Raw genomic sequence first — 56,726 nt, forward strand, 5'->3', positions numbered from 1 at the left:
GAGACGGATGCTGTCGGTGACCGGCTTCCAGTCGCCGTCGGTGCGGGTGCGCAAAATGCCCTTGAGGTGGACCGTCTCGCCGGTCCGGTAGAGCCCCCGGTCCGAGAAGATGCTGCCGGCGTCGGTGCGTTCCTCGGGCCACCAGGCGTAGTCGACGTCGAAGCGGTAGGGCTCAAGGCCGTCGCCGGCGACGCTGGTCGTGAAGGCCACGTCGGAGCCGTGTTCGACGATCACGTACTGGACGGGGCTTTCATACGGGCTGGGTTTGCGCAGGCCGAGGCGGGCCCAGCCGGGGGTGATGACCTGCCCCTGGGCATCGGTGGTGCCTTCCCAGACGATCCGGTTCGCGGCATTGCGGATCGTGACGCGGGCCCCCGGCACCGGCCGGGCCGTGGCCAGTTCGGTGACGAAGATCAGGTTCTGGAACGGGCTGAACTTGGCCGTCACGCCAAGCCGGGTGACCTGGGCCAGGGCGCGGAACGAACGGGCCTCGCCCCGCGCGTGCCCGCCAGCCGACCGCGGCATCTGGAGGTGGACGGCCACGATCCCGGTGCTGTCCCCCCCCGCAGGGGCGGCGATGAGGTGGGGAGACAGCGGCAGCGGTACCACGGTGGGGCGGCTACGGGCGGCGGGAAAGGCGATCCGCTCGGTGGCCGGCACCGCCGGCGGCGCTTCCATGCCCGCGGGCAGGTCCCCGTAGTAGTGCAGCGGGTCGTAGACCCGGAGGTGTGGCACGATCTCGTCGGGCGCGAGCCGGCGCATCCCGACGCGGGCCTCGCCGATGCCCGTGACGCGGACGGGCAGGGCGGGCCGCTCGCTCGCCTCGATGAGGAGCAGGCCTTCCGGCATGCGAAGCGACGGTGCGTAGGCCCGGGTCCGGAAGGTCGCCTCGGCGTGCTCCAGCGTCTGGCCGAAAGTGTCGGTGAGCCCTTCGATGCGCAGCCGGTAGCGGGTCTCCGGCGCCCACATGGGCGGAAGCGGGTGGACCGTGCTGACCCGGTCGTCCTGGGCTTCGATGCCCGGCGGCCATTCGACGGCCGGGGTGATGGTGAGCGCCCGGCGCAGATCCCCGAACCGGACAGGGTTGGAGAACGTGAGGGTGAGGCCCCGGGCGGGGTCGAAAGCCTCGTCCCGCTCCTGCCCCGTCACGCTGACTTCGCGCAGTTCGAGCGGGCCATAGGTGGAGAAGCGCAGGCGCGTCGTCTCGGCCATCCCGAGCGGGCCGGCGGCCGAGGGGAGGCCGGCCGCCAGCACGACCTCGTAGGCCGTGGCGGGTTCGAGCGGGGCCTCCGGCACGAGCACGAGCGTCGTGCTGTCTTCGCCGGCGTGGAGCGTCACGGGCACCGGGCGCCGGGGAGATTGCCGTTCCAGCCGTACGAACTCCGCCGCGCGCGCCACATCGACGGGCTGGTTGAAGGTCAGTCGCAGGGGCCGGGCCGGGTCGACGTGCCGGGCCCCGTCGGCGGGCACGGACGCGTTCAGCCGGGGACGGGGCGTCTCGAAGGTCCAGGTGAAAGACGGGTCGAGTACCTCGCCGTCGAGGGCCTGCAGCCCGGCAGCCACGACGACCCGGAAGGCGGTGGCCGCCGGCAGCGGCACCGCCGGCTCGAAGACGAGCGTCTGCGTGCCGGACCACCGGAGCGTGCCGGGAACGGCGGGCTCCAGCACCAGCGCTTCCGGCGGCACCTCGGGAGCTGCCCCGAGCGGCACCATCGGACGGCTGAACGTCACGGCGACGACCGTCTCGTCGCTCAGCGCCGCCATCGTTCCGTAGGGCGTGGCACTCAGCGGGCGAAGCGGGCCGTCCAGCTCCGGAATGAAGGCCGCCTGGCCCGGGGCCGTCTCCAGCGGAATACTCTCGGCGGCAAACACGACCGGGTACGGCGGAGGCCGTTGCTCCGGACCACAGCCGGCCACCTGCAACACCATACCCAGAAGCAGGAGCACGAACGGCAGGCCGTGCAGGCCACGGGTGCGTGAGGCGATGTGAGGCTGAGGGGTCACGGCATTGGCCATGGATAACGAGAACGCAGGCCTCCGGGGCTGGCCGGCATCGTCCCGGATACAGGGGGCGCCTTCCGGTTCCGGAGACCGAAAAAACACCGGTTGCTCCGCCTGCACCGCGAAGACGTTCGTATGGAGACGCAGACCGTATCCGGGTGGACCGGTCAGGTCCGCGAAGGTTTCGTGACGTTTCCAGAACGAAAAATAAAAGAGTCCGGCACCCACTGCAGGCCGGACCCTCAAAATTAATGAGAACAAAGCTTATCGGTTGGCCACGGGCGCCTCGGTGCGGGGGGGTAGAACCTGAAGATAACGATAAATCGCTTCCACTTCCTCATCGTACAGATGCGAAAAGTGGGGCCAGGGCATCCAGTGGGGATCGAGGGTGCGCCCGTCCGGCGTGACGCCGCCACGCAGGGCCGTGGCGAACTGTACCAGGGTCCAGTCCCGGACTACGCCGAGGTCGGGGCCGTACGGCCCGGCGGGGTCCGGGTGGGGGGCGCCATGGAGGTCGGCCCCGTGGCAGGCGATGCACAGCGTTCGGGTGCGGTACTGCCCGTAGGCGGTGGTGGGGCCCATCGGCGGCGCCGTCGCCGGGCGCCCGGCGGGGGAGGTCATGAGCTCGGGCATCGTGAGCGGGTTGAAGGTGGCCACCATCCGGCCGACGAGGCCCAGTTCCGTCGCCGGCAGTTCGTTGTCGACGGGGGGGAGGGTTTTCAGATAGGCGATCATCGCGCCGAGTTCATCGTCGGCGAGGTGGGTGTACAGGTCGGCCGGCATGATCAGCAGGCCCCGGCCCTGCGGGTTCACCCCGTGGCGCAGGGCCCGCTCCCAGTCGGCATCGCGGTAGCCGGTGCCGATGCCGCCGCGCCCGGCGGTCAGGTTTGCAGCCACGATCCGGGCAAACGGCATCCCGTCGACCAGCACCTTGCCGCCCAGGTCGGGACCGTGGCATTCCGCGCAGGCGTGGGTTCGGACGAGATGGGCACCCCGGGCCCGTGTCGCCGAATCGGCGCGTACGGGAAGGGGGCTTTCGGCGAAGGTGTACGTTCGGTTGAATTTCATCCCACCCGCAACGTAGGCGAAAGCCCCGAAGAGCAGCAGCAGGCCTGCCAGGCCGCCGAGAACGATGCCGGTCCATTTCAAAACGCGCATGGGTGCCTCCCGGGGAAGGTTTCTGGAGGGTTGACGGGTCCGCTGGCCTACGGAGCACGTGCGGGGTGAAAGGATCGGCACAGCGGACGAACGGGACCGGCATGGAACAGACAGGATGCCGGATGAGGTGCCGGGTCCGGGAGGCAGGCCGTCGGACCCTCCGAAGGTAAGGCTACCTGCGAACGATGTCAACGCGGGGAACCGCGACGGGAATCAAACGGGAGATGCGCTTGAAAAGGTTCTGTTTTTTCTTATCATAACGTCACGATGTCGCATGGTGCAAAACATCGGGCAAGCCGGATGCCCCGGGGCACCCGGCCGTACAGCTTTCCACCCCGACCTGAGAGGCGTGATATGAACCGCATCCCCGCCCTGCCGATCTGCTGCCCGCTCCTGGTTCTGTTCGTCCTGGCCGCCTGCGGTGGCCGGCAGGAGCCTGCGGAGACCCCCGAGACCCCGGCAACCACCATGGAGACGGCCATGCCGGCGCCGCCGGACACCACGGGCGCCGCCGTGTGGGCCTACCTCCAGGAAGTCGGATACCGGGACAACTGGGCACGATGGCCCGGAAAGGGCGAACTCTATGCCGGGCAGGAACCGCACGGTATGCTGCTGACGACCTACCTGAACCCCGCCGCCCGGGAAGCCCTGACGGCCCGGGCCGGCACCATGCCGCCCGGCGCCATCATCGTGAAGGAGAACTACATGCCGGACAGCACGCTGGCCGCCGTCACGGTGATGTACAAGGTGGCGGGCTACAATCCCGCACACAACGACTGGTTCTTCTCGAAGCACCTGCCGGACGGGACGCTCGACCGCTCGCCGGAGGGCATGGCCCTGGAGGGCCGTGTGCCGGGTTGCCAGAACTGCCACGGAGGCCGTAAGGCCAACGACTACATCTTCACCGGGGCACTGCGTTGAGCCGCAGGGGCCGGCCGGGGCGGTCAGATCACCTTGCGCTTCCACCGGCCCTGCCGGAAGGCCAGCACGCCGAGGACGGCCAGGATCGCCTGGGCGATGGCAATGGCGGCGAAGACCCCGTTCGGCCCCATCTCCAGGGGACGTGCCAGGAGGTAAGCCAGCGGGATCTGGATCAGCCAGAAGCACACCAGGTTGATCCAGGTGGGGGTGTCGGTGTCCCCGGCCCCGTTGAAAGCCTGAACGACGACCATCCCGAACGCCCAGAACACGTAGCTGTAGCTCACGATCCGGAGGCAGGCCGTGCCGTACGGAATCACCGCCGGGTCCGTCGTGAACAGCATGACGAGGGGCGTGGCGACGAACTGGATCGCCAGGGCCACCAGCCCGAGGAACGCCGTGTTCACGAAGGCGGTGATCCAGACGGCCCGTGCGGCGCGCTCGGGTTTTTTCGCCCCCAGGTTCTGGCCCACCAGCGTGGCCGCCGCGTTGCCCAGGCCCCACGACGGCAACAGGGCGAAGATGATGACCCGCACGGCGATGGTATAGCCGGCCACAGCGGCACTTCCGAAGGTGGCGATGATGCGGATCACCCCGAGCCAGCTGGCCGTTCCGATCAGGTATTGCAGGATGCCGGTGCCCGAGACGCGCAGCAGCCGCCGGATCACCCCCGGATCCGGCCGCAGATGATGCCGCCGGATCCGGATCCGGCTTCGCCCGCGCAGCAGCGCATGGCACTGGTAGCCCACCCCGATGCCGCGCCCGACGGCCGTGGCCACCGCCGCCCCGGTGACGCCCAGCTCGGGGAACGGCCCCCAGCCGAAGATGAAGAGCGGGTCCAGTACGATGTTGAGCACGTTGGCGAGCCAGAGCGCCCGCATCGCCAGGGCGGCGTCGCCGGCGCCCCGGAAGATGGCGTTGATCAGGAAGAGAAACAGGATCGTCGTATTGGTGCCGAGCAGCACGGCAGTGTAGCCGGTCCCGGCCGCCACGACATGTTCCGTGGCGCCCATGAGCCGGAGCAACTCCGGGGCATAGCCGATGCCGAGGGCCGCTACCGGAAGCGAGAACACCAGGCTGACGGCCAGGGCCTGTACGGCGGCGGCCGCCGCCCCTTCCGGGTCCCTTTCCCCGATGCGGCGGGCCACCATCGCGGCCGCCGCCATGCTCAGCCCGATGCCGACGGCGAAGACGAGGATCACCAGCGAGGCCGCCAGGCCCACCGCGGCCACCGCGTCCGCCCCGAGGCGCCCCACGAAAAAGATGTCGGCCACCTCGAAGACGGCCTGCATGAACATTTCGAGAACCATCGGGACGGACAGGAGCAGGATGGCCCGCCCCAGGCTGCCCTCGGTGAAATCGTAGGGGACCCCGCGAATGGACGCCCGCAGGTCCGCCCACAGCGAGCGGTTCGACGAGACGGAGGAAGACATGGGAACACGATCTGGGTGATGAGGCCGGGCAAACTAAGCCCGACCCGGCGACAGGAGTGTGTCATCCGGACCGCGAACCGGAACCGGGCAGGGGAAGAAGCCCCGGGCCGGGAACGGTCGATCATGCCGGGGGATAGGCCGGAAACGAACGGCGGCACGGCGGAGCGCATGCGACCGCCGGTTCGGGAACGGAACCTGCCCGGGCGGCCGCGTAACACCAGCCGTTCAGCAGGCGATCTGCGGTGCTGCGGCGAGGGGCGTGACGAGGAGGTCGTGCGGGCGCATCGGTCGCTTCCTGGCGGTTGAAGGGAAACAGGGTTTGCCGGCGGACGACCGGCAGTTGAAAAGGTTGCAGAACCTCCGATTTTTTCAAACGGGCCGCCGGCGCACCGTGTGGCTGGCTGAAGCCCGGCGGGGCGATGAACGGCCGGTGTGGGCAAGCCGAAACATGAATCTTCCAATCCAGTCCGGCAGATGACGCAGCAGGAAACGGCGGGGCATGGTATCCGCAGGACGGCACAACCCTCGGATCCGGGCGAAGACGGAGGCCTGCACCCCGTTCGGGTGTGTGTCATCGACCTGGGAACGAACTCGTTCCACACAGTCATCGTCGACGCGTACCCGAACGGGGCCTTCAAGGTGATCGACCGGCTCAAGGACATGGTGCGCCTGGGCGAGGGAGGGCTGGTGGCGCATCGCCTCACCGGGGAAGCCATGGAACGGGGGGTGCAGGCGCTCCGGCGCATCCGCCTGCTGGCCGAAGGGTGGGGGGTGAGCGAGTATCTGGCCTACGCGACGAGCGCCATCCGGGAGGCCGAGAACGGCGGCGACTTCATCGCGCGTGTGCAGGCGGAGGTGGGCCTGCACATTCGCCCGATCAGCGGCAACCTGGAGGCCACGCTCATCTACAAAGGCGTCCGTCGCGCCGTCTCGATGCCGGAGCCGGCCCTGCTGGTCGACATCGGCGGGGGATCGACCGAGTTCATCGTGGGCACGAGCCGGAAGTTGCACTACGCCGCGAGCCTCAAGCTCGGAGCGGCCCGCATGACGGAACGGTTTCTTCACACCGACCCGGTCGAGAAGCAGGAGTTCAGGGCGTTGCGGGCCTATTACCGGGAGCAACTGGCGCCCGTCTACGCGGCGGTGCGGGCGCACGGTGCCCGCGAGATCGTCGGATCTTCGGGCACGATGGAAAACCTGGCGCAGGTCTACCTCCATCTCCAGGGCCTTTCCGGGGCGTCACCGTTTCACGAGGTCTTCGATCCGAAGGCGTTTCGCCAGGTCACGAAGAAGATCATGCGTTCGACGCGGGCGGAGCGGGCCGCGATGCCGGGCATCGACGAGAAGCGGATCGACCAGATCGTTGCCGGGGCGATGCTCGTCGATGTGTTGCTGAAGGACCTGGAGGTCGAGCGGCTACGCCTTTCTCCGAACGCCCTGCGGGAGGGGATGGTGGTCCATTTCATCGAGCAGAACAGCAAGCGCCTGCGCCGCCTGGCCCCGTTCACCGACGTGCGGCGGCGGAGCGTCTACGAGCTGGGTTTCCGGTTCCGGTGGGAGCAGGAGCATGCGCGCCACGTGGCGGCGCTGGCCCTCGAGCTGTTCGATGTCTGCCACCCGCTGCATGGGCTGGACGAAGACGCCCGCGAGCTGCTCGAATACGCTGCGCTGCTGCACGACGTCGGCTACCACATCAGCCACCGGCGTCATCACAAGCACACCTGTTATCTGATCCGGCATGCCGACCTGCGCGGTTTTCAGCCCGAGGAGGTGGCCGTCATCGCGTGTGTGGCCCGGTATCACCGGCGGGCGTTCCCGAAGAAGTCGCACCGGGTGTTCGGGAAGCTCTCGAAGGAGCACCGGCGGCTGGTGCGGCAGCTCGCGGCCCTGCTGCGCCTGGCCGAGGGGCTCGACCGCAGCCACTTCCAGAACGTGACGCGCCTCGACGCCCGGCTGTTGGACGAGGCGCTGCACCTGCGGCTCGAAACGAAGGCCGATCCGGAACTCGAGGTCTGGGGGGCCCGGCATGCCGCCGATCTGTTCGAGGCCACGTTCGGGCGGGGGATCGAGGTGACGGCCGCCCGCCTGCCGGAGACGGGGCCGTAGGGTGGGGGCGGGCGACGTTTCCGCGTCTTTACCGGATCTTTTCTTGCCGATGCGGTGCGGGTTGGCTAATTTGCGCGCCGTGCGCTTTCCGGCGACGTAAGCGGCTGGCCGGACGCGTAGGCGCCTGCAGCCGCCCCGGGTGTGCGCCGTGCCCCCGCCATCTGACCACCACCCCTTCCATGATCGCGCAATTTCTCTTTTTTCTGCTGGCGATCGTAGCCGTGACGGCGGCACTGGGTATGCTGCTGTCGCGCAACCCGGTCACGAGCGCGCTGTGGCTGATTCTGAACCTGTTCTGCATCGCCGGGCTGTACCTGACGCTGCACGCGCAGTTCATCGCCGTGATCCAGGTGCTGGTCTATGCCGGTGCGATCATGGTGCTGTTTCTGTTCGTGATCATGCTGCTCAACCTGGCGGCGCTGCCGGCCTTCCGCCAGGTGGACCTGCGGCGGGGGGTGGCCTTCGTGCTGGTGATGGGGGTGCTGGCCGAGCTGGCCTACATCACGGCGATGGCGGCCGGTGTCCTGCCCGAGCCGGTTCCGCCCGAGCAGGCGGCACAGACGGGCTACGCCGCGGAGATCGCCAAGGAGCTCTTTACGCGCTATGCCCTCCCGTTCGAGATGGTGGGGGTGCTGTTGCTGGCGGCCACCATCGGCGCGGTGATGTTCGCCAAGCGTCGTTTCGTCTGACGCCCGGCCGCCCGCGGGGCCGGTGTCGAACCCGAAACCGAAGTCCTTCTCCCAATGGATATTTCCTGGTATCTGGCGCTGAGTGCGGTGCTCTTTACCATCGGGGTGCTGGGGGTGCTGCTGCGCCGCAACGCCATCATCATCCTGATGTCGGTGGAGCTGATGCTCAACGCCGTCAACCTGACGCTGGTGGCCTTCAGCCAGGCGCTGGGGGACGTGGCCGGGCAGGTGCTCGTGTTCTTCGCCATCTCGGTGGCTGCGGCCGAGGCGGCCATCGGGCTGGCCATCGTGATTGCCATCTTCCGCGGCAAGCTGACCGTGGACGTGACCCAGATCAACCTGTTCAAGTATTAACGAACGGCTTCCGGTGGCCGGTTGTCCGCCGGTCGCCGGCCCGTCTCCCGCCTTTATGGAACCAGACCTGCTTGTACGGCTGATCCTGCTCCTGCCGCTGGCGGGCGCCGTCTTCAACGGGGTGCTGCCGCTTTTCATGCCCGGCCTGCGGCGACGGGAAACCCTCCTCGGGAGCGTCGGGACGGCCGTGGTGGCCCTCCCCTTCGTGCTGGCCGTCTATCTCTTCGTCACCTACGGCGGCGAGCCGGTCGTGACCACGTTCTTCACCTGGATGGCCGCCGGGGATCTGAGCGTCTCGTTCGCCTACCGTATCGACGAGCTCTCGCTCCTGATGACGCTCATCGTCACCGGCGTCGGGGGGCTCATCCATCTCTATTCCATCGGCTACATGCACGGTGACCCCGGGTTCTGGCGCTTCTTCGCGTACCTGAACCTGTTCATTTTCATGATGCTCAACCTGGTGCTGGGGGACAACCTGCCGGTGCTGTTCCTCGGCTGGGAGGGCGTCGGGCTGTGTTCCTACCTGCTGATCGGGTTCTGGTACACCGACCTGAAGAACAGTGCCGCCGCCAACAAGGCGTTCATCATGAACCGGGTGGGGGACTTCGCCTTCCTGCTGGCGATGTTCATCCTCTTTCGCGAGCTGGGCAGCCTGGACTTCGACGTGATCCTGTCGGAAGGGCCGGGCATGTCGCAGGCGGCGGTCAACTGGGTCGTCCTGTTGCTGTTCTTCGGGGCCACGGGCAAGAGCGCGCAGATCCCGCTCTACACGTGGTTGCCGGACGCCATGGCCGGTCCGACGCCCGTCTCGGCCCTCATCCATGCCGCCACGATGGTCACGAGCGGGCTCTACCTGCTGGCCCGCCTGTCGCCGCTGGTGCTCTCCGCGCCGGGGATCATGGCGCTCGTGGCCGTCATCGGGGCGACGACGGCGCTCGTGGCGGCGACGATCGCCATCACGCAGAACGACATCAAGAAGGTGCTGGCCTATTCGACGGTCTCGCAGCTCGGCTACATGTTTCTGGCCTCGGGCGTGGGGGCCTTCTTCGTGGCGATCTTTCACGTGATGACGCATGCGTTCTTCAAGGGCTGCCTGTTCCTGGGGTCCGGCAGCGTCATTCACGCGATGCACCATGTGGAGCATGAGGTGGCGCACCACGGCAAGGGGCACCTGGACCCGCAGGACATGCGCACGATGGGCGGGTTGAAGCGGTACATGCCGACGACGCGCCTGACGTTTCTGCTTTCGACGCTGGCCATCGCCGGGATTCCGCTCTTCTCGGGTTTCTTCTCGAAAGACGAGATCCTGTTCAAGGCGTTCGAATACGGCTACGACGGGCACGCCTATGCCTGGTTCGCCTGGGGCGTGGGCGTTTTGACGGCGTTCCTGACGGCCGTCTACATGACGCGCTGCTACGTGCTGACCTTCGAGGGCCGGCCGCGCTGGCCCCTGGCGGAGACGGTGCACCCGCACGAGTCGCCCTGGATGATGACGGTGCCCCTGTGGGTGCTGGGCTTCCTGTCCGTGGTGGGGGGCTTTCTGGGGTTGCCCGGTGTGATCGCACACGGCGAGTTGAACTGGATCCACCACTGGCTGGCGGGCGAGCACGGTCCGGTCGCCGAAGCCGCGGTGCACGGGCATGTCCCCCTGGCGCTCGAGTGGGGGCTCATCGGCCTCGGTGCGCTGATCGCCCTGGTCGGGGTGGGGCTGGCCTGGCAGTGGTACGCGCAGCACGGGCTGGCCTTCGACGCCCGCCTGAAAGAGCGTTTCGGCCGGCTCTACCGGTGGGCCGCGGAACTGTACCACGTGGACGACTTCTACCGGGCCACGTTCGTCCGCCTGGTCATCGGCGGGGCGGAGAAAGGGCTGGCGCCGTTCGACCAGCGGGTCGTCGACGGGCTCGTCAACGGCGTGGCCCGTATGACGCGCGGCCTCGGCCTGGCCCTGCGCTACCTCCAGACCGGCCTCGTGCAGGCCTATGCCGTGGCCGTCGTGCTCGGGGTGGTGCTCATCATCGCCCTGATGCTCTTTGGTTCCTAGCGAAGTGGAGCAAACCCTGATATGCCCTTAACCTCGATCGTCATCTTTCTGCCCCTGGTGGGGGCCCTGGTGATCCTGGCGCTGCGGCAGGCCGGCGCGATCCGGTGGGCGGCCCTTCTGACCACGGTGGTCACGTTTCTCGTGTCGCTGGGGCTGTGGGCGGGCTTCGACCCGTCGGTCACCACGGCGCAGCTCGTCGACCAGTCCGCCGCCTGGTTCCCCGAGCGCTTCGACGTGAAATACTTCGTCGGCGTCGACGGGCTGAGCCTGCTGCTGGTGCTGCTGACGACGCTGCTCGGTCCTATCGTGGTACTCTCGTCCTGGACCTACATCGAGAAGTACCAGAAGGGCTATTACATCCTCCTGCTCATCCTCCAGACGGGCATCACGGGTGTCTTCACCGCCTACGACGTCATCCTCTTCTACATCTTCTTCGAGCTGACGCTCATTCCGATGTATTTCATCATCGGCATCTGGGGCGGGGAGGACCGGATCTATGCGGCCGTCAAGTTTGTGCTCTACACGATGGTCGGCTCGCTGCTGATGCTCGTGGCGATCCTGTACCTGGGCTATCAGGCCGGGCAGGCCGTCAATGGCGGCGTCTTCACCACCGACTGGTACAAGCTGCTCGAATACAACGTGCCGCTGGCCGACCAGACCTGGCTCTTCTTCCTCTTTGCCTTCTCGTTTGCCATCAAGGTGCCGCTTTTCCCGCTGCACACGTGGTTGCCGGATGCGCACGTGCAGGCGCCCACGGGCGGCTCGGTGATCCTGGCCGGTGTGCTGCTGAAGATGGGGACCTACGGGCTGGTGCGCTTCTGCCTGCCCTTCTTTCCGAATGCGGCCCGGGAGTATGCGATGCTCTTTGCCGTGCTGGCCGTCATCGGGATCGTCTACGGCGCGATGGTCTCGCGGGCCCAGCCGGATGCCAAGAAGCTCGTCGCCTACTCGTCGGTGAGCCACCTGGGCTTTGTGGTGCTGGGCCTTTTCGCTTTCACCGTCGAGGCCATGCAGGGCGCCATGATCCAGATGATCAACCACGGCCTCTCCACGGGCGCGCTCTTCCTGATCGTCGGCATGCTCTACGAGCGCCGGCACACCCGGCTGATGGCCGACTTCGGCGGCATCGCCCGGACGGTGCCCGTGCTCTCGTTCTTCATGATCCTGACGGTGCTGGCCTCGGCCGGCCTGCCCGGCCTGAACGGCTTCGTGGGCGAGTTCATGATCCTGGCCGGGTCGTTCAAGAGCACCGTCGTTGGCCGCCCGCTGCTGATCGCGCTGGCGACGACCGGCGTCATCCTGGCGGCGGTCTACCTGCTGTGGATGGTCTACCGGACGTTCTGGGGGCCGATTACGCAGGAGGCCAACCGGACCATGAAGGACCTGAACGCCCGCGAGGTGGCCCTGCTCGTGCCGCTGGCGGTGCTCATGGTGGTGCTCGGCCTGGCGCCGACCCCCTTCCTGAAGACGAGCGAACCGGCCACGCGCTTCCTGCTGGAGACCATCGAACAGAAGCGCCTGGCCGCACAGCAGGCCGATCCCGGCGTGCCCGTGCTGGCGGACCGCCTCCGCGACGCGGACCGTCCCGCCGAAGTCGAAGCGCCCGGCCCCGGCCCGGTCCCCCCTCGAGACTGACCTTCCTGATCACCGGCTCTCTGACGATCGCATGAAGACATCGTTGTTGCTCGTCCGTCTGGCCCGGTCCCTGGGGCGGGCCGGGGTACTGCTTCTCCTGATGCTGGCCTGGTCGGGCCCGTACGATGCACGGGCACAGGAAGCCGTACCGGAGACGCCCGTCGTCGCGGACACGGTGCAGGATGGAGCCGTGGCGCGTCCGGAGGCGCCCGCGGCGGAGCCGGCCCAGGAGGCCGGGGCGGCGGTGCAGGAGGCGGAAGCACACGGCGAGCACGCCTCGCCGCCGGTGTGGCTGGTGCTGCCGTTCGTGGCCATCCTGCTCATGATCGCCACCGGGCCGCTCTTCTACCCGCATCACTGGCATCATCACTATCCGAAGTATGCCGTCGGGCTGGGGCTCGTCGTCGTCTTCTACTACATCTTCGGGATGGGCACCGTGGTGCCCGTGCAGCACGCGCTCGACGAATACCTTTCGTTCATCGCGCTGGTGGCCTCGCTCTTCATCGCGGCCAGCGGCATCTTCGTGAGCATCAACGCGAAGGGGACGCCGCGCAACAACATCATCCTGCTCTTCGGGGCCTCGGTCATCGCCAACCTGATCGCCACGACCGGCTCGGCGATGCTGTTCATCCGCTCCTACATGCGGCTGAACAAAGGGCGGCTGAAGGCCTACCACATCATCTTCTTCATCTTCCTCGTGGCCAACGTGGGGGGGGCGCTGACCCCCATCGGCGACCCGCCGCTGTTTCTCGGCTTCCTGCGCGGGGTGCCCTTCTTCTGGACGCTCACGCACGTCTGGTACATCTGGCTGCCGACGACCATCCTGATCCTGGCCGTCTTCTACGTCTTCGACAAACGGAACAAGCTGGAGAGCCCCGATCCGGAGCCGGGCAAGCCCATCCTCAGCCTGCAGGGGACGAAAAGCTTCTTCTGGGTGCTTTTGATCATCCTGCTCGTCTTCGTCGATCCCAACGTCTTCCCCTGGGTGCCGAGCCCGAAGAACCTGCACCTGCCCTTCGGCTTCCACCTGCCGCTGGGGATCCGGGAGATCGGGATGTTCCTGGTGGCGTTTCTGGCCTACAAGACGGCCGACCGGGAGGCGCTGGCAAAGAACGAGTTCAACTTTGAGCCCATCCGGGAGGTGGGCTGGCTGTTCCTGGGCATCTTCGCCACGATGCAGCCGGCCCTGGAGCTCATCAGCGAGTTTGCCCAACACCACGCCGAGGACCTGACCGTCGGCATGTTCTACTGGGGAACCGGCATGCTGTCCGGCATCCTGGACAACGCGCCGACGTACCTCAACTTCGTGGCCGCCGCGATGGGCAAGTTCGGCCTCGACGTGAACCTGCCGGCCCACGTGAAGGATTTCGCCCTGCCGGAGATGGCCCACCCGGATTCGTGGCACTTCCTGCAGGCGATCTCGGTGGCGGCGGTCTTCTTCGGGGCAATGAGCTATATCGGGAACGCGCCCAACTTCATGGTGAAGGCCATTGCCGAGGCGAACGGGGTCGAGACGCCCTCGTTCATGGGCTACATCGTCCGGTACTCGATCCCGATCCTGATCCCGATCTATTTCGTCATCTACGTCATCTTCTACAGCGGGTGGGTGCTGAGCATCAACTGATCCGGAGACAGCCATGGCGGAACCCCTGCGTCCGAGCGAGATCGAAGCCGCCCTGCAAGACCTGCCGGGGTGGCGCTACGAGGCAGACCGGCTGACGAAGACGTTCATTTTCTCCAGTTTTCGCGAAGCCGTCGGTTTCATTGTGCGCCTGGCCTTCGAGGCCGAGGCGCTGAACCACCACCCGGAGCTGACGAACGTCTACAACCGCGTCACACTGGCGCTTACGACCCACGACGCGGGCAACCGGGTCACGGTGCGCGATGTGCGCCTGGCCCGGGCCATCGAAGCTTTCAACTGGACCTGACTGCGATTGTATGGAGCTTGCACAGGCATACGACGCCCTGCCGGCCGATCTGGTACGGACGCTCCCGCTGGTACTGATCGTGCTGGCCGGGCTGGCGGCGGTCGTCATCGATGCGTTCCGGAACAACCATGCCTCGATTCCGTGGCTGAGCGTCGCCGCGCTGGTCGTGGGGATCGTGTGGGAGGCGGCGGGCCTCCGGGCGCCGGCCGGAACGGCCTACTTCGACCTGATCCGCGTCGGTGGTTTCGCCTCGTTCGTCAACATCGTGGTGATGGGAGCCGGGGTGCTGACGATCCTCCTCTCGGTGTCCTATCTGGAGCGCATCCGTCACCATCACGGGGAAGTCTATGCCCTGCTGCTCTTTGCCACGGCCGGCATGATGCTGCTCGGCGCGGCGAACAACCTGATCGCCGTCTTCGTCGGGCTGGAGACGATGTCGGTGTGCCTGTACATTCTGACCGGGCTGGTCCGTGAGGATGCCGGGGCCATCGAGGGCGCCCTCAAGTATTTCCTGCTGGGGGCTTTCGCCACCGGCTTCTTTCTCTACGGCATCGCTCTGCTCTATGGCGCCACCGGGACGATGTACCTGCCGGCGATGCGGGAAGGGCTGGCCGCCGGCGGGGAGGCGCTTGGAGCCAGCCGCGAGGTGCTCTTCTGGGCCGGCGTGGCGATGCTGCTGATCGGCTTCCTGTTCAAGGTCAGCGCCGTGCCGTTCCACATGTGGACGCCCGATGCCTACCAGGGCGCCCCGACGACGCTCACCGGCTACATGTCCACGGCGTCGAAGGCGGCGGCGTTCGCCTCGCTCATCCTGGTGCTCTACTTCGCCCTGCCCGGCGAGCGGTGGAGCCTGGTGCTGGCCATCGTGGCCCTCATCACGATGGTGCTGGGCAACGTGCTGGCGCTGGCGCAGGCCAACGTCAAGCGGATGCTGGCCTACTCGTCCATCGCCCACGCCGGGTACGTGCTGGTCGGGCTGGCCGCCGGCTCGACGGCCGGCTACAGCGGGGCGCTTTTCTACCTGCTCGTCTACACCGTGATGAACATCGGTGCCTTCGGGGTCATGGCCCTGCTCGAATGGGACGGCAAGGTGGGGCGGGAGCAGACGCTCGACTCGCTCGCGGGCGTGGGTTTCCGCCGTCCCCTGCTGGGCGTGACGATGGGCTTTTTCATGTTCAGCCTCACCGGTTTTCCGCCGCTGGGGGGCTTCCTCGGCAAGTACGCCGTCTTCGCGCCGGCCGTCGAGGCGGGGCTGACGTGGCTGGTGGTCGTCGGCGTGCTGGCCAGCGCCGCTTCGGGATACTATTACCTGCGGGTGCTCTACGTCTTCTGGATGAAGTCGCCGGACGAGGAGCCGGAGCCGGTGCGCCGGGCTGCGTTCCCCGTTCCCCGCGTGGCGGCGGCCGTGCTGGTCGCCTGCGCCGTGCTGCTGGTCCTCCTCGGCGTCACCCCGGCTCTGCTCGACCTGACGGGCGCCTTTTTCGAAGGCACCCGTGCCATGGCCGGGTTGCCGTGAAGGGGCGTTGAACGTTGAGCGTTGAACGTTGAACGTTAAACGTTGAACGTGTAACGTGTAACGTTCAACGCGCACCACACACCGCCTCACCGGCATGGAAACGCTGCTGCTCGACCTGATTCCGCATGCCCCGCAGATGGGGTTGTACGTGCGGCCGCACATCCCGGCGGATAAGCTCCGCAACGCCCTCCGGGATTATGCGGAGACGATCCAGGCCGGGGACGTGCTGGCCCTCTACGACGCCACGCTGATGGGCAGCGCCCGCGACGGCGCCGTCTTCACCGCCGACCGCTTCGTCTTCCAGAACAACAACCTCGAACCGCCCCAGGAAGTCCGCTATGCCGATCTGGTGCGCGTCGTCACCACGAAGAAGTTCCTCGGCGGGCGGAAAGTCGAGATCGACGTGAACCGGGGACGGGCCACGGTGACACTGACGATCGATTTCTCGGGCAAGCCCGAGGCGGCCGAATACGTGGCCCGCTTCCTGAACGAGGCCATGCTCCACGGTGCCATGGAGGAGATGGAAGGGCGTGCCCGCGAAACGGAACGGGTGTTTCCGCGGCCCGGCATCCGGACGGATCTCGAGGCCGTCCGCGCCGCACTCGACGAACTGCACGAACAGGAACTGCTCTCGGCCGAGGACTGGCACAAACTCCGCCGGTGTATCGGGCTCGAATGAGCGGCAACGACACAGATTCGTGAAAACATCCCGCCCGTTGATCCGTTGAAAAAAGCGAAACCCATCGCAACGGATCACTCAAAACTGGAGGAACCATGGCACATACACTTCCCCCCCTGCCGTATCCCTACGATGCGCTCGAACCGCACATCGACGCGCGCACGATGGAGATCCACCATACGAAGCACCATCAGGGCTACGTGAACAACCTCAACAAGGCGCTCGAAGGGCACGCGGACCTGCAGGCCAAGAGCATCGAGGACCTGCTCCGTGGGATCGATCAGGTGCCCGAGCGCATCCGCACGGCCGTGCGGAACAACGGCGGCGGCCACGCCAACCACAGCCTGTTCTGGACCATCATGTCGCCCGACGGGGGCGGCACCCCGGGCGGCAGCCTGGCCGAGGCCATCAACGAGACCTTCGGCTCCTTCGACGCCTTCAAGGAGAAGTTCGCGGCCGAGGCCGCCGGGCGCTTCGGCAGCGGCTGGGCCTGGCTCGTCGTCGACGAGGACGGCAAGCTGCGTCTCTACAGCACCGCCAACCAGGACAGCCCCTACATGCAGGGCCACACGCCCATCCTGGGGCTGGACGTGTGGGAGCATGCCTACTACCTGCACTACCAGAACCGTCGCCCCGACTACATCAACGCCTGGTGGAACGTGGTGAACTGGGCGCAGGTCGCCAAAAATTACGAGGCCGCCCGCAGCGCCGTCGTCGCCGGCTGAGGCGGGCAGGCGGTAACATTCTGGCGAGAAAAGGGCAGGGGAGCACGCGCCTCCGCTGCCCTTTTCTCTGTGGTTTCGGGTTTCTGAATTTTCACGGGCCCGGCACCCGCCTCGCCGGTATATTGCGTTTCGTCCGTTTCACACCAAAAGAAATAACGACACCGTATGGTTTCTGCGCTGTTCGATCCGGAGCGATGGGTGGAGGTGGGAGGGTTCTCGTTCGAAGACATCACCTACCACCGGGCGCGGGAGCAGGGGACGGTCCGGATTGCGTTCAACCGGCCCGAGGTGCTCAATGCCTTCCGCCCCAAGACCGTCGACGAGCTGTACCGGGCGCTCGACCATGCCCGCCAGACCCCCGACGTGGGGTGCGTGCTGTTGACGGGCAACGGGCCGTCGAAGAAGCACGGCAAATGGGCCTTCTCGGCCGGGGGCGACCAGCGGGTGCGGGGGCCCTCGGGCTACCAGTATGAGGCAGGCGACGACAGCTCCCCGGCGGCCAAAGCCCACATGGGGCGCCTGCACATCCTGGAGGTGCAGCGGCTCATCCGCTTCATGCCCAAGGTGGTCATCGCCGTCGTGCCGGGGTGGGCCGTCGGCGGCGGGCACAGCCTGCACGTGGTCTGCGACCTGACCCTCGCCAGCCGCGAACACGCCCTGTTCAAGCAGACCGACCCGGACGTGGCCAGCTTCGACGGCGGCTTCGGCTCGGCGTACCTGGCCCGCATGGTGGGGCAGAAGCGCGCCCGCGAAATCTTTTTCCTCGGGCGCGACTATACCGCCGAGGAAGCCTTCCGGATGGGAATGGTCAACGCGGTGGTGCCACACGAACGGCTCGAAGCCGTGGCGCTCGAATGGGCCGCCGAGATCAACCGGAAAAGCCCGACGGCCATCCGGATGCTCAAGTATGCCTTCAACCTGATCGACGACGGCCTCATCGGGCAACAGCTCTTCGCCGGCGAGGCCACCCGCCTGGCCTACATGACCGACGAGGCCCGCGAAGGCCGGGACGCCTTCCTCGAGAAGCGCGAGCAGGACTACCGTCGCTTCCCCTGGTATTACTGAGACCTTTTTTACGGTATCAGGTGCCGGACGTGCCGGTACGCGCGTGCGGTCTCGTGTTGCAGGGCGCGGGTGAGGGAGCGGGCGAGGAGCCGTCCGGGCGGGCCGCCGGCAAACGCACCGGCGACGGCATAGAGCATGGCCGGGCTGATGGCCGGTGCATTCGCGATGGCGAACACGGGTTCCCACGTGCTGGGCCGGAACTTGGCTTTGAAGGCCTCCAGCCCGCGGAAGTTGTAGAAGCGGTTCGCGTGGGCGCGCATCCACCCCAGCGCCGACCGGAGCCAGAGCGGGGGGAGGTGCTCCGTGGTGCCGGGGCGCCGCGCGAGGGGGGCGAGGCCAAGCGTGAGGCACCGGCTCCCGGCCTGTGCCACCGCCCGTGTGCAGGCATCTACGAGGAGCTCCGACGTGCCGTTCACGGCGGCGTGTCCGCGGACGATCTGTTCCACCAGCCAGCCGCGCCGGCCCGGAATCGGGGCGGCCACGAGGAATGCGATCACCTGGCCCCGGCACGCGGCGACGAAGAAGCGGCGGTCCAGCGGCCGTGCGAGCGTGTCGGTTTCGATGAGGAAGTGGAGCGGCGGGAGCCCCCGTGTCTCCAGCCACGCGTTCAGGCACTGCCGGAGTGCCGGGTTGTCCCGCGCCTGTTCGGGCGTCCACTCCGCCACGGTCACCCCTTTGTTCCTGGCCCGGTTCACCTGAGCGCGCAGCGAGGCATGCCCGTGCAGCATCTCGGGCCACCGGCGGGGATCCCACACGGGCTGTCCCCCGATGGGCAGGATCGCATGACGGGCAGCGTCCCGGGAGGGGGGTGACGGATACCCGGCCGGCACCGGGCGGTAGATCCGGCGCAGGCGGGTTTCCGCTCCGAAGTAGCACACGCGCGCTCCCTCACGGCCGGCGTCCCGTTCGAACTCGGCCGCCACGTCGGCGAGCCGGTGTCCGGGGCAGACCGGCTCGCCGCCTACCACCCGGACGTTCCGGTACGGCACATAGCCGACCACCGCATCGCCCGCCTCCGAGAACCACAGGGTGAATCCCGGATTCAGGATCTGATAACAGGTCGTGCCCGTGCCGAAAGCCAGGATGAGCGCCCGGGCCCGTTCCAGATCGGAGGACATCGGCGGCCATGGGGTCCGGTGCCGTGTACTACTTCGCGTAGGAAACCGAACGCACCTCGCGGATGACGGTGACCTTGATCTGGCCGGGGTACTGCATCTCGCTCTGGATCTTCCGGGAGATGTCTACGGCCAGCTGTTCGGCCTGGGCGTCGGAGACGAGGTCGTGGTTGACCAGGACGCGGATCTCGCGGCCGGCCTGGATGGCGAACACCCGCTCGACGCCCTTGAAGGACGCCGCCAGCGCTTCGAGCTTTTCCAGGCGCTTGATGTAGGCTTCGAGTGCCTCCCGCCGGGCGCCCGGGCGGGCTCCGGAGATGGCATCGGCCGCCTGCACGACGGGCGCGATCAGCGAGGTCATCTCGATCTCGTCGTGGTGTGCGCCGACGGCGTTGCACACCACCGGGTCCTCCTTGTACTTGCGGCACAGTTCCATCCCCACGATGGCGTGCGGGCTCTCGATCTCCTCCTCGACCACCTTGCCGATGTCGTGCAGAAGCCCGGCCCGGCGGGCCAGCCCGGCGTCGAGGCCCAGCTCGGCGGCGATGAGGGAGGCGATGCGTGCCGTCTCGATGGAGTGGGCCAGCAGGTTCTGCCCGTAGCTTGTGCGGTAACGCATCCGGCCGACGAACCGGATCAGCTCCGGATGCAGCCCGTGCAGGTTCAGGTCGATCACCGTCCGCTCGCCCGTCTCGACGATCTCCTCCTCGATCTCGGCCCGGGTCTTCTCAACGATCTCTTCGATCCGGGCCGGGTGGATGCGCCCGTCCTGGATCAGCCGCGTCATGGCGATGCGGGCGATCTCGCGGCGGACCGGGTTGAAGCCGGAGAGGATGACGGCCTCGGGGGTGTCGTCCACGATGACCTCGATCCCGGTGGCGGCCTCGAAGGCGCGGATGTTGCGCCCCTCGCGCCCGATGATCCGCCCCTTCATCTCGTCGGACTGGATGTTGACCACCGAGACGGTGTTTTCGATGGCGTGGCTGGCGGCGGTACGCTGGATGGCCGTCAGGATGACCTTGCGGGCTTCGCGGTTGGCCCGGAGCCGGGCTTCGTCGCGGATCTCCTTGATCTGAGAGGCCGCCTCCAGCCGCGCCTCCTCGATGAACTGGTCGAGCAGGGCCTGCCGGGCTTCTTCGCGGCTCAGACCGGAGGCCTGTTCGAGCTTGCGGAGCTGCTCCTCGTGCATCCGTGCCAGCTCTTGCCGTTCGGCTTCCAGCCGGTCCTCGAGGGCTTTGAGCTGCTGCTCGCGCCGCACGACGTCCTCGTAACGCTCCCGCGCCTCTTCCGAGAGGGCGGTGGCTTTTCCGTGCAGCAGGTCGGCCCGGAGGCGGATCTGCTCGGCCTCCTTGCGCAGGGCCTCGATGGCGTCGGTCGCCTTGTGGAGCAGGTTCTCCCGCTCGTTGATCTTCTGGGTGCGCCGGTTGAGCTTTTCCTGTCGCTGCTCGAGTCTTTCTTTAGATCGTCGCAGGGCGCGCCTGGCTTCTGCCGTCTCCTCGGCCAGGGCGTCTTCCCGGCGTTTCAGGTCGGCCTCGACTTTTTCGATGCGCTCGAAACGGAGCTGTTCGATCTCCTTTTCTGCGTCGGCGAGCAGGCGTTGGGCTTGTTCCCTGGCCTGTGCGAGCTGGTTGAGGCCCAGCCGTTTGAGGAGGAATCTATCTACGGCAATGCCGATCCCGATGCCAAGCGCGACCATCACGACGGCGCCGATGACAACGCCGAATACGTCCATGGTCGTCAGGATGTTGGTGAAAGAGGCGCCGCGGGAAAAAGGCCCCGGAGACCGGGAGCGGTGTGGCCGGAGCGTGTAGGCCCGGGGCGCCGAAGACAGTACACAAATAGAAAATGCCCCGATAGGTTCCGGAACCGGTCCGGGTCCTACCGGGGCATGGCCTCAAAGGCCGGCACCGGCCCGCAACGAAGGGTTATGAAGAACCTCCTTCATACCACACAGTGGGTGCCGCTCGGGTTCTTCGCAACTTCCACGGCTTTTCCGACAGGGGAAAAAACCCCGGAAGGCCGGGGATGTGGCCTGTTGTCCAAACCCGAAGGGGGGCTCCCTCAAGTAAAGCTGTTAAGGTTCTTACTTGTGCGTTCGTTGCGGGACTGTGCCCGGGACCAATATAGAGGGGCGGCCGGGCGGGGTGCAAGCGTTCGCGGGATTTTCGCACCGCGGCGCCGGGCGGCTCAGGGACCGGCGAGGGCCTCGCGGAGCTGTTCGTTCAGCAGGTCGAGGTCGTTGGTGAGGGCTTCGTCCTGTGCGGTGAAGCCTTCGCGTGCGGCGAAGAGCTCGTCGGCGAGGGCGAGGGCTGTCATCAGGGCGGCCGTCAGTTCGCTCTGCTCGGGATGGGCGGTCCGGAAGGCGTCGAGCTTTTCCTCGACGTAGGCAGCTGCCGCGCGCATCCGGTCTTCCAGTTCCGGTGCAACGCGGAGGCCATAGTTCCGTCCCTGCAGTTGCACGCGAATGGTTTTTTCCATGGCGGGAAGGGGCATGCGGTCGTGGTCCGGGGCCGTTCAGGCCGGGCCGTCTTCGGCTTCGGCTTCGAGGTAGCGGTCGATGGCTTCGATGAAGCCCTTGATTTTGCGCTCGAGCACGGCCGGGTCTTCGTCGAGGCCGAGGCGGGGGGCCGGGTCGCGGCTTTCGAGGGCGGCGATGCGCTCGGTGAGCCGCTCGTTCTCGGCCCGGAGGCGGTGCAGCTCGCGGGCGGCTTCCTCCACCCGTGCGCGCAGGCGTTCCAGCGATTTTCGGCTTTTCAGGTGGATGGGGCCCCGGCGCTTGCGTGCGGCGGTGGGGTCCGATGTCTGAGCCCCGGTCTCGGCCGGGTTTTCGTTCTCGGGCGCGGTGGCGCGGTGGTTGCCTTTCTTGGACCGGTCGTTCATGGTGCGGTCAGTTTCGTGAAGACGCCGGGCCGTCGTGGGCGAGGCCGGCCCCGGCCCAATATACGGCTATTGCCGGAGCTCGGCTCCGTGTTCCGCCGTCAGCCGCTCCAGGATCGTGTTCATGCAGGCATCGACCTCCTCGTCGGTGAGGGTGCGGTCGGCGCCGAAGCGCAGGGCGAAGGCCACACTTTTCTTGCCCTCGGGGATACCCGGACCGGCATACAGGTCGAAGACGGTGGCCTGCTGCAGCAGCGGGCGCCCGGCCTGGCGGATCGTTTCGAGCAGGAGGCCGGCCGGCCGGTCGCGCTCGACGAGGACGGCCAGGTCACGCTCTACGACGGGAAAGCGGCTGATCTCCGCGTAGCGTTCCTGCAGGAACGGCGCCGCCCGCTCGACGAGCGCCTGCCAGTTCAACTCCGCCACGAACACGGGTTCCTTCAGGTCGTACGTTTCGGTGAGCGCATCGGCCAGGCGGGCAAGGTAGCCCAGGTGGACGTTGCCGCTGTGGACGGTGAGGCGGTAGGCCGTCAGCGGTCCCGGCGTGTGGTCGGGCGTCATGGTCACGTCCGGCACGCGCAGGATCTCCAGCAGGGCCTCGACGTCCCCTTTGAGGTCGAAGAAGTCGGCCGGGCGGGGCGGTTCGTCCCACCGGATACCCGTGCGGGGGCCGCTGAGGGCGAGGAGGAACGTCTCGTGTTCGGCATAGCCGGGCACGTAGGAGCCGTCGTCCGAGCGGAAGTAGACGTGGCCGAACTCCATGAAGCGGAGGACGTGTTGCCCGTGGTTCCGGTTGTGCGCCATCACCTGGAGCAGGCCGGGCAGGAGGGTGGGGCGGAGCGCCGCCATCTCCTGTGAGATCGGGTTGAGCGTCTCGACGAGGCCCTTCACGCCGGAGAACCCGAGCAGGGCCGGCGCGAAGAAACGTTCGGCCGTCTCGCGCCGCATCATCGAGTTCGTATAGACCTCCCGGTAGCCCAGGCTGCTCAGGAGGGCCAGCGTGCGTCGCCGGAGCGTGTGGGCCGGCGCCTCGCGCGGGGTGAAGACAGGGAGGGCGGAATGGGTCGGTTCGGGGATCCGGTCGAAGCCGTAGAGGCGGCCCACCTCTTCGATGACGTCGATTTCGCGCTCCACGTCCGGCCGGAACGAAGGGACGCGGCACGCGAGCACGCCCGGCGTTTCCTCGGCCGGTTCGAAGCCGATGGCCGTGAGCAGGCGCTGCACCGTTTCGCCGGGGATGCTCACCCCGAGGATGCGGGCGAGGCGGTGCAGGCGAAGCCGGACCGTGCGACGCGGCACCGGCCGGGGATGGACGTCCACCAGGCCGGGAACGACCTCGCCCCCGCCGAGCGCGGCCATGAGGTGGGCCGCCCGGGCAGCGGCCCAGACCTGCCCCTCGGGGTCCACGCCCCGCTCGAACCGGTAGGAGGCGTCGGTGGCGAGCTGCAGGGCCTTCGCCGTGCGCCGGATGGTCGCGGGGTCGAAGTAGGCGCTTTCGATCAGGACGTTCGTCGTCGCCTCACCGACTTCCGAGTTCTGCCCGCCCATCACCCCGGCGATGGCGACGTCCCGCTCGGCGTCGGCGATCATGAGCGTGCCGGCCGGCAGGTGCCGCGTTTTGTCGTCCAGCGTGACGAAGGGTTGCTCCTGCCGGGTGAAGCGCACGATGATCCGTTGCCCGGCGATCCGGTCGAAGTCGAACGCATGCAGCGGCTGGCCGCATTCGTACATCACGTAGTTGGTGATGTCCACGATGTTGTTGCGCGGGCGCAGGCCGACGGCTTCGAGCCGGCGCCGGAGCCAGGCGGGGGACTCCCGCACGGTGACGCCGCGTACGAGCATCGCCACGTACCGGCCGCACCCCTCCGGCGCCTCGATCGTGACGTGGACGTGCCGGGCCGCCTCGCCGCCGGGCTCGGGCAGGGGCACCTCTGGGCGCCGAAGCGGGGCGCCGACGAGTGCCGCCACGTCCCGCGCCACGCCCAGATGGCTGACCGCGTCGGGGCGGTTGGGGGTGACGGCCACATCCAGGACGACGTCGCGGGCCGCCCGGCCCCGGGCTTCCAGGTATTCTGCAAAAGGCTGACCGGCCGGGGCGTCCTCGTCCAGCACCATGATGCCGCTGTGGTCGTCGGAGAGGCCGAGCTCGTCTTCGGCGCAGATCATCCCCATCGACACCGCCCCCCGGATCTTGGCCTGCTCGATCTTGAACGTCTTGCCGGGGTGCTTCGGGTGGGGCAGGACCGCGCCGGGGGTGGCCACGGGCACCTTCTGCCCGGCGGCCACGTTGGGTGCCCCGCAGACGATCTGTACGGTCACACCGTCGCCCAGGTCGACCCGGCAGAGGGTCAGCCGGTCGGCGTTCGGGTGGGAGGCCACCTCGAGTACGTGCCCGACGACCACGCCGTCGAACGCGGGGCCGGTGGCCTCCACGGCCTCCACCTCGAGCCCGGCCATCGTCAGCCGGTCGGCAAGTGCCTCGGGGGACAGGCCGTGGTCTACGTAGTCCTTGAGCCAGGAATAGCTGATTTTCATGGTGAAGCACGTGGAGGGCCGCAGGTCTCCGGCCGGGCCCGGAGCCGGCGGCCTGGTTTAGAACTGTTCCAGGAACCGGACATCGTTCTCGTAGAAGAGGCGGATGTCCTTGATGTCATAACGGAGCATGGCGATGCGTTCGATGCCCATCCCGAAGGCGTACCCGGTGTAGCGCTCGGGGTCGACGTTCACGGCTTCGAGGACGTTGGGATCCACCATGCCGCAACCGAGGATTTCGAGCCACCGGCCGCCGGCGGGATCCGCCGGGTCGGGCCACCAGATGTCCACCTCGGCACTTGGCTCGGTGAAGGGGAAGAAGCTCGGGCGGAAGCGCATCTTCACGTCGTCGCCGAAGAGGGCCCGGGCAAAGACGTGAAGGATCTGTTTGAGATCCCCCAGGGTGACGCCTTCGTCCACACACAGGCCCTCGACCTGGTGAAAGAGGCAGTAGGATTTGTAGGAGATCGACTCGTTGCGGTAGACACGCCCGGGCACGATGACGCGGTAGGGCGGCGGCTGCGACTCCATGACGCGGATCTGCACAGGAGAGGTATGGGTGCGCAGCAGGATGCCGCCATGGGGCCGGTCCGGGGGTTCCAGGAAGAACGTATCCTGCATGTCCCGCGCCGGGTGATCCGGGGGGAAGTTGAGCGCTGTGAAGTTGTGCCAGTCGTCCTCGATCTCGGGTCCTTCGGCCACGTCGAAGCCGTAGCTGCCGAAGACCCGCTTGATGTCTTCGAGCGTCCGGGTGAGCGGGTGGATCGAGCCCGTGAGCGGGCGTCTTCCCGGGAGCGTCAGGTCGATCTCGGGTTTCGGAGTGGTGCGTGCCGTCCGGAGGCGTGCCTTCGCTTCCTCGATCCGTTCCTCGACGCGGCGCTTGAGCAGGTTGACCTGCCGGCCGAAAGCCTTCCGCTCGTCCGGAGGGACCGAGGGGATCTGTTTCAACAACTCGGTGATGCGCCCCTGCTTGCGGCTCAGGTAGGCGATCCGGAAGCGGTCCACCGCCTCCTCCGAGTCGAGCGGCGCGGCCTCGATGGCCTGCCGCAGCGCTTCGAACTGGTCGGGCATGGTGATGTTCTCTGTCATGGAGTCCCTTCGATGGTGCGTTGCCGGGCCGGGGCGAACAAAAAAATCCCGCCGGGCCTGTGAAACAGGGGCGGGACGAGGGTGCGCCCGGGGCGCACGAACAGGGCCGGCCGGCACCGCCTGTCTACAGACCGAGCAGGAGCGAGCCGGTGAAAAATCGGTGGAGCGGGGAGGGGGTCATGACCGGACTTCCTCGACGACGCGGGTGAAAGCCTTCGGATCGTGCACGGCCAGGTCCGCCAGCACCTTCCGGTTCAGCCGGACGTCGGCCTTGCGCAGGGCTCCCATCAGCTTCGAGTATGTGGTGCCGTTGAGGCGGGCGGCCGCGTTGATGCGCGTGATCCACAGGCGGCGAAACTGGCGCTTGCGCTGGCGACGATCCCGGTACTGGTATTGCAATGCCTTCTCGACCGCGTGCTTGGCGACCGTGTAGATCTTGCTCCGGCGACCCCAGTAGCCTTTGGCCATCTGCAGGATCTTCTTGCGGCGCCGGCGCGAGGCGACGTTGTTCGTTGCGCGTGGCATGGTTCTCCTAAAGCTTGCGGGTTCTCCTGGGGATGCGTGTCCCGTGCCCGGTGTGGCACGAAACGCGGGGGCGCGTCCGGGTGCGCCGGCTGCGACGCCTCAGCGCCCGAGCAGGCGCTTCATGCGCGCCTCGTCGGTCGCGTCGACCAGCGTGCTCGTGCGCAGGTTACGCTTGCGCTTGGGCGACTTCTTCGTCAGAATGTGGCTGTGGTAAGCCTTCTTGCGGCGCAGGCGGCCCGAAGCGGTCTGCTTGAACCGCTTCTTCGCACCGCTGTTGGTTTTCATCTTGGGCATATCGACACCTCTGGTCCAACGTATGCGCCCGGCGGGCGAGGTCGTGCTCAAACCATGTGAAAAGAGCGGTGTTCCAGGTCCGGAGCCCCGCTCTCACAGGAAGTTATGAGCCTTGAAAACTACGGTTTTTGAACCGCGCGTGCAACACACCTCTCCCCCTGCCCCGGCCGGCGGGAGGGAATTTCCCATGAAGCCGGCATCCCGAACCGGTGGCCTCACGTTTTCTTCTTGTGCGGCGCCAGGATCGTCGTCATCCGGCGACCCTCCATCCGGGGGGGCTGGTCGATCTTGGCCAGGTCGGACAACTCCTCGATGAAGCGCCGGAGCAGGTCCATCCCGTGGTCCTTGTAGATGATGTTCCGGCCCCGGAACTGAACATAGGCGCGCACCTTGTTCCCGCTTTCGAGGAAGTTCCGGGCGTGCTTGGTCTTGAACTCGAAGTCGTGCGTGTCGGTGTGCGGGCCGAAACGAATCTCCTTCATCTCGACCGTCTGCGACTTCTTCCGCTGCTCCTTCTCTTTCTTCTGCTGCTCGTACCGGTACTTCCCGTAGTCGATGATCTTGCAGACCGGCGGGTCGGCACTCGGTGCGATCTCGACCAGGTCGAGTTCCTGCTCGCGGGCCATGCGCAGCGCGTCTTCGAGGTCGTAGATGCCGTGGTTGCCCTGGGGATCGACCACGCGCACCCGGGGGGCCCGGATCTGTTCGTTGATGCGTACTCGTTTCGTAGCGATGGTTCTCTGGCGGTTTGGTGGAACGGACACGGCGAGGGCAGGGGGCCGCTCGCCGGCGGAAAATTAAAGCAAAAAAACAGAGGATACCTACCGTTCGGGCCGAAACCGCCGGTGTTTTCTGGAAACCGGCGTTTCGGTAAAGAAACGTGACGCCGGAGGCCGGTCGGAGGTTTCCCGCGGGGTTCAGGTCTGGATGACGCCCACGTTGAAGCGTAGCCGTTCGGGGTTGTGGTCGGCCATCTCGATGCCCCGGCTGATCCAGCGGCGTGTGTCGACCGGGTCGATGATCTCGTCCACCCAGAGCCGGGCGGCGGCGTAGCGCGGCTGCATGTGTTCCTCGTAGCGGGCTTCGATGGCGCGCAGCAGGGCCTGCTGCTCTTCTTCGGAGGGTTCCTTGCCCTGGCGTTTGAGCTTGGCGATCTGGATCTGGAGCAGGGTCCGGGCGGCCTGTTGCCCGCCCATGACGGAGATGCGGGCGGTCGGCCAGGCCAGCATCAGGCGCGGGTCGTAGGCCCGGCCGCACATGGCGTAGTTGCCCGCCCCGAACGAGTTGCCCACCACGATGGTGAACTTGGGCACAACCGAGTTGGCCACGGCGTTGACCATTTTGGCGCCGTCCTTGATGATGCCGCCGTGCTCGGCCCGGGTGCCCACCATGAAGCCGGTTACGTCCTGCAGGAACACCAGCGGGATGTACTTCTGGTTGCAGTTCATGATGAAGCGGGCGGCTTTGTCCGCGGCATCCGAATAGATGACGCCGCCGGCCTGCAGCTCGTCCGTGTGGGCCTTTTTGCCCATGCGGGCGCGGGTCATCTTACGCTGGTTGGCCACGATGCCCACGCTCCACCCGTCGATGCGGGCATAGCCGGTGATGAGGGACTTGCCGTAGCCCGCCTTGTACTCGGTCCAGCTTCCGGCGTCGACGAGGCGGGCCAGGATGTCGTACATGTCGTAGGGCAGATGGGGCTCGGGGGGCATGAGGCCGTAGATCTCGTGCGGGTCGTAGGCGGGTTCGGCCGGGGTGGTGCGGTTGAAGCCGAAGCGCGGGCGGGGTCCGAGCTTGTCCACCAGGTCGCGGATCGTCGCCAGGCAGGTCGCGTCGTCCGGCATCTGGTAGTCGGTTACGCCGGAGATCTGGGAGTGCGTCTGGGCGCCGCCGAGGGTCTGAATGTCCACGTCTTCGCCGATGGCCGCCTTTACCAGGAAGGGGCCGGCGAGGAAGACCGAGCCGGTTCCCTCGACGATGAGGGCCTCGTCGCTCATGATGGGCAGGTAGGCCCCGCCGGCCACACAGCTCCCCATGATGGCGGCGATCTGCGGGATCCCCCGGCTCGAGAGCACGGCGTTGTTGCGGAAGATGCGCCCGAAATGCTCCTTGTCGGGAAAGATCTCGTCCTGCATGGGCAGGAAGACGCCGGCCGAGTCGACCAGGTAGATGATGGGCAGGTGGTTCTCGAGGGCGATCTCCTGGGCCCGCAGGTTCTTTTTGGCCGTGATCGGAAACCAGGCGCCGGCTTTGACGGTGGCGTCGTTGGCCACGATCATGCACAGCCGCCCGCAGACGTGTCCCAGGCCCATGACGGTGCCGCCGGCCGGGCATCCGCCTTCCTCCTCATACAGGCCGTCGCCGGCGAAGAGGCCCAGCTCCATGAAGTCGTCGGGGTCGTCGACGAGGGCGGCAATCCGCTCGCGGGCGGTCATCTTGCCCCGCCGGTGCTCCCGCTCGATGCGTTTCGGGCCGCCACCCAGGCGGATGCGCCCGGCGGCCTGCCGGAGCTCGTCGAGCAGGGCCCGGTAGCGGGCGGCACGTTCCTGAAAGGCGGGCTGGTCCGTGGGCGCCGGGGCGCCGAGGGAAGCAGAGACGGGCACGGCGGTCATGAACACAGGGGGACGATGACGAGGGCGGAATGGAAAGCCGCCGGAAGACGGGGGCCCAAGTTAGCTTGCAGAGCAGCCAAAAAAAAGCCCGGCCGGCGTGGTCCGGGCTGGGGGGTACTCCATCGAGGGGGATCGGGGCGGGAGGGGCAGGGACCCTTACAGGAATGCGGAGATCTTCTGGATGATTTCCGAACGGGGTTCGCCCGTCTTTTCGTGGATGAGGTTCACCATTTTATTCAGGTTCCCGCGCGCCTTCTTCATCTCCTTGTCGCCGAACTCGTGCTCGCTCCAGATCGACTGGATCTGGGACTTGACACGCCGCCAGCTTTCGTTCATGGACTCGGTCGCCATATTACCTCCGTGATAGGGTCCAGGGAAGACTACGATCTTGTCTAGAGACAACGAGAGGCCCCGGCGGGTTTCATTTTAACTGAAACTTCGTTATTTAGCCGGGTTCAATTCGAACCGTCGTGCGTATATCGCCGCTTTTCTCTTTTCCGCAAAAAGGAGGCGGCGTTCAGAGGGCGATCTGGAAATATCCGGGCCAGAGCATCAGGATGAGCACGACGAGCCACAGGAGATGACCGAGGCCGGTGCCCATCGAGAGCTTTTTCTGGTGCCGGGTGAAGGCCTCGCCATCTTCGCGGGCTACGGCGCCGAGCAGCCCGCGGGCGGCGGGCTGTACCAGGAAGGTGTGCAGCAGCAGCAGCACGACGAGGAGCAGCAGGCTGGTGTGGTAGACCGGCCCGTAGACGCGGAAACCGCCGCCGGCGAAAAAGGCCCCCAGGGCAAACAGCAAGGTGAGGACCAGGAACAGCCGGAGCTGCCGCACGGTGCGTAGCAGGTCTTCGGCGGCCGTATGACCGGGTTCCCCACCCAGGCGGACGACCAGCCGGGCCTGGGCGTTCAGGCGCAACCCCAGCCCGAACCAGGCCGCCGCGGCGACGATGTGCAGGAGGACGAAGAGCGACTTGAGGAGCAGCATACCGGTCCCGGGTTGAACGAGAGAAACACCCTGAAGATAGGGGTTTCCGGGTAAAACGGAGAAGCCTGCATGACTTCTTAACAGCCTGCCCCGCCGGGGTGTGGGTCAGGCCTTGCCGCCCGGCTCGAACAGGTGGCGAATCAGCTTACGCTTCGCCACGGGCAACAGCGTCGGCTCGTAGGGAAAGTCCAGGGTGCTCTCGACAAAGAACGTCGCCGGGTTGGGCAGATCCGGCCGCTCGGCCAGCAGCGCCAGTTTGATTCCCTGCGGGGCCGGCTCGATGCCGGCCAGGTCGATCGTCTTGACGTGGGTGGTGCGCAGGCTCCGGTAGCGCTCGTCGGCCTGCGTGAAGATGGACAGGTTGTATTGCAGGATGTGCAGGCGCCGCGCCGGTCGATCCGGCACGATCACATAGCCCTCCTCGACGTAGGACGGCACCAGCCCCACCTCCTCCAGGTGCAGGTTTTCCTCGACGAACTCGAAGATGGTGCGTCCCTCCTCGATGGCATCCTGGATCAGGGGCAGGGCCCACGTGATCAGGTCCTCGACGAGGGCCAGGTGGCCCCGTTCCGCATCGGGGCGCTCATAGATGAGCCGCCGGGTCTCCAGGTCGATCCCTTTGATCTCGCCCGGGAGCGCCTGCCGGAGATCATCCAGCCGCCCCTGTACCGTCTGCAGGGTCTGGTACAGGTGGATCAGATCGCCCAGGTACGGATAAATGATGTTGCGCGAGAAGGCCTGCCGGATCCGCTTCAACTGCCCCAGGATCCGGTATTGCGCCTGTTCGAAATCAGAACCGGCACTCAGAAACTGCTCGAGGCTGAGTCCTGTCATGGCACGTCGTGTTTGGCCGGGGTTGGATGCGGGAAGATCAACGCCGGGAAAGCATCCGGGTTCTGCTTCATCCCGCTGGAAAGCCTGTTTTTAAGTGTATCGGACGGATCCCCAGCGGCTGAAGGAAGGGCAGAAGGTGGGGAGCGACGGGGCCGAAAAAATTTTGCGGGCCGCCGCGGGAACCGGCAGTCCGGCAACGGGCTTTATCGCTTCCGTTTTCGGGGCCGGTCGCCCCGTCACGTTTCCCGTGTTCGAGTTCCTTCGGTGGAGCAGGAGGCGTATGCAGGCAGGCGAAGTGCAGGTGGGCACGGTGGAGGCCGGGGCCGTGTGCGAGGCCGTCGTGCAGGAGCTGGTCGTGCAGGGCTGGTCCGTGCGGAACGACGTCGTGCCGGCGGAGGTCGTGGGCGGGCTGATCCGGACGGCGCAGGCGGCCTGGGAAGCAGGCGACTACCACCGGGCCGGCGTGGGGCAGGGGGCGGAGCGTGCGGTGCGCCCCGAGGTCCGCAGCGACCGCATCCTCTGGCTGGATCCCGCCGCGTTGCCGCCGGCCGTCGTCCCCTACTGGGACATCATCACACGGCTGCGCGACTACGTCAACCGCACGCTCTACCTGGGCCTGCGCGACTTCGAGGCGCATTTTGCCGTCTATCCGCCCGGTTCGTTCTACAAGAAGCATCTCGACCAGTTCGCCGCCACGCGGCATCGTATGCTCACCTGCCTGCTGTACCTGAATGTGGGCTGGCGCCCGGAGGAGGCGGGCCAGCTGCGCCTGTATCCGGAGGCCGGCGCCCCGGTCGACGTGTGGCCCGAGGCGGGTACGTTCGTCTGTTTCCGGAGCGACACGATCTATCACGAGGTGTTGCCTACCCGGCGCGAGCGGCTGAGCCTGACCGGCTGGTTGCGTCGCCCGTCGGTCTTTTGAAGGCCGGGCCGGCTAAAACGCGCGTGTATCCAGCTCTTCGGCCAGCTCCGTGCGGGCGAAGTGCCGGCGGGCGTCGGTGAGGTCGGCGTCGGAGAGGCCCGGCGGCAGGTGGGTCAGCAGCAGGCGTTCCACCCCGGCCCGGGCGGCGATGCGGGCGGCGTCTACGGGGCTGGTATGGCCGTAGCCCGGCCCGTTGGCCTCGTGCACGAGCAGGTTGGCTCCCCGGGCCAGCCGGGCGATGCTCTCGCACGGCTCGGTGTCGCCCGAGTAGACGACGGCCCCGCCGCTGGCCTTGCTCTCGACGCGCACGCCGGTGACGGGGACCGTATGCACGCCCGGTGAGGCCGTCACACGCCAGGCGGCGTCCTCGAAGACGGGGGCTCCCTCGGCCAGGTCGATCTCACGCCAGAGCAGCTCCGGAATGTCCCAGTGCCCGATGTTGAAGGCGGAAAGGCACCGCCAGGCCTGTTCGAGGGCCGGGGCAATCCCGTAGACCGGCAGGGGCGCCTTACGTCCGGAAAGCCAGATCTTTTCGATGAAGAGCGGGAAGCCGCTGACGTGATCCGGGTGTTCGTGCGTGATGAAAAGGCCGGAGAGGGTATTCAGGTCGAGGCCGGCAGCCAGCATCCGCTGTACGACGTCGCCGCCGCAATCGATGACGAACGTAGAGGCGCCGTCGGAGAAGGCCAGCATGGTGGTATGCCGGTGCGGGTCGGTGAGCGCCGCACCGGTCCCGAGCAGGTGAAGCGTGGGCATGAAAACGGTGGTGTACCAGGTCGGAGCATGCGGGGACACGGCGGGGCGGTGCAGGGCAGAACGGTGAAAGCCCGTGTCCCCATCCGTCTATGCCGCAGGGCCACGCGCAAAATCTACACAAGCGCGTGGAGATGTGCCTACTTTTTTCGCTGGATGATGTAGACGGCCAGGTCCATCAGCGCGTCGCGGGCCTCGGTGGGGGGGAAGGTGGTCATCAGCGCGTGGGCTTCCCGGGCCAGTTCGGTCATCCGGCGCCGCGCGTAGTCGATGCCGCCGTGCCGTTCCACGAAGGCACTCACGGCCCGCACGTCGGCGCGGCTTTTCTTTTTTTGCCGGACGATCTTCAGGATCCGGCGGCGTTCGGCGTCGTCGGCCTCGCGAAGGGCATGGATGAGCGGCAAGGTCATCTTTTTCTCCTGCAGGTCGATGCCGAGCGGTTTGCCCACGTCCTGCACGCCGAAGTCGAAGAGGTCGTCCCGGATCTGGAAGGCCAGGCCGAGCTTTTCCCCGATGGTGCGCAGGCGTGCGATCTCGTCCTCGTCGTCGGTGGCGCTAATGGCGCCGCACGTCGTGCAGGCGGCGATCAGGGAGGCCGTCTTGTCCGAGATGATGCGGAAGTACGTGGGTTCGTCGATGTCGAGGTGACGGGTTTTTTCGATCTGGAGCAGCTCGCCCTCGCTCATGCGGCGGACGGCATCCGAGACGGTGTGCAGCAGGGCGTAGTCCCGGTGTTCGAGGGCCAGCAACAGGCCGCGGCTCAGGAGGAAGTCGCCCAGGAGGACGGCGATCTTGTTCTTCCAGAGGGCGTTGATCGAGAAGAGGCCGCGCCGGCGTTCGGCATCGTCGACCACGTCGTCGTGGATGAGCGTGGCGGTGTGGAGCAGCTCGACGAGCGCGGCGCCCCGGTAACTGGTTTCGGTGATGCCGCCGCACACCTTGGCCGAAAGCAGCACGAGGACGGGCCGGATCCGCTTGCCCTTCTGGCGGAGCACGTACTGCACCACCCGGTCGAGCAGGCCCACGTCGGTGCGCATCGCCGCGCGGAAATACCGCCGGAAGTGGTCGAGCTCGGCTTCGACGGGCCGCCGCACGTCCGACAGCGAAACGTCACGGTCGAGCGGGCGCAGGGCGTTGGCCGGGCTGGCATCGCCCGGATGAACCGACGTGGTCTCTGGCATGAAGCGGGGCACTTTCAGAATTTTTTGAAACGACGAAAGCATATACGCCGCCCCGCAGGAGAAGTTTGGGGAGGACCTCTGATCGAGGAAGGCACGGGCCACGTGGGGTTCCGGGTCGGGAGGGCCCAAACCCGGCACAGCCATCTTCTGCCTCCCCGCCCCTTCGCACCATGCGGGTCAGCCGAACCGGTAGGTGCTCCGGCGCAGCAGCGCGAGGAAGAAGGGGACGCCCGTAAGGGCGGTGATGATGCCGACGGGGAAGTCCTGGGCGGGCAGGATGGCGCGGGCGGCCAGGTCGGCCCAGAGCAGGAAGAGGGCGCCGGCCAGGAAGCTCAGGGGGACGACGCGCCGGTGTGCGACGCCGACGAGCGTGCGGACGGCGTGCGGCACGATCAGCCCGACGAAACCGATGGCCCCGGAGGCGGCCACCAGTGTGCCCGTCACGAGCGCCGCCAACAGGATCAACAGGCGCTTGATGGTCTCGACGGGGATACCCAGGCTCCGCGCAGGCTCTTCGCCCGTGAGCAGGGCATCGAGCGGGCGGGCCAGGGCGGTCATGACGAGCAGGCCCAGCAGGGCCGCCGCCGCCGGAAAGGGCAGCATGGTCCAGTGGGCCCCGCTGAGCGAGCCCAGCAGCCAGAACAGCACGGCCCGCAGCCGGTTCGGGTCGGGCGAGACGAGCGTCACGAACGAGGTGATCGAGGCCATCAGCGCCGACATAGCCACGCCGGCCAGGAGCAGCCGCGCCACGGAGACCCGGCTCCCCGTCCGGGCCACCAGGTAGACGACCGTGATCGAGAGCCACCCGCCGAGGAAGGCCGCCAGCGGCATCGTGAGGGCCCGCGAGAGCACCGGCGGAAGGAAGCCCAGGTAGAACAGGGATGCACCGGCGGAGGCTCCGCTCGAGATGCCCAGGATGTACGGCTCGGCCAGCGGGTTGCGCACGAGTGCCTGCATCGCTACGCCGATGACGGCCAGCCCGCCCCCGACGACCATCGCCAGGAGGACCCGGGGCAGCCGCAGATGCCAGACGATCTGCTCGACGACCGGCTCCGGCGCAGGCCCCCCGCCGAAGGTAAGCCGGTGGCGCAGCACCCCGTAGACGTCCGCCAGCGACACGGGCTCGCTGCCGAAGGACACGGCCACACCCACCGAGAGAACGATGAGTGCGACGAGGCCGGCAGCGGTTGGGCACGTCCCGCGTCCCATCAGCAGCTTGCTCATGGCGATCCCGCTCCTGCGGTATCCGGGAGGAGACCGGGGTGCAACCGCGCCGCCAGGCGGTAGGCTCCCTCGACGAGCCGGGGGCCGGGGCGCAGAAAGAGGGCGGGGGGCAAGCCGTAGATCCGCCCCGCCTGCACGGCCGGGACGACGTGCCACGTCGGGTGCCGTTCGAGGAGCCGGGCCGGGTCGTAATCCTCCCCGAAGGCGCCGGCGATCACGTCCGGACGGGCGGTGAGGACGAACTCGTCGCTCAGGATGGGCGCCTCGGTCGTCAGGTCTGCCGTGACGCTCGCGCCGCCGGCCAGCGCGATCAGCGTGTGGATGTAGCTGCCCGCCCCGAAGGCGAAGAGGGTTTCATCGCCGATGAGGAAGAGGACGCGGGGACGCGACGAGAGGGTGTCCGTGCGGGCGCGCAGGGCGGCGATCCGGCGTTCGAGCGAGTCGGCGGCGGCCTCGGCGGCCGGCCCGGTGTCCAGCAGCATGCCGACCGACCGGAGCACGCGTGTCACGTCGTCGAGGGTCCGGAACGAGAAGAAAACCATCGGGATGCCCAGCGCGGCAAAGGTCTCGGCGTCACGCGGGTTGTTGATCTGGCTGGTGGCGAGCACCACGTCCGGTTGCAGCGCCGCCACCGCCTCGAAGTTCACCGGCAGGGCGCTGAAGCGGGGCAGGGTGTCCACGGCCGGGGGATGGTCGTCCGCCGTCGTCACGCCGACGAGCCGGTCGCCGGCGCCGGCGGCGAAGACGATCTCGGTCAGGCTCGGTGCCACCGTCACCACACGCCGTACCGGACGCTCGAGTGCGACCGTGCGGCCGAGGTCGTCGGTGAAGCGGAGCGTGCCGGCCGGCGGTGCGGTATGGTCCCCACATCCGGCGGACCACGCCGCCAGCAGAAACAGCAGGAGAAACGGTCGGAACGGGGGCATCGGAGCGGCGGGCGGGTTGACGGACGCAAAATCGAATATTCACGCGCCAAAATACAGCCGTGTGCCGTATGTTTGCGGATCCTTCACCGGAGGGGCTATGCGGTACAGCGTCATTCTGAACCCGGTGGCCGGGGGCGGGCGGGCAGGTCGCCGGCGGGCCTTGCTGGAGGCGGCTTTTCAGGCGGCCGGGCTCGTTGCCCGCTGGCACGCGACGACGGCGCCGGGGGAAGCCGTGGAGCTGGCACGGGCCGCCGCGGCTGTTTCGGACGCGGTCATCGTCGTGGGGGGCGACGGCACGGTGCACGAGGCCGGGCGGGGAATCATCGCGAGCGATGCGCCGGCGGCCCTGGGGGTGATTCCGTGCGGTACGGGCAATGATTTCGCACGGGCGCTCGGTATGCCCCGGGACCCCGTTGCAGCGGTGCGGGTGCTGGCGCGGGCCGTGCCGGCGGCCGTCGACTACGGCCGGATACGCTGGCATGAGGCCGGCACGGGCTTCGAAGCAATCTTTCTGAATGCTGCCGGTGTGGGGTTCGACGCCACGGTGGCCGCGGCGGTCCGGGGGGTGCGCCGCCGGGGTGGTCGTGCGACGTACCTGGCCGCCGTAGTGCGGGCGCTGCGGGGGTGGAAAGCGCCCGTCGTGCGGCTGGTGGAGGGGGCCTGCGATGCCGCCGGCGCCGTCTGGTACGACGGGCCGCTGCTGCTCGTCACGGCCGGCAACGGGGTCAGCTCCGGCGGCGGCATCCGGCTCACCCCCCGTGCGTGCCTCGACGACGGCCTGCTGGACGTGCTCGCCGTCGAGGCGGCCCCGGCGGCACGCATCCTGTCCGTCCTGCCGCTGGCCCTGCTGGGGCGTCATCTCGGGGCGCGCGAAGTGCGCCTGCATCGCACCGTCGCCTGTCACCTCCGAAGTGACGCCCCCTTGCCCCTTCACGCCGACGGGGAGGTGCTCACCCGGAAGGCCAGGGCCGTCGAGTTTTCCGTGGTGCCGGCCGGGCTGCGCGTGCTCATGCCGTCTTCACCGCCGGCGGAACCCTGAGATGCCTATATTCCCCGGAAGGCCGGAGAGAACCGTGCGTCGGTGCGGACGTTATCTCTGGCACCGGTGCACATACAACGTTTTGAAGAATGAACGAGGGGGACAAAGAGCAGATCGTCCGGCGTCTGGAGGCGCGCGTTCGACCGGAAGGCGGTGCCGACCGGATGTTGCAGACGGCCCTGCAACGGATGGTGCGTGCGGGGGCCTGTCGCTTCGGTGTTTGCGCGGACAAGCCGGACCAGATGGGGTTCGACGCGTGCGAGCTGGCCCCGCCGCTGGCGCGCATGATCGACCATACGGCGTTGAAGCCGGAAACGACGGAGGCGGACGTGCACCGGCTCTGCGAGGAGGCCCGGCGCTACTGCTTTGCCTCCGTCTGCGTCAACCCCTGCTGGGTGCCGGTGGCCGCCGGGCTACTGCGGGGAACGCCCGTCGCCGTGTGCACGGTCATCGGTTTTCCCCTCGGGGCCACGCAGACGGCGGCCAAGGTCTGTGAGGCCGAGCACGCGATCCGGGACGGCGCCACCGAACTGGACATGGTGCTCAACATCGGCAAGTTGAAGAGCGGTGACTACGACTACACCGAGCGGGACGTCCGCGCCGTCGTCGAGACGGCCCGGGCCGGCGGCCGGATCATCGTGAAGGTGATTCTGGAGACGGCCCTGCTGACCGACGAGGAGAAGGTCATTGCGGCCGTGCTCGCACAGAATGCCGGAGCCGACTTCGTGAAAACCTCCACGGGCTTCTCGCGCGGCGGGGCCACCGTGGAAGACGTGGCCCTCCTGCGGCGGGTCGTCGGGCACGGTATGGGGGTGAAGGCGTCCGGCGGCGTGCGCTCCCGGGAGGCGGCCGAGGCCATGATCGCCCACGGCGCCACCCGCATCGGTGCCAGTGCCTCCGTCGAGATCATCAAGGGGTTACAGGCCAACGGCCAGGGCTATTGAACCACCCATGACCTTACGTAGGATGCATAGACCCGTACCCCTCCGGCTCCTCTGCCTGATGCTGGCGCTGGGGCTGGGCGCCTGTTCGGCCGGCCGGTCGGCGACGGATACCGGCCAGACCGGTCCGGATGCCGGAGAGGCGGGCCTCGAACTGTCCGATTTTGAAGACTTCGACCCCACACCCTATGCGGAGTCCCCCCCCGAGACGGTGACCACCATCGAACACGACGTTCCGGACCGGCTCCTGCGGGGACAGGCGGATCAGGGCGTCGAGCAACTCGTGCAGGGCTACCGGATCCAGATCTTCCAGACCCTCGACAAGGAGCAGGCGTTCTTGCGGGAGGAAGAGGTGGAGAACTGGTGGGCATCCCTGAGCGAGACCGAACGACCCCGGGGACTGCCGGACACGCTGCCGGTGTACGTGCGCTACCACCAGCCGTATTACCGTGTGCGGGTGGGCGACTTCACCTCCCGGTCCGCGGCCGAGGCGGTGCTGGCCCGCCTGGCGAAACGCTTTCCCGGTGCCTTCATCGCCCCGGACCTGGTGACCGTGGTGCGCTAGCGCACCACGGCCTTTTCCCGGAGAAAGCAGCCCGGCCACCACCGGCGACGGGCAATGGCCGGGCCGTTCCGGGAGCTGCTCAGGCCGGTTGTGCCTGCCCGTTGGCGCGGGCTTTCAGCTTCGCCTCCAGGCGCTTCCGCGCCAGGTCGAACCGGTCCAGGCTCATCACCTTGTGCCAGGCCGCCACGAAGTCACGCACGAACTGCTCGGCGGCGTCGTCGGCGGCATAGACTTCGGCGATGGCCCGGAGCTGCGCGTTGGCGCCGAAGATGAGGTCGAAGCGGCTGGCGGTCCACCGGCGCTCGCCCGTGGCCCGGTCGCGTCCTTCGAAGAGCTGCTCGTCGTCCGAGACGGCTTTCCACTCGGTGTTCAGGTCGAGCAGGTTGACGAAGAAGTCGTTCGTGAGCCGGCCGGGGCGGTGTGTCAGGATGCCCACGTCGGAGCCGTCGTAGTTGGCGTTCAGCGCCCGCATGCCGCCGAGGAGCACCGTCATCTCGGGCGCGGTCAGCGTCAGGAGCTGGGCCTTGTCCACCAGCAGCTCCTCGGCCGGCCGGCGGGCCCGGTCGCTGAGGTAGTTGCGGAAGCCGTCGGCCTTCGGTTCGAGCCACTGGAAGGACTCCACGTCGGTCTGCTCCTGCGAGGCGTCGGTGCGGCCCGGCTCGAAGGGGACGGTGATGTCGTGTCCGGCGTCCCGGGCCGCCTTTTCCACGGCCGCGCAGCCGCCCAGCACGATCAGGTCGGCCAGCGAGACGCGGACGTTGTCCGTGCGCGAGGCGTTGAAGTCTTGCTGGATCTGGCCCAGGACACCGAGTACCTTCGCCAACTCGGCCGGGTTGTTGACCGGCCAGTCCTTCTGCGGCGCCAGGCGGATGCGGGCGCCGTTGGCCCCGCCGCGCTTGTCGCTGTGCCGGTACGTCGAGGCCGACGCCCAGGCCGTGCGGACGAGCTCCGGGATGGTCAGGCCCGAGGCCAGGATCCGCTGCTTCAGCTGGGCGATCTCCGCCGGGCCGATCAGGTCATGATCGACCTCCGGGATGGGGTCCTGCCAGAGCAGCTCCTCCCCGGGCACTTCGGGGCCGAGCAGGCGCGCGCGTGGCCCCATGTCGCGGTGCGTGAGCTTGTACCAGGCCTTCGCAAACGCCTTCCTGAACGCTTCCGGGTTCTCGAGGAAACGCTTGGAGATCTCCCGGTAGACGGGATCTTCCTTCAGGGCCAGGTCGGTGGTGAGCATCACCGGCGCGTGCCGCTTCGAGGGGTCGTGGGCGTCGGGCACGGTGTTCTGGGCTTCCGGGTTCTTGGCCCGCCACTGCCAGGCGCCGCCCGGGCTTTTCTCCAGCTCCCACTCGTAGTTGAAGAGGTTGTCGAAGAAGCTGTTGTCCCACTGCGTCGGGGTGGCGGTCCAGGCCCCCTCCAGGCCGCTGGTGATCGTGTCGCTCCCCTTGCCGGTGCCGAAGCGGTTCTGCCAGCCGAGGCCCTGTGCCTCGATGGGGGCGGCCTCCGGGTCCGGGCCGAGATGGTCCACGGGCGCGGCGCCGTGCGTCTTGCCGAAGGTGTGGCCGCCGGCGATCAGGGCCACCGTCTCCTCGTCGTTCATCGCCATGCGGGCGAAGGACTGGCGGATGAACCGGGCGGCCGCTTTCGGGTCCGGCTTGCCGCCGGGACCTTCCGGGTTGACGTAGATGAGGCCCATGTGGTCGGCGGCCAGGTCCTCGCGCAGGGTGCCGCTCTCGTCGTGCCGCTCGTCGCCGAGCCACTCGGCTTCCGGCCCCCAGTCGACGGACTCGTCCGGCTCCCAGACGTCCTCGCGGCCGCCGGCGAAGCCGAACGTCTCGAAGCCCATCGACTCCAGGGCGACGTTGCCGGCCAGGATCATCAGGTCGGCCCAGGAGAGCTTGCGGCCGTACTTTTTCTTGACGGGCCAGAGGAGGCGGCGGGCCCGGTCCAGGTTGATGTTGTCGGGCCAGCTGTTGAGCGGGGCGAAGCGCTGTGTGCCGTCGGAGGAGCCGCCGCGGCCGTCGCTGACGCGGTAGGTGCCGGCACTGTGCCAGGCCATGCGGATGATGAGCGGCCCGTAGTGGCCGTAGTCGGCCGGCCACCAGTCCTGCGAGGTGGTCAGCACCTGTTCGATGTCCTTTTTGACGGCCGCCAGGTCCAGCGTCGAGAAGGCCTCGGCGTAGTCGAAGTCTTCGCCCAGCGGGTTGCCGGCGGGCGGGTTCTGGTGGAGGACCTTCAGGTTGAGCTGGTTGGGCCACCAGTCGCGGTTGGTCCGGCGCTGCGTGCGGTAGGCCTGGGTGTCGTGCGCCGGGCACTTACCGTTACCGTTGGGTTTGCTCATGGCGTCTTCAGCAGGTTGATGAATGGGTTGTGGGGTCAGTGGTCGGAGGCCGGGGAAGGGGCGGCCCGGCAGGCCGGACAGCGCCCCCAGTAGATGACCTCGGCTTCGTCGATCTCGTAGCCCCGGTCGTCGGACGGGGTGAGGCACGGGGCCGGGCCGACGGCGCAGTCCACGTCCACGACGCGGCCGCAGACGCGGCAGATCAGGTGGTGGTGGTTGTCGCCCACCCGGTCCTCGTAGCGGGCCGGGGAGCCCATGGGCTGGATGCGCCGGATGAGCCCCTTCTCGGCCAGCGTGTTGAGGGCGTCATAGATCGCCTGGCGGGAGATGGCCCCGAGCTCGGCCCGGGCCAGCTCGAACACGCGGTCGGCGGTGATGTGCGGGTGTTTCGAAACCGCCCGCAGGACGGCCAGGCGCTGGGCCGTGACGTGAAGGCCGTGTCGGCGAAGGAGGTCTGCCGGGTCGTTGATCATGGAAATAGCTTACGTCGAATTCTGGATCGAGTCAAGATTTTGACATGATCCACACGTATTTCAAAAAAGACCGGACCGGTTCTTCGCACGGGGTCGTCCGGGGGATCGGGTCGGAAGGCCGGCTGTGCCGGGACGGTGCGTTTCGGGGCAGAGAAAAGAGTCCGGCGGATGCCTGCCCGGGAGGGCAGGTCACGGGCGGCGCACCATGCCGTGCGGGCGGCGCTTGCGGTCCACGGAGACGATGCGGCAGGGAGGCCCCGGCATCGACGCGGTCGGTGTGCCCGGTGGCTGCGAAATGAAAAAGGCCTCTCCGGGACGCAGGCCGGACGCGCTCGCACCTACTACCTCGAGCGGCAACCGGCCCCCGGAGAGGCCTGCAATGGGCCAGACAACGAAAGGGATCGCTCGTACAAAACGACCGCCTTGTCTGTGCGGGTTCATGGCCCGTCGGACCCGATGCGCGGGCGAAGCACCAAAGGCAGGAATGGATGATCGGTTTGCCTGCTTTCGCCCGCGCAGACCGGGTGGCTCATCATGTGAGCGGGTTGATCATCCATTCGGTCGAAACCCCCTTACCCCACAACTGCAGGGTGATGCAAGGTATCGCATAGAGCGCCCGGGTGTAAATAGGGCTCTTACCCAATCGAACGTAGGGATTTTTCCCAGGGGCTATGGTTGCAGGAACGCGGCGACGTCGGGCCGGGCCCGGAGGGCTGCCAGCTCGTCCGGGGTGGGATACTGGGGCCGGTCGCGGTCGTGGGCGACGAGGCAGAGGAACCCCAGGGGTTCGGCGCCGGCACGAAGCTGGTGCCAGGTCATCGGCGGGACGTGGACCAGGTCGAAGGGGGCCACCGCATGGATTTCGGTGCCGATCAGCACACGGCCGCGACCGCGCAGGATGACGACGGCGTGCGGGTGTTCGTGCCGCTCCAGGGACGAGAAGCCGCCGGGCACGATCTCGAAATAGCGCACCTGCACCGGCAGGCCGTCCGCCGCGTCGAAGAGCACCTGGCGGGTGACGCCCCGGAAGGAGTTTGCCTCCGGCTTGTAGGTCCGGAGGGGAACCTCTTCCCACCGGAAGCGGCCGGCATGGGGCCGGAAGCGCCGTACCGGGGGAATGCGGCGGTGAGAGGGGAAGGGGTTCATGGGACGAGGGAGGGCTTGTTCAACGATAAGGCGGCGGCGCGGTACGATTCCGTCCACGAACGCCCGTATCTCGTGGAGGGATTTCGGATTGCTTCGTGTCTTTTGGTAACCGGGTGAGGGGTGTGAGGGGTCCGTGGGCCGGGGGCGCTACGTGCGAGGGAAGCCATCCCGGCATCCCTCGCTGCGACAGCGGGGGCGGGAGAGGGCAACCCGCGCAACCGGCGTGCGGAACGGGCATCAGGGGGATCGTGTGGTGACGCCGGCGGCCGCCGCGACGCTTTCGACGAAGGCGCGGGTTCGCTCGCGCAGGGCGCCCTCGCCGGCCTCGAGCAGGCTGCCGCCGATGAGCAGCATCGTATCCGGCCCGAAGGTGGCGACGAGCTCCGCCGCCCGTTCGACCTGCATGCCGCCGGCCGGCACGGGAAAGGCCGGGCGCAGCGGGGGCATATCCGACCGGAGGGTCTCGGCGATGGCGCGGCACGTGGCGCGGGTGTAGGGAAAGCGGCCGCCGTAGTTCGTGAAGATGACGGCGTCGGCGCCGAAGAGCCGGAACAGCTTGCCGAGGAGGGTCCGGGGTGCGACGCGGTCCGCCCAGGCGAAGCTCGGGTGGGCCAGCACGGGCACGTCCAGGAGCCGGTGGGTCAGTTCGTGGAAGCAGGGCAGGCCCACGAGCATGGGAGCCACCAGCACCGCCTCGGCGCCGGCCTCGCGGGCGAGGGCGTAGCGGCGGGCGATCTGAGCGGGGGTGCCCGAGAGGTGGGGGACGTAGAGGGCCCGGTGGCCCGTGCGGGACCGGACGCCGGCGACGGCGTCGAGGCAGGCCCGGACACGCGCTTCGAAGGGGCAGAAGGGGTGGTCGGCCAGGTAGTGGTCGTCCTTGATCACGTCCACGCCGCCCTCGGCCAGGAGGCGGCACAGCCGGGCCACCTCCTCGACGGACAGCCCCACCGGCTTGAGAGCCGCCGCCGTCAGCGGGCGGCCGGCGACCCCCAGGCGCGCGCGTATCCCGTCGATGCCGAAGCGGGGGCCGTGGAAGAGCGAGCCCAGGCCCGGGGCCACCTCGAAGTCGAGCAGGCGGACCTGCGGGTGGATCGAACTGTTACCGAAGAGCACATTCAGGAACTGGGCCGCGTCGGCGACGGCAGCGGGGAGGGGCAGGGCCAGCGTTGCCCGGAAACCACCGTCCGGATCCGGTTCGAGGGCCACCTGCCGGCCCATCAGGTGCTCCCGTACGAAAGGATAGCGCCGGCCGACCGCCGGCGGCGTCTCGATGGTCTGTTCCAGCAGGACCGCCCCGGCCAGCGCTTCCACGGTGTCCTCACCGGCGTCGAGGTGGTACGTGACGTTGAAAGTTGCCATGCGGGATGCCCGGGGATACGGCCGCTCAGACGGTCACTTCCGGCTGGTGCAGGATGCGGGCACTGTAGGCGGCCCCGATGATGCCGGCCTCGTTCTGGAGCCGGGCCGGGACGAGCTCGGCCTGTGTCTCGAGCTGGTCGGCGAACTTCGCCCACTTCTTCGGGCGGCTGATGCCCCCGCCGACGATGATCAGGTCGGGGGCGAAGAGGAACTCGACGTGTTCGAGGTAGCGCTGGAACCGGCGGGCCCAGTCGCGCCAGCTCAGGTCCTCGCGCTTGCGGGCGCTGTCGGCGGCGTAGACCTCGGCCTCGTGGCCGCCGAGTTCGAGGTGGCCCAGTTCGGTGTTGGGCACGAGGGTCTGGTTGATGAAGATCGCCGAGCCGATGCCGGTGCCCACGGTGAGCACGAGCACATAGTCGTGCCGGTCCCGGCCCGCTCCGAAGGCCATCTCGGCCACCCCGGCCGCGTCGGCGTCGTTGAGGGCGAACGTCCGGCAGCCCGTATGCTCCTCGATCAGCCGGGGGACGTGGGTGCCGATCCAGCCCCGGTCGATGTTGGCCGCCGTCAGCGCGACGCCGTGCTTGACCCGCGCCGGGAGGGCACAGCCGACCGGACCCTGCCAGCCGAAATGCTTCACGATCCGGGCGACCACCTTCGCGACGGCGACCGGGGTGGCCGGCTTCGGGGTCTTGATGCGGCAACGCTCCGCCGTGAGCACGCCCCGCCTGATGTCTACGGGCGCGCCTTTGACCCCCGAGCCGCCGATGTCGATGCCGAGAATCTCCAAGGTGTTTGGGACAGGGTGGAACGAAATCCTTCCGGCGCCAAAGGTAAGCCGTCGCCCGGGTGAACGTCAAACCGCCCCGGCCCGGTGCCGCCGCCGGAACGGAATTTAGCGGCATTTTTGCGGCTCCGGTGCACGCTGTGTTTTATCTTGCGCCGGGCGGGGCCTTTCCACCCGCCTGCACGATCGACCCTTTGCCGGAGACCCGTTCATGAGACGAATCCTCCTTTTCGCCGCGTTGTTCATCTGTTTTGGCCTGAGCTCGTGCCAGTGCTCGGACAAGCCGCCCATTGGCCCGGTCGAAGGGCAGGATGCGGCCGTGATGGTGCCGGAGACGCCGGGACGGGCCTGAGCCGGCACGGACGGGTGCCGGCGTTCCTGAAGAAACCCTGCCGGATGCCGTCCGGGCGACCCGCCGTGTCGCGGGGTGCGTGTGGAACCTCGCACCCGGACGCGAGACGCTACGTCCCCCTCCATGTTCATCCCAGACGAAAAGATTGAGGAGATCCGCGCCGCCACGGACATCGTGGACGTGGTGGGGGACTACGTGCGCCTGAAAAAGCGGGGGTCGAAGTTCTGGGGGTTGTGCCCGTTTCACACCGAAAAGACTCCGTCCTTCAGCGTCGACCCGGACCAGAACCTCTTCTATTGCTTTGGTTGCCAGCGGGGCGGGGACGTCTACACGTTCGTCCGGGAGATCGAGGGGGTTGGTTTCTTCGAGGCCGTGCGCACGCTGGCCGAGCGGGCGGGGATTCCCCTGCCGCTGGAGGAGGTGCAGGCGGAGGAGGCAAACGAGGTCGAGGCGATCCTGAACGCCCTCCGCTTTGCGGCGCGTTTCTTCTTCACCCGGCTGGTGCAGGCACCGGCCGGCCGGCCGGCACTCGCCTACCTGCGGGAGCGGGGGTTCACGCCCGGGACGATCAGGCGCTTCGGTCTCGGCTATGCCCCCGACCAGTGGGACGGGCTGCTGCGGGCCGCCGAGGCGGCACAGATCCGGCCGGAGATGCTCGAGAAGGCAGGGCTCGTCATCCGCCGGGACGGCGACGACCCGGACGGCGCGCGCGCCCGCTATTACGACCGCTTTCGTGGGCGTGTCATCTTCCCCATCCTCTCGCACGTGGGCAAGGTGCTGGGCTTCGGCGGGCGTATCCTGGCGCCGGCCGCGCAGGGTACCGGCCGTGAGGAGCAGCCCAAATACATCAACTCGCCCGAGACGAAGGTTTACAACAAAAGCCGGGTGCTCTACGGGCTGTACCAGGGCAAGCGGGCCATTCGCAGCCGGGAGGAGGCGATCCTCGTGGAAGGCTACACCGACGTGATCGCCTTGCACCAGGCCGGGGTGGAGAACGTGGTGGCCGCCAGCGGGACGGCGCTCACGACGGAGCAGGTGCGGATGCTGGGACGCTACTGCAAGCGGATTCTCCTGCTCTACGATGCCGACGCGGCCGGGGCGGGGGCCACGCTGCGGGCCATCGACCTGGTGCTCGAGCAGGGACTGAGCGTCTACGCCGTGGCCTTGCCGCCGGGAGAAGATCCCGACTCGTTCGTCCGGGCCCACGGCGGCGAAGCGTTCGAGGCCTACGTGGCCGAGCACCGGAAGGACTTCGTCGCCTTCCTGTTCGAACAGGCCCGCCGCCGCGGCGCCCTCGACACGCCGGAGGGAGTGGCCGAGGCACAGCGCGCCGTGGTGGCCGCGGTGGCTCGCATCCCGGATCCGCTCGTGCGCGAGTCGTACCTGCGCCGGGCCGCCGAGGTGCTCGGCGTGCCGGACATGCAGCTCCGCCGCGTGCTCGAGGCGATACGTGAGGAGACGCACCGCTCCCGGCGGGAGCCGCGCCGGGCCGTGCCGCCGTCTCCTCCCGCCGCGCCCGGAAGGGACGCACCGCCGTCCACCCCGGCTCCCTCGGAGACGCCGGACGCCATCCTGCCGCAGGAGAAGATCCTGCACCGGCTCATGCTCGAGCACGGCATCCCGCTCGTCGAGTTCATCCTGGGGCACATGGCCGAGGACGAATTCACCGAGGGCCCTTCCCGGGAAATGGTGCGCTGCCTGCTGGAAATGTACGAGACGGGCGAGATCCGGCCCCGCAAGCTGCTCGACGGCTCCATGGGCGAGGCGCTGCAGCGGCTGGCCGCCGCCGTCCTGGTCGATCCCTACGAGCCGTCCGAGAACTGGCTGCGGCGGCAGAACATCCCCGTACCCCGGCTCAACGAGGATCCGTACGAGTCCGCCGCCAGCGCCATGACCCTGCTCAAACGCATCCGCGTCGACGCCGCCATCGCCCGAAAAAAAGAGGAGCTCTTTCAGGCCCAGCAGCGCGGTGAGGAGGTGCGCACCCTGCAGCAACAGATGATCGCCCTCCACGAGCTTCGCAAGCAGATCGAACGCCGCGCTTTCCTGAACCGTGAAGCCGGATGAGCGCAGCCCTCCCCGGCGGGGCCACCGGGCGGAGCGCGACGACGGGGGGGTGTGCAGGGGTGTTCGTTCCGGCCCGGCGTGCCGTGCAGAACCCGTGTCCTTCTTTCGGGTACATGAAGGCAGGCTTCGGACTACGAAGGCGACTTTTTTCAAAAAGCGTGGAGCGGACATGGCCGGTTCGGAAAAGGATCTCTCGACGTTGCGTGACCCGGCAGCGCAGCAGGGGGACGGGTCCGCCGCCACTGCGGTGGACGGGGCGCAGGCGGACGGGCAGGCACCCGAGCCCCTCACCTTTGCCGTGCCCCGGGCGACGTCGCCCCGGCCGGTGCCCCGCCGCGCTGCCCTCGGCGACCCGCGCCTCTTCTTCAACCGGGAACTGAGCTGGCTCGACTTCAACTGGCGCGTGCTCTATCAGGCCCTCGACGAGCGCAATCCGCTGCTCGAACGGGTACGCTTCCTGGCCATCACCGCCAGCAACCTGGACGAGTTCTTCCGCAAGCGTGTGGGCGGGCTCCGGCGGCAGAAGGCGGCCGGCGTGCAGCGCCTTTCCCCCGACGGCCGGACCCCGGAAGAACAGCTCCGCCTCATCAGCCGGGCCGTGCGGCCCATGTACCGGACGCTGACGGAAACCTGGGAGAAGACGCTCAAGCCGTTGCTCCGGGAACGGGCCGGCATCCACATCCGCGATTATGAAACGCTCGGCAAGGCCCAGAAGACGGCGCTCCACCGCCACTTCATGGCCAACATTTTTCCTATCCTCACGCCCCTGGCCGTCGATCCCGGCCATCCCTTTCCCTTCATCTCCAACCTGAGCCTTTCCCTCGCCGTCACGTTGCGCCATCCCACCCGCGGCACCGAGCACTTTGCCCGGCTGAAGGTGCCCACCAGCCGCGGGCGCTGGGTACCGCTGGACGAACCCCTCCACTTCGTTCCCGTCGAACAGGTCATCGCGGCCAACATCCGGGAACTGTTTCGGGGTATGGAGATCGTCAGCGTCCATCCGTTCCGCATCACCCGCAACGCCGACGTACGCCGCGACGAAGAGGAGGCGGACGACCTGATCGAGATGATCGCCGAAGAGTTGCGTGAGCGCCGGTTCGCCGAGGTGGTCCGCATCGAGGTGGATGCCCGCATGCCCCGGGAAGTGCGCGAGCTGCTCATGCGCGAGCTCGACCTGCAGCCGGACGATTTTTACGAGGTCGAGGGGCAGATCGACCTGGCGGACAACTCCTGGCTGGCCGACCTCGACCTGCCCGAGCACAAGTTCGAACCCTGGGAGCCGGTCATTCCCACCCGGCTCCTGCACGAGGGCGAGGCCAAGGACCGTCCGGACATCTTCGCCGTCATCCGCAACGGCGACCTGCTCGTTCACCACCCGTACGAGTCGTTCCGCGCCAGCGTGCAGCGCTTCATCGAAGAGGCCGCCGAAGACCCGAACGTGCTCGCCATCAAACAGACGCTCTACCGTACCTCCGACGAATCCCCCATCGTCGATGCGCTCCAGCGGGCGGCCGAGAGCGGCAAGCAGGTGGCCGTCCTTGTCGAGGTCAAGGCCCGCTTCGACGAGCAGAACAACATCGAGTGGGGACAGATCCTGGAGAAATCGGGGGTGCACGTCACCTATGGCCTGGTCGGGCTGAAGACGCATTCGAAGACGACGCTCGTGATCCGGGAGGAGCAGGACGGGCTGCGGGCCTACTGCCACATCGGCACGGGCAACTACAACCCGAAGACGGCTCGCCTCTATACGGACCTGGGGCTGCTCACCTGCGACCCCGATCTGGGCTACGATCTGATCAACCTGTTTCATTACCTGACGGGCTATTCCCCGGAACAGAACTACCGCAAGCTCATCGTGGCCCCGCGGGACATGCGGAAAACGTTCATCCAGCTCGTGCGGGCGGAGGTGGCCTTCCAGAAGGAACACGGCAACGGTCACATCATCGCCAAGATGAACGCCCTCGACGACGTGGAGATGATCCAGGAACTGTACCGGGCTTCCATGGCCGGGGTGCGCATCGACCTGATCGTGCGCGGGCACTGCCGCCTGCGCCCCGGCCTGCCGCGCTTCAGCGAGAACATCCGGGTGATCAGCATCCTGGGACGTTTCCTCGAGCACAGCCGTATCTACTATTTCCACAACAACGGCGCCCCGCGTGTCTTCATCGGCAGTGCGGACTGGATGCGCCGCAACCTCGACGACCGGGTGGAGGCTGCCGCCGAGGTGCAGGAGCCGGCCCTCAAGGCGCGCCTCGTGCAAACCCTGCGGCTGGCCCTGGACGACCACCGCTCCGCCTGGGAACTGCGGCCCGACGGGCACTACGTGCTCCGGCAGCCGCGTCATCCCGGCGAGAAGGGCTTTCAGGAAGTGCTCATGGAGCGGGCCCGCCACCTCACCCTGCGCGCCGATGCCCCCTGGGATATTCGCTAGGATCGCGCCGGCGGCGTGTCGAACGGCAACAATTTTCGAAATCGGTCGTCTTCAAAGGGAAAGCTCCTGCTACTGCGTCCATCCCGCTCATGGACGACCTTTTTTCTCATACACCGTCCCTCTACGGGCAGCGCGCGGCGGCACGCCGGGCGTCCTATCGCCTCCACATGCTGATCGGGCTCGTCTTTGCCCTGCTGCTCGTTTATGGCCTCACCCGCTTGCCGCTCTATCAGGTTCCGCTCCGCATCGGCTGGGATCACATTGCACAGCAATACGAGGTGATGTTGCAGGAGGCGCGGGAGGTGGCCGAGACGAGGCCGGAGCCCGGCTCGGGCGTGCCGGTGACGGCCTTCGGGGCGCAGGAGGAACAGGACACGTCCGAAGGCGAAGAAGAAGCGCCGCCGGGGCAAGAGGAGGCCGAGGAAAAGATGCGTACCCTGCCCGACGTGCCGCTGGAGCGCATGGTGCTGGCCGTTGCCGAGCAGATGCCGACCATACGCGGCGGGCTGGGGGCGTATTACATCAACATCGAATACCCGCAGGCCGCCATCGACGCCGGCATCGAAGGACGGCTCGTGCTCGACTTCGTCGTGGAGACGGACGGGCGGCCCTCCAACATCCGGGTGATGAAGTCGCTGCATCCCCTCTGTGACTCGGCCGCCGTGCGGGCGCTGCGCCAGACCCGTTTCGTACCGGGCCGTCAGAATGGTGAGCTGGTGCCGGTGCGCATGCGCCTGCCGGTCCTGTTCCGGCTCATCAACGGGCGAGATGCTGCGCAGCGCGTCGCTTCCAAGGACACGATGCGGTCGAAGCAGTAGGGAAGCCGGTGCCGGTCAGGCCGCCGGCAGGGGCGCGGGCCGGGCCGGGTAGGGTGCCGCATCCGCTACCGGCGGTGCCGTGTGGCCGGTTTCCCAGGCGATGAAGGCTTCCAGGTCGGCCCGGAGCGCGCGCACGACGGCCGTCACGACCGCGACGTCGTCGACGAAGCCGAGCCCGACGAGCGCATCGGGCAGCACGTCGGCCGGGTTGACGAAGTAGATGAGTGCCGCCACCGCGTAGACGAGCGAGCGCCAGGGCAATACCCGGTAGGTTCCGCGCACCCATGCCCGTACCAGCCGCGCGAGCGCTTGCAGGTCCCCGCGCACGCGCGCCAGGGCCTTCGGATGGCGGCGTAGCTTGCCGTAGGCGGCGCGCAGAAGCCTCGCCACCCGGGCACGTCGTTGCAGGGTGCGAGCGGCCGCATGCAGGGCGCGCGACAGTCCCCGTTGCAGCCCCGGGGGAAGCGGTTCGGGGGAAGACGGTGCCATCATCGTTGCATTTCGGATGGTGGGGGATAGCCCGCCTACGTGGACGGGTCCCATACGTTTCCGGCAAAACAAAACCCGGAGGGCGAGGGCCAGCGTACGGAAGGGGCGCATCGATCCGGCGCATGTCTTAACTTCCCGCCGCCGCCCTCGCTCCCGTACGGGGGGCACGGCGCTGATCCGTTCACCTTCTCCGTCGTTGCCATGACCTGCCCGATTCGCAACCGCTTCCGGCCCTTTTGTGCCCTGCTTTTTGTCCTGCTGTTTCCTCGCCCGCTCGCGGCGCAGGAAGTCGAGCCGGCGATGGAAACGCTCGTTCCGCCCACCCCGGCCGCGCAGCGCCTCGAAAGCACCGCCCACCGCACGCGCCTCCGCGAGACGTCGCTCGTGCGGAACGTCGCCTTCCGCAACGTCGGCCCGACGGTCATGAGCGGCCGCGTGGTCGATCTGGACGTGCGGCCCGACGACCCGACGCATTTCTACGTCGCCTTCGCCTCGGGCGGGCTGTGGAAGACGACGAACAACGGACAGTCCTTTACCCCCCTTTTCGACGACCAGGCCGTCATGACGCTCGGCGACATCGCCGTGGACTGGGCCCATGGCGAGACGATCTGGGTCGGAACGGGAGAGAACAATTCGAGTCGTTCTTCTTACGCCGGCACCGGCATCTACCGCTCCACCGACGGCGGGCGGACGTGGGAGCACCTGGGCCTGGCCGAGACGCACCGCACCGGCCGTATCGTCCTGCACCCCGAGGACCCGAACACCGTCTGGGTGGCCGCGGCCGGTCATCTCTACTCGCCCAATCCCGAACGCGGCGTCTACAAAACCACCGACGGCGGCAAGACCTGGCGCAAGACGCTCTTCGTCAATGACGACACGGGGGCCATCGACCTGGTGCTCGATCCCACCAATCCGGCCGTGCTCTACGCCGCCATGTGGGAGCGCAGCCGCCGCGCCTGGAACTTCGTCGAGGGCGGCGAAGGTTCGGGCATCTACAAGTCCACCGACGGCGGGGAGACCTGGACGCGCCTGACCACCACCGGCAGCGGCTTCCCGACCGGGCCGAACGTGGGACGCATCGGGCTGGCCGTCTATCCCGGCGATCCGAACATCGTCTATGCGCTGCTCGACAACTACAACCGGCGCCCGCCCGAGGAGGTGGAGGAGCCGCCCGCCCTCACCCGGGACATGCTCCGCACGATGACCCGCGAGGCGTTCCTCGATCTCAAAGACGAAGACCTCGAAACCTTCCTCCGCGAAAACGACTTTCCCGAGAAGTACACGGCGGCGGAGGTCAAACGACGGGTCCGGGAAGGACAGATCGAGCCGGTGGCCCTCGTGTGGTATCTCGAAGACGCCAACGCCCGGCTCTTCGACACGCCCGTCATCGGGGCCGAGGTCTACCGTTCCGACGACGGGGGCCGCACCTGGCGGCGCACGCACGAGGACTACATCGACGGGCTCTACAACTCCTACGGCTATTATTTCGGGGAAATCCGGGTGGCTCCGGAGACGCCGGAGCGGATCTACATCCTGGGCGTGCCCATCCTCCGTTCCGACGACGGGGGCCGCACCTGGACGAACATCAACGGCGAGAACGTCCACGTGGATCACCATGCCCTCTGGGTCAGCGACCGCCGCCCGGGCCATCTCATCGTGGGCAATGACGGCGGCGTCAACATCTCGTACGACGACGGCACCACCTGGGCCAAGGTGAACACCATCCCGGTGGGGCAGTTCTACGACGTGGCCGTGGACGAAGCCACGCCCTACCATGTTTACGGCGGGTTGCAGGACAACGGCGTGTGGGTGGGGCCGAGCACCTACGAGCACAGCCTCGGCTGGCATTCGACCGGCGACTACCCGTACGACGGCCTCCTCGGCGGCGACGGCATGCAGGTGGCCGTCGACACCCGCGACAACGAGACCGTCTACACCGGCTTCCAGTTCGGCAACTACTTCCGCATCAACCGCCGCACGGGCGAGCGCAGGCGCATCGGGCCGCAGCACGAGCTCGGCGAGCGGCCCCCGCGCTTCAACTGGGAGACGCCCGTCCACCTTTCCCGCCACAACCAGGACATCCTCTACCTGGGTGCGAACCGGCTCTACCGCTCGCTCGACCGGGGCGAGACGTTCGAGCCGATCTCGGACGACCTGACGCGCGGCGGCCGGCCCGGCGACGTGCCCTACGGAACCCTCACCACCATCGACGAATCGCCCCGGCGCTTCGGGTTGCTCTACACGGGCAGCGACGACGGCCTCGTGCACGTCTCGCGCGACGGCGGCTTCAGCTGGACCCGCATCTCGGACGCCCTGCCGCAGCACCTCTGGGTGGCCCATGTCGAAGCCTCCAACCACGCCGACGGGCGCGTCTATGTGGCCCTCAACGGCTATCGCTGGGACCACTTCGACCCCTACCTCTACCGCTCCGACGATTACGGACAGACCTGGACGCGCCTGGGCACCGACCTGCCACGGGAACCGGTCAACGTAGTCGTCGAGGACCCGGCCAATGAGGACGTCCTCTACGTGGGCACCGACCACGGCGTCTACGTCTCGCTGGACCGGGGCTCGTCGTTCATGCTGATGGATCACAACCTGCCCTACGTGCCCGTGCACGACCTCGAAATCCAGGCCCGCGAAAAGGACCTGGTCGTCGGCACGCACGGGCGCTCTATCTTCATCGCCAGCATCGAGCACGTGCAGCAACTCACCCCCGCGCTGCGGGCCGAACCGCTCCACCTGTTCACGCTGGACGAAGTGACGCACCGCGAGCGCTGGGGCGAGCGCCGCGCCGTCTGGGCCGAGTACGACGAGCCGGAGATCGAACTGCCCTACTACGCCCGGCAGGCCGGCCTCGTCACGATCCGCGTCCGGACCGAAGACGGCCTCCTCCTGCGCGAAATGACCGACGAGGCCGAAGCCGGGCTGAACTATCCCGCCTACGACCTCACCGTCGACCCCGACCGCGCCGGGGATTTCAACGCCCGGCAGACGGAAGAAGGCGCGAAAAAGCTGAAGCCCGCCGGCAACGGCAAGATCTACCTCCTGCCCGGCACCTACACCGTCGTGCTCTCGATGGGCGACGCCACCGCCGAGGGCAAGCTCACCGTGAAGGAACCCCGCCGCCGGTGAACGGAACGGGACCCATTTTTCGCCCCCGCCGTTCTACGGCCTCGGTCCGTTTTTCGTCTCTCCCGATGCGCGCCTCCGGGAGGCCCGCGCGTCTCATCCGCCCTACGCGACATGAATCCCTCGATCCGTCTGCTTCCTGCGCTTTTGTTGGCGCTTTTCCTCTCGGCCTGTGCCGCGACGCGGCCGGACGCGACTGCCCCGCCGGCGACGGCCCCGGCCACCGAGGCCTCCGGCGGAGAGGAACCCGCCCCCGCGCCCGTACCCGAGACGACGCCCGCGCGCCCGAACGACTGGTTCCATCGGAGCGAGGCCGACGGCGGCTATCCGGGCATCGGTGTCGAGCAGGCCTATGCCACCCTCCTGAAGGACCGTAAGCCCGCCCGCACCGTCGTCGTGGCCGTCATCGACTCCGGCATCGACATCGAACACGAAGACCTGAAGCCCAACATCTGGGTCAACGAGGACGAGGTGCCCGGCAACGGAAAGGACGACGACGGCAACGGCTACGTGGACGACCTCCACGGCTGGAACTTCATCGGCGGGCCGGACGGTCGCCACGTTCACTACGACACCTACGAGCTGACGCGCGAATACGCCCGGCTCTTGCCGAAGTATGAAGGCAAAACCCCGGCTGACGTGCCGGAGACCGCACAGGAAGAGTACGCCTATTTCCGGAAGCTGGAAGCGGAATACGAGGAGAAGGTGGCCGAGGCCCGGCAGCAGCTCGCCAACATCGGCGGGTTCCTCCCGGCAGCCGAACAGGCCACCCGCCTGCTGCAGGAGCACTTCGGCAAGGAGGAGATCACCGCCGAAGACCTGGAAACGATCGAGGACGGGCAGACCGAGCTCGGCACGGCCAAGCAGATCCTGCGCTTCATGAGGGCCAACGAGATCACCCTCAAGGACATCCGGGACTACGTCGAGCACCTCCAGGCCGACCTGGACTATCGCCTGAAGCTGGACTTCGACCCGCGCCCGATCGTCGGCGACAACTACGCCGACCCTACCGAGCGTTTCTACGGCAACGGCGACGTCGTCGGGCCCGACCCCGAGCACGGCACCCACGTGGCCGGCATCATCGGCGCGGTGCGGGGCAACGGCCTCGGCCTCGACGGCATCGCCGACGCGGTCCGGATCATGGTCCTGCGTGCCGTGCCCGACGGCGACGAGCGTGACAAGGACGTGGCCAACGCTATCCGCTACGCCGTCGACAACGGGGCGCATATCATCAACATGAGCTTCGGCAAGGCCTACTCGCCCCAGAAAGCCGTCGTCGACGAGGCCGTCCGCTATGCCGAAGCACGAGGGGTGCTGCTGGTGCACGCCGCCGGCAACAGCGGCGAGAACGTCGACGAGACGGACAACTTCCCGAACCGCACCTACGCCGAGGGGGGAGCGGCTTCGAACTGGATCGAGGTCGGGGCCTCCTCCTGGAAGGTGGACGAAACCTTCGTGGCTTCTTTCAGCAACTACGGCAGGGGGTCGGTCGATCTTTTCGCGCCCGGTGTGGCGATCTATTCGACGCTGCCGGGCAACGCATACGGCACCCGGCAGGGCACGAGCATGGCGGCACCGGTCGTCTCGGGGACGGCGGCCCTGCTGATGGCCTATTTCCCTTCGCTGACGGCGACGGAGGTGGCCGACCTGCTCCGGCGGACGGTCACGCCGTATGCCGGCCGGGAGGTCGTCGTCCCGGGTACGGACGGACAGCGGGCCGACTTTGCCACCCTCTCGGCGACGGGCGGGGTGGTCAACGCCTACGCGGCCCTCAAGGCTGCGGCCGCCATGGCCCGGTGAGTCCCCGGGGTTCAGGTGAGCTTGCCGAAGAAGCCGCGTCGCTCGAACCATTTGGCCAGTTCGAGCACCGGCACCACCGTGGCGGCCAGGGCCAGGAGCAGGCCCCATTCGGTGAGGGAGAGGTTGACCGTCCCGAAGGCTTCTTCCAGCACGGGCACCCGCAGGATCAGGTAGAGGAGGCCCAGCTCCCACAGAATGGCCAGGTTGAGCCAGCGGTTGGCGAACGGCCGGCGAAAGACCGAGTGGCGGTCCGAACGGTAGTTGTAGGCCTTGAAGAACTGGATCAGCACGAGGGAGACGAACGTCAGCGTCATCGCGTGGGGCAAGGCCAGGCCCCGGTGCAGGGCCCAGGTGAAGAGGCCCAGGTTGATCAGGGCGGACCATATCCCCCCGACCAGGGTCAGCAAGACGACGGGGCGCGTGAAGAGGCCGGCTTTCGGATTGCGGGGCGGGCGCCGCATCAGGTCCGGCTCGGGCGGGTCGACCGAGAGCGCCAGGGCCGGTAGCCCGTCCGTGGCCAGGTTGACGTAGAGGATCTGCACGGCGCTCAGCGGCAGCGGCAACCCGGCCAGCGTCGCCCCGGCCATGAGCAGGATCTCGCCGGTGTTCGAGGAAAGCAGGTACATCAGGTATTTCTTGATGTTTTCGAAGATGCCGCGCCCTTCCTCGATGGCCGCCACGATGGAGGCGAAGTTGTCGTCGAGCAGGGTCATGGCGGCGGCTTCCTTGCTGACGTCCGTACCCGTGCGCCCCATGGCGATGCCGATGTCGGCCTTCTTGAGGGCCGGGGCATCATTGACCCCGTCGCCGGTGACGGCCACCACGTGCTCGCGGGCCTGCAGGGCCGAGACGATACGCAGCTTGTGTGCCGGGGAGAC

General features: G+C 67.7%; 49 protein-coding genes (2 of these 49 running past the window's edge). 22 read left to right on the forward strand and 27 right to left on the reverse strand.

Annotated elements, in window-relative coordinates; translation table 11 throughout:
• Together GQ464_RS16525 and GQ464_RS16530 are read right to left on the reverse strand one after the other, a co-directional pair.
• Positions 1 to 2,004 carry the start of an Ig-like domain-containing alpha-2-macroglobulin family protein gene (locus tag GQ464_RS16525; protein WP_166973829.1) on the reverse strand. 3,804 nt of this gene lie to the left of the window's left edge, so 2,004 of the gene's 5,808 nt are visible here — the first part of the coding sequence; its start codon is at positions 2,002 to 2,004; the stop codon falls past the left edge of the window.
• 261 nt (positions 2,005 to 2,265) lie between these two features.
• Complete coding sequence (locus GQ464_RS16530; protein ID WP_166973832.1) at positions 2,266 to 3,159, reverse strand: c-type cytochrome; 894 nt, start codon at positions 3,157 to 3,159, stop codon at positions 2,266 to 2,268.
• A gap of 354 nt (positions 3,160 to 3,513) precedes the next feature.
• On the opposite strand from GQ464_RS16530, the gene GQ464_RS16535 reads away from it, so the two are divergent.
• Entirely contained in the window at positions 3,514 to 4,080 is a 567-nt protein-coding gene (locus GQ464_RS16535) for a cytochrome P460 family protein (RefSeq protein WP_228350379.1), read from the forward strand.
• A 23-nt stretch (positions 4,081 to 4,103) separates the two neighbouring features.
• On the opposite strand, the gene GQ464_RS16540 is transcribed toward GQ464_RS16535, so the two are convergent.
• A complete protein-coding gene (locus GQ464_RS16540) occupies positions 4,104 to 5,510 on the reverse strand; it encodes an MATE family efflux transporter (RefSeq protein ID WP_166973835.1) in 1,407 nt (468 codons plus the stop codon).
• 474 nt (positions 5,511 to 5,984) lie between these two features.
• Here GQ464_RS16540 and GQ464_RS16545 point away from each other — a divergent pair, with 474 nt between their 5' ends.
• The 11 genes from GQ464_RS16545 (at position 5,985) to GQ464_RS16595 (ending at position 18,248) form a co-directional block, all read left to right on the forward strand.
• A complete protein-coding gene (locus tag GQ464_RS16545; protein ID WP_166973838.1) occupies positions 5,985 to 7,616 on the forward strand; it encodes a Ppx/GppA phosphatase family protein in 1,632 nt (543 codons plus the stop codon).
• 179 nt (positions 7,617 to 7,795) lie between these two features.
• The gene (locus GQ464_RS16550) at positions 7,796 to 8,305 is read left to right on the forward strand and encodes an NADH-quinone oxidoreductase subunit J family protein (RefSeq protein ID WP_166973841.1); all 510 of its coding nucleotides are present in this window, start codon (positions 7,796 to 7,798) and stop codon (positions 8,303 to 8,305) included.
• A gap of 54 nt (positions 8,306 to 8,359) precedes the next feature.
• Complete coding sequence (nuoK, locus tag GQ464_RS16555) at positions 8,360 to 8,659, forward strand: NADH-quinone oxidoreductase subunit NuoK (RefSeq protein WP_166973844.1); 300 nt, start codon at positions 8,360 to 8,362, stop codon at positions 8,657 to 8,659.
• 55 nt (positions 8,660 to 8,714) lie between these two features.
• Positions 8,715 to 10,700: an NADH-quinone oxidoreductase subunit L gene (gene nuoL, locus GQ464_RS16560; RefSeq protein ID WP_166973847.1), complete on the forward strand. Its 1,986-nt coding sequence runs from the start codon at positions 8,715 to 8,717 to the stop codon at positions 10,698 to 10,700.
• Between the two features lie 21 nt (positions 10,701 to 10,721).
• Positions 10,722 to 12,335 (forward strand): complex I subunit 4 family protein, encoded by a 1,614-nt coding sequence (locus GQ464_RS16565; RefSeq protein WP_166973850.1) that lies wholly within the window; start codon positions 10,722 to 10,724, stop codon positions 12,333 to 12,335.
• A gap of 31 nt (positions 12,336 to 12,366) precedes the next feature.
• Positions 12,367 to 13,959, forward strand: a complete 1,593-nt coding sequence (locus GQ464_RS16570; protein WP_228350380.1) for a sodium:proton antiporter — start codon at positions 12,367 to 12,369, stop codon at positions 13,957 to 13,959.
• A gap of 13 nt (positions 13,960 to 13,972) precedes the next feature.
• Positions 13,973 to 14,263, forward strand: a complete 291-nt coding sequence (locus tag GQ464_RS16575; RefSeq protein ID WP_166973853.1) for a 4a-hydroxytetrahydrobiopterin dehydratase — start codon at positions 13,973 to 13,975, stop codon at positions 14,261 to 14,263.
• A gap of 10 nt (positions 14,264 to 14,273) precedes the next feature.
• Positions 14,274 to 15,779, forward strand: coding sequence for an NADH-quinone oxidoreductase subunit N (locus GQ464_RS16580; protein ID WP_166973856.1), 1,506 nt, complete (start codon positions 14,274 to 14,276; stop codon positions 15,777 to 15,779).
• Between the two features lie 94 nt (positions 15,780 to 15,873).
• Positions 15,874 to 16,458, forward strand: coding sequence for a hypothetical protein (locus GQ464_RS16585; RefSeq protein ID WP_166973859.1), 585 nt, complete (start codon positions 15,874 to 15,876; stop codon positions 16,456 to 16,458).
• A gap of 95 nt (positions 16,459 to 16,553) precedes the next feature.
• The gene (locus tag GQ464_RS16590) at positions 16,554 to 17,183 is read left to right on the forward strand and encodes a superoxide dismutase (protein ID WP_166973862.1); all 630 of its coding nucleotides are present in this window, start codon (positions 16,554 to 16,556) and stop codon (positions 17,181 to 17,183) included.
• A gap of 165 nt (positions 17,184 to 17,348) precedes the next feature.
• On the forward strand, positions 17,349 to 18,248 hold the full coding sequence (locus tag GQ464_RS16595) for a 1,4-dihydroxy-2-naphthoyl-CoA synthase (RefSeq protein WP_166973865.1): 900 nt from the start codon (positions 17,349 to 17,351) through the stop codon (positions 18,246 to 18,248).
• 8 nt (positions 18,249 to 18,256) lie between these two features.
• Here GQ464_RS16595 and GQ464_RS16600 read toward each other — a convergent pair whose 3' ends face one another.
• The 13 genes from GQ464_RS16600 to GQ464_RS16660 form a co-directional block, all read right to left on the reverse strand.
• Positions 18,257 to 19,366 carry a DUF2156 domain-containing protein gene (locus GQ464_RS16600; protein ID WP_166973868.1) on the reverse strand — a complete coding sequence of 370 codons (1,110 nt, stop codon included), beginning with the start codon at positions 19,364 to 19,366 and terminating at the stop codon, positions 18,257 to 18,259.
• A 28-nt stretch (positions 19,367 to 19,394) separates the two neighbouring features.
• The gene (gene rny, locus GQ464_RS16605) at positions 19,395 to 21,095 is read right to left on the reverse strand and encodes a ribonuclease Y (protein ID WP_166973871.1); all 1,701 of its coding nucleotides are present in this window, start codon (positions 21,093 to 21,095) and stop codon (positions 19,395 to 19,397) included.
• A gap of 455 nt (positions 21,096 to 21,550) precedes the next feature.
• Positions 21,551 to 21,841, reverse strand: a complete 291-nt coding sequence (locus GQ464_RS16610) for a cell division protein ZapA (RefSeq protein WP_166973874.1) — start codon at positions 21,839 to 21,841, stop codon at positions 21,551 to 21,553.
• Between the two features lie 36 nt (positions 21,842 to 21,877).
• Positions 21,878 to 22,243 carry a hypothetical protein gene (locus GQ464_RS16615; RefSeq protein WP_228350381.1) on the reverse strand — a complete coding sequence of 122 codons (366 nt, stop codon included), beginning with the start codon at positions 22,241 to 22,243 and terminating at the stop codon, positions 21,878 to 21,880.
• A 66-nt stretch (positions 22,244 to 22,309) separates the two neighbouring features.
• Positions 22,310 to 24,775: a phenylalanine--tRNA ligase subunit beta gene (gene pheT, locus GQ464_RS16620; protein WP_166973877.1), complete on the reverse strand. Its 2,466-nt coding sequence runs from the start codon at positions 24,773 to 24,775 to the stop codon at positions 22,310 to 22,312.
• A gap of 57 nt (positions 24,776 to 24,832) precedes the next feature.
• Positions 24,833 to 25,843, reverse strand: coding sequence for a phenylalanine--tRNA ligase subunit alpha (pheS, locus tag GQ464_RS16625; protein WP_166974057.1), 1,011 nt, complete (start codon positions 25,841 to 25,843; stop codon positions 24,833 to 24,835).
• A gap of 195 nt (positions 25,844 to 26,038) precedes the next feature.
• Entirely contained in the window at positions 26,039 to 26,386 is a 348-nt protein-coding gene (rplT, locus tag GQ464_RS16630) for a 50S ribosomal protein L20 (RefSeq protein ID WP_166973880.1), read from the reverse strand.
• Between the two features lie 99 nt (positions 26,387 to 26,485).
• A complete protein-coding gene (rpmI, locus tag GQ464_RS16635) occupies positions 26,486 to 26,680 on the reverse strand; it encodes a 50S ribosomal protein L35 (RefSeq protein WP_166973883.1) in 195 nt (64 codons plus the stop codon).
• 215 nt (positions 26,681 to 26,895) lie between these two features.
• On the reverse strand, positions 26,896 to 27,444 hold the full coding sequence (gene infC / locus GQ464_RS16640) for a translation initiation factor IF-3 (RefSeq protein WP_228350383.1): 549 nt from the start codon (positions 27,442 to 27,444) through the stop codon (positions 26,896 to 26,898).
• A gap of 153 nt (positions 27,445 to 27,597) precedes the next feature.
• Positions 27,598 to 29,292 carry an acyl-CoA carboxylase subunit beta gene (locus tag GQ464_RS16645; protein ID WP_166973886.1) on the reverse strand — a complete coding sequence of 565 codons (1,695 nt, stop codon included), beginning with the start codon at positions 29,290 to 29,292 and terminating at the stop codon, positions 27,598 to 27,600.
• Between the two features lie 156 nt (positions 29,293 to 29,448).
• Positions 29,449 to 29,643, reverse strand: coding sequence for a general stress protein CsbD (locus tag GQ464_RS16650; protein WP_166973889.1), 195 nt, complete (start codon positions 29,641 to 29,643; stop codon positions 29,449 to 29,451).
• A 166-nt stretch (positions 29,644 to 29,809) separates the two neighbouring features.
• The gene (locus GQ464_RS16655) at positions 29,810 to 30,277 is read right to left on the reverse strand and encodes a hypothetical protein (protein ID WP_166973892.1); all 468 of its coding nucleotides are present in this window, start codon (positions 30,275 to 30,277) and stop codon (positions 29,810 to 29,812) included.
• A 105-nt stretch (positions 30,278 to 30,382) separates the two neighbouring features.
• Positions 30,383 to 31,111 carry a hypothetical protein gene (locus tag GQ464_RS16660; RefSeq protein ID WP_166973895.1) on the reverse strand — a complete coding sequence of 243 codons (729 nt, stop codon included), beginning with the start codon at positions 31,109 to 31,111 and terminating at the stop codon, positions 30,383 to 30,385.
• A 280-nt stretch (positions 31,112 to 31,391) separates the two neighbouring features.
• On the opposite strand from GQ464_RS16660, the gene GQ464_RS16665 reads away from it, so the two are divergent.
• The gene (locus GQ464_RS16665; RefSeq protein WP_166973898.1) at positions 31,392 to 32,033 is read left to right on the forward strand and encodes a 2OG-Fe(II) oxygenase; all 642 of its coding nucleotides are present in this window, start codon (positions 31,392 to 31,394) and stop codon (positions 32,031 to 32,033) included.
• 12 nt (positions 32,034 to 32,045) lie between these two features.
• Here the strand turns inward: GQ464_RS16665 and GQ464_RS16670 are convergent, their stop codons facing one another.
• The 4 genes from GQ464_RS16670 to GQ464_RS16685 all read right to left on the reverse strand — a co-directional run bounded on the left by GQ464_RS16670 (position 32,046) and on the right by GQ464_RS16685 (position 36,117).
• Positions 32,046 to 32,789, reverse strand: a complete 744-nt coding sequence (locus GQ464_RS16670) for an MBL fold metallo-hydrolase (protein ID WP_166973901.1) — start codon at positions 32,787 to 32,789, stop codon at positions 32,046 to 32,048.
• 137 nt (positions 32,790 to 32,926) lie between these two features.
• Positions 32,927 to 33,967, reverse strand: a complete 1,041-nt coding sequence (locus GQ464_RS16675; protein ID WP_166973904.1) for a polyprenyl synthetase family protein — start codon at positions 33,965 to 33,967, stop codon at positions 32,927 to 32,929.
• 177 nt (positions 33,968 to 34,144) lie between these two features.
• Positions 34,145 to 35,191: a FecCD family ABC transporter permease gene (locus GQ464_RS16680; protein ID WP_228350384.1), complete on the reverse strand. Its 1,047-nt coding sequence runs from the start codon at positions 35,189 to 35,191 to the stop codon at positions 34,145 to 34,147.
• Entirely contained in the window at positions 35,188 to 36,117 is a 930-nt protein-coding gene (locus GQ464_RS16685; RefSeq protein WP_166973907.1) for an ABC transporter substrate-binding protein, read from the reverse strand. The genes GQ464_RS16680 and GQ464_RS16685 overlap by 4 nt, the downstream gene beginning before the upstream one ends.
• 97 nt (positions 36,118 to 36,214) lie before the next feature.
• On the opposite strand from GQ464_RS16685, the gene GQ464_RS16690 reads away from it, so the two are divergent.
• The 3 genes from GQ464_RS16690 (at position 36,215) to GQ464_RS16700 (ending at position 38,662) form a co-directional block, all read left to right on the forward strand.
• The gene (locus GQ464_RS16690) at positions 36,215 to 37,156 is read left to right on the forward strand and encodes a diacylglycerol/lipid kinase family protein (protein WP_166973910.1); all 942 of its coding nucleotides are present in this window, start codon (positions 36,215 to 36,217) and stop codon (positions 37,154 to 37,156) included.
• A 263-nt stretch (positions 37,157 to 37,419) separates the two neighbouring features.
• Positions 37,420 to 38,100 (forward strand): deoxyribose-phosphate aldolase, encoded by a 681-nt coding sequence (deoC, locus tag GQ464_RS16695; protein ID WP_272493482.1) that lies wholly within the window; start codon positions 37,420 to 37,422, stop codon positions 38,098 to 38,100.
• 22 nt (positions 38,101 to 38,122) lie between these two features.
• Entirely contained in the window at positions 38,123 to 38,662 is a 540-nt protein-coding gene (locus GQ464_RS16700) for an SPOR domain-containing protein (protein ID WP_166973913.1), read from the forward strand.
• Between the two features lie 79 nt (positions 38,663 to 38,741).
• Here GQ464_RS16700 and katG read toward each other — a convergent pair whose 3' ends face one another.
• The 5 genes from katG to ppgK form a co-directional block, all read right to left on the reverse strand.
• Positions 38,742 to 40,997: a catalase/peroxidase HPI gene (gene katG / locus GQ464_RS16705; RefSeq protein WP_166973916.1), complete on the reverse strand. Its 2,256-nt coding sequence runs from the start codon at positions 40,995 to 40,997 to the stop codon at positions 38,742 to 38,744.
• A 35-nt stretch (positions 40,998 to 41,032) separates the two neighbouring features.
• Positions 41,033 to 41,470 (reverse strand): Fur family transcriptional regulator, encoded by a 438-nt coding sequence (locus GQ464_RS16710; RefSeq protein WP_228350386.1) that lies wholly within the window; start codon positions 41,468 to 41,470, stop codon positions 41,033 to 41,035.
• Positions 41,471 to 42,139: 669 nt separating this feature from the next.
• On the reverse strand, positions 42,140 to 42,616 hold the full coding sequence (locus tag GQ464_RS16715; protein WP_166973919.1) for a cupin domain-containing protein: 477 nt from the start codon (positions 42,614 to 42,616) through the stop codon (positions 42,140 to 42,142).
• Positions 42,617 to 42,853: 237 nt separating this feature from the next.
• A complete protein-coding gene (locus tag GQ464_RS16720; RefSeq protein WP_166973922.1) occupies positions 42,854 to 43,975 on the reverse strand; it encodes a RuBisCO large subunit C-terminal-like domain-containing protein in 1,122 nt (373 codons plus the stop codon).
• A gap of 25 nt (positions 43,976 to 44,000) precedes the next feature.
• Positions 44,001 to 44,762 (reverse strand): polyphosphate--glucose phosphotransferase, encoded by a 762-nt coding sequence (gene ppgK, locus GQ464_RS16725; protein WP_166973925.1) that lies wholly within the window; start codon positions 44,760 to 44,762, stop codon positions 44,001 to 44,003.
• 208 nt (positions 44,763 to 44,970) lie between these two features.
• Here ppgK and GQ464_RS16730 point away from each other — a divergent pair, with 208 nt between their 5' ends.
• From GQ464_RS16730 to GQ464_RS16745, 4 genes are all read left to right on the forward strand, one after another.
• Positions 44,971 to 45,111: a hypothetical protein gene (locus GQ464_RS16730; protein WP_166973928.1), complete on the forward strand. Its 141-nt coding sequence runs from the start codon at positions 44,971 to 44,973 to the stop codon at positions 45,109 to 45,111.
• Positions 45,112 to 45,234: 123 nt separating this feature from the next.
• A complete protein-coding gene (dnaG, locus tag GQ464_RS16735; RefSeq protein WP_166973931.1) occupies positions 45,235 to 47,178 on the forward strand; it encodes a DNA primase in 1,944 nt (647 codons plus the stop codon).
• Between the two features lie 169 nt (positions 47,179 to 47,347).
• Complete coding sequence (gene ppk1 / locus GQ464_RS16740) at positions 47,348 to 49,609, forward strand: polyphosphate kinase 1 (protein WP_166973934.1); 2,262 nt, start codon at positions 47,348 to 47,350, stop codon at positions 49,607 to 49,609.
• 89 nt (positions 49,610 to 49,698) lie between these two features.
• A complete protein-coding gene (locus GQ464_RS16745) occupies positions 49,699 to 50,427 on the forward strand; it encodes an energy transducer TonB (RefSeq protein WP_166973937.1) in 729 nt (242 codons plus the stop codon).
• Positions 50,428 to 50,442: 15 nt separating this feature from the next.
• Here GQ464_RS16745 and GQ464_RS16750 read toward each other — a convergent pair whose 3' ends face one another.
• On the reverse strand, positions 50,443 to 50,919 hold the full coding sequence (locus GQ464_RS16750) for a YkvA family protein (RefSeq protein WP_166973940.1): 477 nt from the start codon (positions 50,917 to 50,919) through the stop codon (positions 50,443 to 50,445).
• A gap of 198 nt (positions 50,920 to 51,117) precedes the next feature.
• Here GQ464_RS16750 and GQ464_RS16755 point away from each other — a divergent pair, with 198 nt between their 5' ends.
• Both GQ464_RS16755 and GQ464_RS16760 read left to right on the forward strand, forming a co-directional pair.
• Positions 51,118 to 54,051, forward strand: coding sequence for a WD40/YVTN/BNR-like repeat-containing protein (locus GQ464_RS16755; RefSeq protein WP_228350387.1), 2,934 nt, complete (start codon positions 51,118 to 51,120; stop codon positions 54,049 to 54,051).
• Between the two features lie 111 nt (positions 54,052 to 54,162).
• Positions 54,163 to 55,848 carry a S8 family peptidase gene (locus GQ464_RS16760; protein WP_166973943.1) on the forward strand — a complete coding sequence of 562 codons (1,686 nt, stop codon included), beginning with the start codon at positions 54,163 to 54,165 and terminating at the stop codon, positions 55,846 to 55,848.
• 11 nt (positions 55,849 to 55,859) lie between these two features.
• On the opposite strand, the gene GQ464_RS16765 is transcribed toward GQ464_RS16760, so the two are convergent.
• Positions 55,860 to 56,726: the 3' end of a cation-translocating P-type ATPase gene (locus GQ464_RS16765; protein WP_166973946.1), read on the reverse strand. It continues 1,860 nt past the right edge of the window; the window shows 867 of its 2,727 coding nt (coding positions 1,861-2,727); its start codon lies beyond the right edge, outside the window — the gene reads right to left on this strand; its stop codon occupies positions 55,860 to 55,862.

Origin of the sequence: Rhodocaloribacter litoris (genome assembly GCF_011682235.2) — a bacterium.
GTDB lineage: Bacteria > Bacteroidota > Rhodothermia > Rhodothermales > ISCAR-4553 > Rhodocaloribacter > Rhodocaloribacter litoris.

Bases quoted from the DNA above. Each gene is read 5' to 3' on its own strand.
- GQ464_RS16530 (WP_166973832.1), bottom strand. From the start codon at position 3,159: ATGCGCGTTTTGAAATGGACCGGCATCGTTCTCGGCGGCCTGGCAGGC.
- GQ464_RS16535 (WP_228350379.1), top strand. From the start codon at position 3,514: ATGAACCGCATCCCCGCCCTGCCGATCTGCTGCCCGCTCCTGGTTCTG.
- GQ464_RS16540 (WP_166973835.1), bottom strand. From the start codon at position 5,510: ATGTCTTCCTCCGTCTCGTCGAACCGCTCGCTGTGGGCGGACCTGCGG.
- GQ464_RS16545 (WP_166973838.1), top strand. From the start codon at position 5,985: ATGACGCAGCAGGAAACGGCGGGGCATGGTATCCGCAGGACGGCACAA.
- GQ464_RS16550 (WP_166973841.1), top strand. From the start codon at position 7,796: ATGATCGCGCAATTTCTCTTTTTTCTGCTGGCGATCGTAGCCGTGACG.
- nuoK (WP_166973844.1), top strand. From the start codon at position 8,360: ATGGATATTTCCTGGTATCTGGCGCTGAGTGCGGTGCTCTTTACCATC.
- nuoL (WP_166973847.1), top strand. From the start codon at position 8,715: ATGGAACCAGACCTGCTTGTACGGCTGATCCTGCTCCTGCCGCTGGCG.
- GQ464_RS16565 (WP_166973850.1), top strand. From the start codon at position 10,722: ATGCCCTTAACCTCGATCGTCATCTTTCTGCCCCTGGTGGGGGCCCTG.
- GQ464_RS16570 (WP_228350380.1), top strand. From the start codon at position 12,367: ATGAAGACATCGTTGTTGCTCGTCCGTCTGGCCCGGTCCCTGGGGCGG.
- GQ464_RS16575 (WP_166973853.1), top strand. From the start codon at position 13,973: ATGGCGGAACCCCTGCGTCCGAGCGAGATCGAAGCCGCCCTGCAAGAC.
- GQ464_RS16580 (WP_166973856.1), top strand. From the start codon at position 14,274: ATGGAGCTTGCACAGGCATACGACGCCCTGCCGGCCGATCTGGTACGG.
- GQ464_RS16585 (WP_166973859.1), top strand. From the start codon at position 15,874: ATGGAAACGCTGCTGCTCGACCTGATTCCGCATGCCCCGCAGATGGGG.
- GQ464_RS16590 (WP_166973862.1), top strand. From the start codon at position 16,554: ATGGCACATACACTTCCCCCCCTGCCGTATCCCTACGATGCGCTCGAA.
- GQ464_RS16595 (WP_166973865.1), top strand. From the start codon at position 17,349: ATGGTTTCTGCGCTGTTCGATCCGGAGCGATGGGTGGAGGTGGGAGGG.
- GQ464_RS16600 (WP_166973868.1), bottom strand. From the start codon at position 19,366: ATGTCCTCCGATCTGGAACGGGCCCGGGCGCTCATCCTGGCTTTCGGC.
- rny (WP_166973871.1), bottom strand. From the start codon at position 21,095: ATGGACGTATTCGGCGTTGTCATCGGCGCCGTCGTGATGGTCGCGCTT.
- GQ464_RS16610 (WP_166973874.1), bottom strand. From the start codon at position 21,841: ATGGAAAAAACCATTCGCGTGCAACTGCAGGGACGGAACTATGGCCTC.
- GQ464_RS16615 (WP_228350381.1), bottom strand. From the start codon at position 22,243: ATGAACGACCGGTCCAAGAAAGGCAACCACCGCGCCACCGCGCCCGAG.
- pheT (WP_166973877.1), bottom strand. From the start codon at position 24,775: ATGAAAATCAGCTATTCCTGGCTCAAGGACTACGTAGACCACGGCCTG.
- pheS (WP_166974057.1), bottom strand. From the start codon at position 25,843: ATGCCCGACCAGTTCGAAGCGCTGCGGCAGGCCATCGAGGCCGCGCCG.
- rplT (WP_166973880.1), bottom strand. From the start codon at position 26,386: ATGCCACGCGCAACGAACAACGTCGCCTCGCGCCGGCGCCGCAAGAAG.
- rpmI (WP_166973883.1), bottom strand. From the start codon at position 26,680: ATGCCCAAGATGAAAACCAACAGCGGTGCGAAGAAGCGGTTCAAGCAG.
- GQ464_RS16645 (WP_166973886.1), bottom strand. From the start codon at position 29,292: ATGACCGCCGTGCCCGTCTCTGCTTCCCTCGGCGCCCCGGCGCCCACG.
- GQ464_RS16650 (WP_166973889.1), bottom strand. From the start codon at position 29,643: ATGGCGACCGAGTCCATGAACGAAAGCTGGCGGCGTGTCAAGTCCCAG.
- GQ464_RS16655 (WP_166973892.1), bottom strand. From the start codon at position 30,277: ATGCTGCTCCTCAAGTCGCTCTTCGTCCTCCTGCACATCGTCGCCGCG.
- GQ464_RS16660 (WP_166973895.1), bottom strand. From the start codon at position 31,111: ATGACAGGACTCAGCCTCGAGCAGTTTCTGAGTGCCGGTTCTGATTTC.
- GQ464_RS16665 (WP_166973898.1), top strand. From the start codon at position 31,392: ATGCAGGCAGGCGAAGTGCAGGTGGGCACGGTGGAGGCCGGGGCCGTG.
- GQ464_RS16670 (WP_166973901.1), bottom strand. From the start codon at position 32,789: ATGCCCACGCTTCACCTGCTCGGGACCGGTGCGGCGCTCACCGACCCG.
- GQ464_RS16675 (WP_166973904.1), bottom strand. From the start codon at position 33,967: ATGCCAGAGACCACGTCGGTTCATCCGGGCGATGCCAGCCCGGCCAAC.
- GQ464_RS16680 (WP_228350384.1), bottom strand. From the start codon at position 35,191: ATGAGCAAGCTGCTGATGGGACGCGGGACGTGCCCAACCGCTGCCGGC.
- GQ464_RS16685 (WP_166973907.1), bottom strand. From the start codon at position 36,117: ATGCCCCCGTTCCGACCGTTTCTCCTGCTGTTTCTGCTGGCGGCGTGG.
- GQ464_RS16690 (WP_166973910.1), top strand. From the start codon at position 36,215: ATGCGGTACAGCGTCATTCTGAACCCGGTGGCCGGGGGCGGGCGGGCA.
- GQ464_RS16700 (WP_166973913.1), top strand. From the start codon at position 38,123: ATGCATAGACCCGTACCCCTCCGGCTCCTCTGCCTGATGCTGGCGCTG.
- katG (WP_166973916.1), bottom strand. From the start codon at position 40,997: ATGAGCAAACCCAACGGTAACGGTAAGTGCCCGGCGCACGACACCCAG.
- GQ464_RS16710 (WP_228350386.1), bottom strand. From the start codon at position 41,470: ATGATCAACGACCCGGCAGACCTCCTTCGCCGACACGGCCTTCACGTC.
- GQ464_RS16715 (WP_166973919.1), bottom strand. From the start codon at position 42,616: ATGAACCCCTTCCCCTCTCACCGCCGCATTCCCCCGGTACGGCGCTTC.
- GQ464_RS16720 (WP_166973922.1), bottom strand. From the start codon at position 43,975: ATGGCAACTTTCAACGTCACGTACCACCTCGACGCCGGTGAGGACACC.
- GQ464_RS16730 (WP_166973928.1), top strand. From the start codon at position 44,971: ATGAGACGAATCCTCCTTTTCGCCGCGTTGTTCATCTGTTTTGGCCTG.
- dnaG (WP_166973931.1), top strand. From the start codon at position 45,235: ATGTTCATCCCAGACGAAAAGATTGAGGAGATCCGCGCCGCCACGGAC.
- ppk1 (WP_166973934.1), top strand. From the start codon at position 47,348: ATGGCCGGTTCGGAAAAGGATCTCTCGACGTTGCGTGACCCGGCAGCG.
- GQ464_RS16745 (WP_166973937.1), top strand. From the start codon at position 49,699: ATGGACGACCTTTTTTCTCATACACCGTCCCTCTACGGGCAGCGCGCG.
- GQ464_RS16750 (WP_166973940.1), bottom strand. From the start codon at position 50,919: ATGATGGCACCGTCTTCCCCCGAACCGCTTCCCCCGGGGCTGCAACGG.
- GQ464_RS16755 (WP_228350387.1), top strand. From the start codon at position 51,118: ATGACCTGCCCGATTCGCAACCGCTTCCGGCCCTTTTGTGCCCTGCTT.
- GQ464_RS16760 (WP_166973943.1), top strand. From the start codon at position 54,163: ATGAATCCCTCGATCCGTCTGCTTCCTGCGCTTTTGTTGGCGCTTTTC.